The sequence below is a fragment of the Variovorax endophyticus genome (assembly GCF_025376855.1).
GTDB lineage: Bacteria > Pseudomonadota > Gammaproteobacteria > Burkholderiales > Burkholderiaceae_C > Variovorax.
The window spans coordinates 54,660-96,282 of the sequence record NZ_JAHUTH010000025.1 but is presented as its reverse complement, the minus strand read 5'-3'; the positions used below and the strand labels follow the sequence as shown (position 1 = coordinate 96,282).

Annotated in this window: 39 protein-coding genes and 1 tRNA gene (1 of these 40 running past the window's edge); 12 read left to right on the top strand and 28 right to left on the bottom strand. The window is 68.2% G+C overall.

The genetic code is table 11. The features are described from left to right. Position 1 precedes the first annotated feature (1 nt). Positions 2 to 1,966 carry an acyltransferase family protein gene (locus KV106_RS28305; protein ID WP_261214028.1) on the top strand — a complete coding sequence of 655 codons (1,965 nt, stop codon included), beginning with the start codon at positions 2 to 4 and terminating at the stop codon, positions 1,964 to 1,966. A 23-nt stretch (positions 1,967 to 1,989) separates the two neighbouring features. Continuing rightward, complete coding sequence (locus KV106_RS28300; protein ID WP_261214026.1) at positions 1,990 to 3,957, top strand: acyltransferase family protein; 1,968 nt, start codon at positions 1,990 to 1,992, stop codon at positions 3,955 to 3,957. A 28-nt stretch (positions 3,958 to 3,985) separates the two neighbouring features. Here the strand turns inward: KV106_RS28300 and KV106_RS28295 are convergent, their stop codons facing one another. From KV106_RS28295 to KV106_RS28250, 10 genes are all read right to left on the bottom strand, one after another. After that, the gene (locus KV106_RS28295; RefSeq protein ID WP_057592105.1) at positions 3,986 to 4,210 is read right to left on the bottom strand and encodes a DNA gyrase inhibitor YacG; all 225 of its coding nucleotides are present in this window, start codon (positions 4,208 to 4,210) and stop codon (positions 3,986 to 3,988) included. Continuing rightward, on the bottom strand, positions 4,207 to 4,962 hold the full coding sequence (gene zapD, locus KV106_RS28290) for a cell division protein ZapD (protein ID WP_057592104.1): 756 nt from the start codon (positions 4,960 to 4,962) through the stop codon (positions 4,207 to 4,209). The genes KV106_RS28295 and zapD overlap by 4 nt, the downstream gene beginning before the upstream one ends. A gap of 34 nt (positions 4,963 to 4,996) precedes the next feature. After that, entirely contained in the window at positions 4,997 to 6,010 is a 1,014-nt protein-coding gene (locus KV106_RS28285; protein ID WP_261214023.1) for a hypothetical protein, read from the bottom strand. Position 6,011: 1 nt separating this feature from the next. Beyond that, positions 6,012 to 7,502: an MBOAT family O-acyltransferase gene (locus KV106_RS28280; RefSeq protein WP_057592102.1), complete on the bottom strand. Its 1,491-nt coding sequence runs from the start codon at positions 7,500 to 7,502 to the stop codon at positions 6,012 to 6,014. Positions 7,503 to 7,576: 74 nt separating this feature from the next. Next, the gene (gene coaE, locus KV106_RS28275) at positions 7,577 to 8,185 is read right to left on the bottom strand and encodes a dephospho-CoA kinase (RefSeq protein ID WP_172705374.1); all 609 of its coding nucleotides are present in this window, start codon (positions 8,183 to 8,185) and stop codon (positions 7,577 to 7,579) included. Between the two features lie 16 nt (positions 8,186 to 8,201). Next, positions 8,202 to 9,167 (bottom strand): prepilin peptidase, encoded by a 966-nt coding sequence (locus KV106_RS28270; protein ID WP_057592100.1) that lies wholly within the window; start codon positions 9,165 to 9,167, stop codon positions 8,202 to 8,204. Then, complete coding sequence (locus tag KV106_RS28265) at positions 9,167 to 10,402, bottom strand: type II secretion system F family protein (RefSeq protein ID WP_057592099.1); 1,236 nt, start codon at positions 10,400 to 10,402, stop codon at positions 9,167 to 9,169. Before KV106_RS28265 ends, KV106_RS28270 begins: the two co-directional genes overlap by 1 nt. 30 nt (positions 10,403 to 10,432) lie before the next feature. Next, positions 10,433 to 12,166 carry a type IV-A pilus assembly ATPase PilB gene (pilB, locus tag KV106_RS28260; protein ID WP_057592120.1) on the bottom strand — a complete coding sequence of 578 codons (1,734 nt, stop codon included), beginning with the start codon at positions 12,164 to 12,166 and terminating at the stop codon, positions 10,433 to 10,435. 121 nt (positions 12,167 to 12,287) lie between these two features. Continuing rightward, positions 12,288 to 12,364 (bottom strand) — tRNA-Pro (locus tag KV106_RS28255). Positions 12,365 to 12,408: 44 nt separating this feature from the next. Continuing rightward, entirely contained in the window at positions 12,409 to 13,401 is a 993-nt protein-coding gene (locus KV106_RS28250) for a polyprenyl synthetase family protein (RefSeq protein ID WP_057592098.1), read from the bottom strand. A gap of 184 nt (positions 13,402 to 13,585) precedes the next feature. On the opposite strand from KV106_RS28250, the gene rplU reads away from it, so the two are divergent. From rplU to proB, 4 genes are all read left to right on the top strand, one after another. Beyond that, complete coding sequence (gene rplU / locus KV106_RS28245; RefSeq protein ID WP_057592097.1) at positions 13,586 to 13,897, top strand: 50S ribosomal protein L21; 312 nt, start codon at positions 13,586 to 13,588, stop codon at positions 13,895 to 13,897. A 12-nt stretch (positions 13,898 to 13,909) separates the two neighbouring features. Further along, on the top strand, positions 13,910 to 14,170 hold the full coding sequence (gene rpmA / locus KV106_RS28240) for a 50S ribosomal protein L27 (RefSeq protein ID WP_057592096.1): 261 nt from the start codon (positions 13,910 to 13,912) through the stop codon (positions 14,168 to 14,170). Positions 14,171 to 14,241: 71 nt separating this feature from the next. Beyond that, positions 14,242 to 15,318, top strand: a complete 1,077-nt coding sequence (cgtA, locus tag KV106_RS28235; protein ID WP_057592095.1) for an Obg family GTPase CgtA — start codon at positions 14,242 to 14,244, stop codon at positions 15,316 to 15,318. A 78-nt stretch (positions 15,319 to 15,396) separates the two neighbouring features. Continuing rightward, positions 15,397 to 16,536: a glutamate 5-kinase gene (gene proB / locus KV106_RS28230; RefSeq protein WP_261214012.1), complete on the top strand. Its 1,140-nt coding sequence runs from the start codon at positions 15,397 to 15,399 to the stop codon at positions 16,534 to 16,536. A gap of 70 nt (positions 16,537 to 16,606) precedes the next feature. On the opposite strand, the gene KV106_RS28225 is transcribed toward proB, so the two are convergent. Both KV106_RS28225 and KV106_RS28220 read right to left on the bottom strand, forming a co-directional pair. Continuing rightward, the gene (locus tag KV106_RS28225) at positions 16,607 to 17,056 is read right to left on the bottom strand and encodes a CNP1-like family protein (RefSeq protein ID WP_261214011.1); all 450 of its coding nucleotides are present in this window, start codon (positions 17,054 to 17,056) and stop codon (positions 16,607 to 16,609) included. 91 nt (positions 17,057 to 17,147) lie between these two features. After that, on the bottom strand, positions 17,148 to 17,825 hold the full coding sequence (locus KV106_RS28220; RefSeq protein ID WP_057592091.1) for an RNA pyrophosphohydrolase: 678 nt from the start codon (positions 17,823 to 17,825) through the stop codon (positions 17,148 to 17,150). 137 nt (positions 17,826 to 17,962) lie between these two features. Here KV106_RS28220 and KV106_RS28215 point away from each other — a divergent pair, with 137 nt between their 5' ends. Both KV106_RS28215 and KV106_RS28210 read left to right on the top strand, forming a co-directional pair. After that, positions 17,963 to 19,708, top strand: a complete 1,746-nt coding sequence (locus KV106_RS28215) for a proline--tRNA ligase (protein WP_261214010.1) — start codon at positions 17,963 to 17,965, stop codon at positions 19,706 to 19,708. Further along, entirely contained in the window at positions 19,705 to 20,388 is a 684-nt protein-coding gene (locus tag KV106_RS28210) for a lytic transglycosylase domain-containing protein (RefSeq protein WP_261214009.1), read from the top strand. Before KV106_RS28215 ends, KV106_RS28210 begins: the two co-directional genes overlap by 4 nt. 15 nt (positions 20,389 to 20,403) lie before the next feature. Here the strand turns inward: KV106_RS28210 and paeA are convergent, their stop codons facing one another. The 6 genes from paeA to hemA form a co-directional block, all read right to left on the bottom strand. Beyond that, on the bottom strand, positions 20,404 to 21,687 hold the full coding sequence (paeA, locus tag KV106_RS28205; protein ID WP_057592085.1) for a polyamine export protein PaeA: 1,284 nt from the start codon (positions 21,685 to 21,687) through the stop codon (positions 20,404 to 20,406). Positions 21,688 to 21,766: 79 nt separating this feature from the next. Further along, positions 21,767 to 22,279: a cupin domain-containing protein gene (locus KV106_RS28200; protein ID WP_057592084.1), complete on the bottom strand. Its 513-nt coding sequence runs from the start codon at positions 22,277 to 22,279 to the stop codon at positions 21,767 to 21,769. A 13-nt stretch (positions 22,280 to 22,292) separates the two neighbouring features. Further along, complete coding sequence (grxD, locus tag KV106_RS28195) at positions 22,293 to 22,619, bottom strand: Grx4 family monothiol glutaredoxin (RefSeq protein WP_057592080.1); 327 nt, start codon at positions 22,617 to 22,619, stop codon at positions 22,293 to 22,295. A 29-nt stretch (positions 22,620 to 22,648) separates the two neighbouring features. Next, positions 22,649 to 23,500 carry a peptide chain release factor N(5)-glutamine methyltransferase gene (gene prmC, locus KV106_RS28190; RefSeq protein ID WP_261214008.1) on the bottom strand — a complete coding sequence of 284 codons (852 nt, stop codon included), beginning with the start codon at positions 23,498 to 23,500 and terminating at the stop codon, positions 22,649 to 22,651. After that, positions 23,497 to 24,585 carry a peptide chain release factor 1 gene (gene prfA, locus KV106_RS28185; RefSeq protein ID WP_261214007.1) on the bottom strand — a complete coding sequence of 363 codons (1,089 nt, stop codon included), beginning with the start codon at positions 24,583 to 24,585 and terminating at the stop codon, positions 23,497 to 23,499. The genes prmC and prfA overlap by 4 nt, the downstream gene beginning before the upstream one ends. Before the next feature lie 96 nt (positions 24,586 to 24,681). Next, entirely contained in the window at positions 24,682 to 25,953 is a 1,272-nt protein-coding gene (gene hemA, locus KV106_RS28180; RefSeq protein WP_261214006.1) for a glutamyl-tRNA reductase, read from the bottom strand. A 93-nt stretch (positions 25,954 to 26,046) separates the two neighbouring features. Between hemA and KV106_RS28175 the strand changes: the two genes are divergently transcribed. After that, complete coding sequence (locus KV106_RS28175; protein ID WP_203202644.1) at positions 26,047 to 26,325, top strand: hypothetical protein; 279 nt, start codon at positions 26,047 to 26,049, stop codon at positions 26,323 to 26,325. 10 nt (positions 26,326 to 26,335) lie between these two features. Here the strand turns inward: KV106_RS28175 and KV106_RS28170 are convergent, their stop codons facing one another. The 4 genes from KV106_RS28170 to KV106_RS28155 form a co-directional block, all read right to left on the bottom strand. After that, entirely contained in the window at positions 26,336 to 26,836 is a 501-nt protein-coding gene (locus KV106_RS28170; RefSeq protein WP_261214005.1) for a GNAT family N-acetyltransferase, read from the bottom strand. Continuing rightward, positions 26,833 to 27,627: an ABC transporter ATP-binding protein gene (locus KV106_RS28165; protein ID WP_057592073.1), complete on the bottom strand. Its 795-nt coding sequence runs from the start codon at positions 27,625 to 27,627 to the stop codon at positions 26,833 to 26,835. Before KV106_RS28165 ends, KV106_RS28170 begins: the two co-directional genes overlap by 4 nt. Further along, complete coding sequence (locus KV106_RS28160; protein WP_057592072.1) at positions 27,627 to 28,523, bottom strand: ABC transporter permease; 897 nt, start codon at positions 28,521 to 28,523, stop codon at positions 27,627 to 27,629. The genes KV106_RS28165 and KV106_RS28160 overlap by 1 nt, the downstream gene beginning before the upstream one ends. 76 nt (positions 28,524 to 28,599) lie before the next feature. After that, the gene (locus KV106_RS28155; RefSeq protein ID WP_409976567.1) at positions 28,600 to 29,574 is read right to left on the bottom strand and encodes an ABC transporter substrate-binding protein; all 975 of its coding nucleotides are present in this window, start codon (positions 29,572 to 29,574) and stop codon (positions 28,600 to 28,602) included. 206 nt (positions 29,575 to 29,780) lie between these two features. Between KV106_RS28155 and KV106_RS28150 the strand changes: the two genes are divergently transcribed. Continuing rightward, complete coding sequence (locus tag KV106_RS28150) at positions 29,781 to 30,251, top strand: Lrp/AsnC family transcriptional regulator (RefSeq protein ID WP_057592070.1); 471 nt, start codon at positions 29,781 to 29,783, stop codon at positions 30,249 to 30,251. A gap of 18 nt (positions 30,252 to 30,269) precedes the next feature. On the opposite strand, the gene KV106_RS28145 is transcribed toward KV106_RS28150, so the two are convergent. The 6 genes from KV106_RS28145 to ugpB all read right to left on the bottom strand — a co-directional run bounded on the left by KV106_RS28145 (position 30,270) and on the right by ugpB (position 37,761). Next, the gene (locus tag KV106_RS28145; RefSeq protein ID WP_261214004.1) at positions 30,270 to 32,693 is read right to left on the bottom strand and encodes a DUF3772 domain-containing protein; all 2,424 of its coding nucleotides are present in this window, start codon (positions 32,691 to 32,693) and stop codon (positions 30,270 to 30,272) included. Positions 32,694 to 32,763: 70 nt separating this feature from the next. After that, positions 32,764 to 33,504, bottom strand: coding sequence for a glycerophosphodiester phosphodiesterase (gene ugpQ, locus KV106_RS28140; protein WP_057592068.1), 741 nt, complete (start codon positions 33,502 to 33,504; stop codon positions 32,764 to 32,766). Continuing rightward, positions 33,501 to 34,508, bottom strand: a complete 1,008-nt coding sequence (gene ugpC, locus KV106_RS28135) for a sn-glycerol-3-phosphate ABC transporter ATP-binding protein UgpC (protein WP_261214003.1) — start codon at positions 34,506 to 34,508, stop codon at positions 33,501 to 33,503. Before ugpC ends, ugpQ begins: the two co-directional genes overlap by 4 nt. 17 nt (positions 34,509 to 34,525) lie before the next feature. Then, entirely contained in the window at positions 34,526 to 35,374 is an 849-nt protein-coding gene (gene ugpE / locus KV106_RS28130) for a sn-glycerol-3-phosphate ABC transporter permease UgpE (RefSeq protein WP_057592066.1), read from the bottom strand. Positions 35,375 to 35,437: 63 nt separating this feature from the next. Beyond that, positions 35,438 to 36,319: a sn-glycerol-3-phosphate ABC transporter permease UgpA gene (gene ugpA, locus KV106_RS28125; RefSeq protein WP_057592065.1), complete on the bottom strand. Its 882-nt coding sequence runs from the start codon at positions 36,317 to 36,319 to the stop codon at positions 35,438 to 35,440. A 128-nt stretch (positions 36,320 to 36,447) separates the two neighbouring features. Further along, on the bottom strand, positions 36,448 to 37,761 hold the full coding sequence (ugpB, locus tag KV106_RS28120) for a sn-glycerol-3-phosphate ABC transporter substrate-binding protein UgpB (protein WP_057592064.1): 1,314 nt from the start codon (positions 37,759 to 37,761) through the stop codon (positions 36,448 to 36,450). 231 nt (positions 37,762 to 37,992) lie between these two features. Between ugpB and serA the strand changes: the two genes are divergently transcribed. Together serA and KV106_RS28110 are read left to right on the top strand one after the other, a co-directional pair. Continuing rightward, a complete protein-coding gene (serA, locus tag KV106_RS28115) occupies positions 37,993 to 39,225 on the top strand; it encodes a phosphoglycerate dehydrogenase (protein ID WP_261214002.1) in 1,233 nt (410 codons plus the stop codon). A 129-nt stretch (positions 39,226 to 39,354) separates the two neighbouring features. Next, positions 39,355 to 41,623, top strand: the 5' portion of a protein-coding gene (locus tag KV106_RS28110) for an FAD/FMN-binding oxidoreductase (RefSeq protein WP_261214000.1). The gene runs 1,610 nt beyond the window's last position; only the first 2,269 of its 3,879 coding nucleotides appear in the window; the start codon lies at positions 39,355 to 39,357; the stop codon falls past the right edge of the window.

The window sequence follows — 41,623 nt, the reverse complement described above, 5'->3', positions numbered from 1 at the left end:
GATGCATCCCAAGTACCGCCCCGACATCGATGGCCTGCGCGCCGTGGCCGTGGCCTCGGTGGTGGTGTACCACGCCTTCCCGAAGGCGCTGCCCGGCGGTTTCGTGGGGGTGGACCTCTTCTTCGTGATCTCGGGCTTCCTGATCACGACCATCATTCTTCAAAGCCAGGCCGCGGGCGACTTCAGCTACCGCGACTTCTACGCACGGCGCGTGCGGCGCATCTTCCCGGCGCTGATGCTGGTGCTGGCGGCGACCCTGGCCTTCGGCTGGTACGTGCTGCTGAACCGCGAGTTCGTGGAGCTGGGCAAGCAGGCCGCGGGCGGGGCGGCCTTCATCGCGAACTTCGTGTTCTGGGGCGAGGCGGGGTACTTCGACACGGCGGCGGAGACCAAGCCGCTGCTGCACCTGTGGTCGCTGGGGATCGAGGAGCAGTTCTACATCTTCTGGCCGCCGCTCCTGGCGCTGGCGTGGCGTCGGCGCTGGCCGATGCTGCGCGTGCTGTGGGCGCTGGCGGTGGTGTCGTTCCTGATCAACGTGCTGACGATCCATCCGTTTCGCACGGCGGCGTTCTATTCGCCGCTGTCGCGCTTCTGGGAGCTGATGGCGGGCGGGATCCTGGCGTGCATGCGGTTGAGGGATGTCGGGGTGACGAAGCCCGCGTGGCGCAGCCATGTGCAGTCGGTGCTGGGGGTGGGGCTGATCGTGCTGGCGCTGACGACGATCCGCGCGGACAAGGCGTTTCCGGGCTGGTGGGCGCTGCTGCCGGTGCTGGGCGCGGCGAGCTGCATCGCGGCGGGGCCGCAGGGGGTGCTCAATCGGTACCTGCTGTCGAACCCGCTGATGGTGGGCATCGGGCTGATCAGCTATCCGCTGTACCTGTGGCATTGGCCGCTGTTGTCCTATGCGCGCATCGTGCAGGGCGCGGCGCCGTCGGCGGCCCTGAGCGCCGCGATGGTCGCGGCCAGCGTGGCGCTGGCCTGGCTCACCTACCGCACGGTGGAACGCGCGGTCCGGGTGCGCACGGGGCCCGCTACGCTGCGCGTGCTGGGCGGCAGCGCCATCGCGGTGATCGCCGTGGCGGTCGCGGTGCAACTGGGCCTGCCCGCGCCGCGGCACGACGACCCGATGCTGCAGACGCTGAGCAATGCCTCCTCGGACGGCGAGTACTACGCGGGGCTTGCCTCCGAGACGCTCGACGGCAACTTCGTGCGCCGCGCGGGCGAGGGCGCGCGCAAGGTGCTCGTGATCGGCGACAGCCACATCTCGCAGTACGCGCCGCGCGCGCGCGCACTGGCGCAGCGTTCGCCCGAGACCATGTCCACCACCTACTTCTTCGAATACCCGGCCTGCGCGCCGGTGCCGGGCATGATGGTGCCGATCAATCCGGGCTGCGCGCCGCGGCGCGCGCAGATGCTCGAGGCGGCCTTCGATCCGAAGATCGACGCCGTGGTGGTCGGTGCCTGCTGGAACTGCTACTTCACCGGCAACTTCTACATGCCCTACGTGTTCGAGGACGGCGCTTCGGCGCTGCCGATCAACGACGGCGGGCCCGGCATCGAGCCGGCGCTGGCATCGTTGCAGAAGCTGCTGGGCGAACTCGCGCGCCACAAGAAGGTCTACCTGCTGCTGGACAACCCGATGGGCAGCGATTTCGAGCCGGGCCGCATGATCTCGGGCAGCCGCCTGGGCACGTTGAGCGTGCTGGCGATGGCCGGCACGGCGGTACAGCCACCCGGGCAGGCCCGGCTGAACGAGCGGCTGCTGGCGATCGCGGCGGCGAGCGGTGCCGAGCCGATCGACGCGGCCGGTCGCCTGTGCCGCGAGGGCCGGTGCCTGCGCACCATGCCCGACGGCGGACCGGCCTATCTCGACAACAACCATCTGCGTCCGGCCTACATCCGTGACCACGCGAGCTACGTCGACACGGCGTTTCTCGCACCCGCGCCGCCGCGCGCGGGCAATTGAAAGGACTGCCGAAAGGCGCAGCGATGCATCCCAAGTACCGCCCCGACATCGATGGCCTGCGCGCCGTGGCCGTGGCCTCGGTGGTGGTGTACCACGCCTTCCCGAAGGCGCTGCCCGGCGGTTTCGTGGGGGTGGACCTCTTCTTCGTGATCTCGGGCTTCCTGATCACGACCATCATTCTTCAAAGCCAGGCCGCGGGCGACTTCAGCTACCGCGACTTCTACGCACGGCGCGTGCGGCGCATCTTCCCGGCGCTGATGCTGGTGCTGGCGGCGACCCTGGCCTTCGGCTGGTACGTGCTGCTGAACCGCGAGTTCGTGGAGCTGGGCAAGCAGGCCGCGGGCGGGGCGGCCTTCATCGCGAACTTCGTGTTCTGGGGCGAGGCGGGGTACTTCGACACGGCGGCGGAGACCAAGCCGCTGCTGCACCTGTGGTCGCTGGGGATCGAGGAGCAGTTCTACATCTTCTGGCCGCCGCTCCTGGCGCTGGCGTGGCGTCGGCGCTGGCCGATGCTGCGCGTGCTGTGGGCGCTGGCGGTGGTGTCGTTCCTGATCAACGTGCTGACGATCCATCCGTTTCGCACGGCGGCGTTCTATTCGCCGCTGTCGCGCTTCTGGGAGCTGATGGCGGGCGGGATCCTGGCGTGCATGCGGTTGAGGGATGTCGGGGTGACGAAGCCCGCGTGGCGCAGCCATGTGCAGTCGGTGCTGGGGGTGGGGCTGATCGTGCTGGCGCTGACGACGATCCGCGCGGACAAGGCGTTTCCGGGCTGGTGGGCGCTGCTGCCGGTGCTGGGCGCGGCGAGCTGCATCGCGGCGGGGCCGCAGGGGGTGCTCAATCGGTACCTGCTGTCGAACCCGCTGATGGTGGGCATCGGGCTGATCAGCTATCCGCTGTACCTGTGGCATTGGCCGCTGCTGGTGTACCCGCGCATCCTCAATGGCGGCTGGGAGCCCTCGGCGGGCGTGCGCACCGGCGCGGTGGTCGCGGCGGTGCTGCTGGCTTGGCTGACCTACCGCTTTCTCGAACGCTTCACGCGCACCCGCGCGGGCGCGCCGCTCTTGCGCGGGCTGGTCGGCGTCGGCTGCGCGATCGTGCTGGCCGGCGCGATGGTGGTGGCCGGCCTGCCGGCGCGCAACGGCGGCGAGATGCTGCAGAAGGTGACCGACGCGACCGTGGACGACGGCTACTACGACGGCTTCACGCCCGAGAAGGTGGGCCCGCACCTGGTCTACCGGGTCGGCCGCGGCGAGCGCAAGGTGCTCTTGATCGGCGACAGCCACATGCAGCAGTACGGGCCGCGCGCCAAGGCGCTCGAGCGCCTGGCACCCGAGCGCATGGCGACCGCCTACTTCTACACCTGGGGCGCCTGCGCGCCGATTCCCGGCATGTTCGCCGAGGGCAACCCGGCCTGCGGCGAACAGCGCGACGGCATGCTGGAGCTCGCGCGCGCGCCGCAGATCGACACCGTGGTGTTCGGCGGCTGCTGGAACTGCTACTTCAGCGGCGATTTCCCGCTGGCCTACGAGTACCGCGAGGGCCGCGCGGTCTACCCGGTGAACAACGGCGGGCCCGGTATCGCGCCGGCGCTCTCGATGCTGGGCCACACCATGGCCGAACTCGTGAAGCAGGGCAAGAAGGTCTACCTGCTGCTCGACAACCCGAGCGGCATGGACTTCCAGCCGCAGCGCATGATCGCGGGCAGCCGGCTCGGTACGATGACGGTGGTGCTCGATTCGCCGACGGCCCCGGTGCCCGCGGCGCAGGCCGAGCTCAATGCGCGGCTGCGGCAGATCGCGCTGGACAGCGGTGCGCAGGTGGTCGAACCGATGGCCTCGCTGTGCAAGGACGGCCAATGCCTGCGCGTGACGGCCGACGGCAAGCCGGTCTACAAGGACGGCGAACATCTGCGGCCCGTGTACACGCGAGCGCACGCGGACTACGTCGACAGGATCTTTCTCGGGGAAGCGCCGCCCGCGGGCGGCAGGTAGCGCAACCCACGGATTTCCGTGGAGCGTGCTACTGCTGCGCCTTCGGATCGCCGAAGGGCTCGTCGTCGGGCGGGGCCTCGGCCGGCATCCTGAACTCCTCGCTGGCCCAGGCACCGAGGTCGATGCCCTTGCAGCGCGCGCTGCAGAAGGGGCGGTAGGGGTTGCGTTCCGAATAGACGCTGTCGCCGCCGCAGGTCGGGCAGCGGACGATGCGTTCGCCCTTGCGGGCCTCGATGCGCTCTTCGCCGGTCATGCGCACAGGGTGAGTTCGAACGGGGTGTCGTCGCTGCTCTGGTGGAGGCGGTCGTCGCTCTCGTGGCGCATGAGCCGCACCGAGACCATGAGCCGGTTGCCGCTGATCTCGGGGATCAGGCCGAGCTTGGGGTCGATGCGCAGGCGCAGCAGCTGGAAGCTGCGGCCCTGCGGCAGGTTCTGCTGGAACTGCCCGTTGGTGGCGATGACCTTGTAGGGCACGTCGGCATCGCGCAAGAGCTTGAGCAGCAGGTAGATCGATTCGGCCAGCGGTGCCAGCGTGCCCGACCAGCGCTCGAGGTCGGCGCGTCGGCTCTGAGTGCTGCGGTGCTGCCAGGCGTAGTAGGCGGGCAGGTCGAATTCGCAGGTGCCGCCCGGAATGCTCGCGCGGCTGCGGATGCTCATGAGCCATTCGTTCTCGGTCAGCGACTGGCCGGCCTTGCCCGCGATGCCGTTGAGCGTGTTGAAGTTGCGCTCGAGCTGCGCCACCACCTGGTCGAGCGCGGCTTCCGAGATGTTCGGATTGCCGCGGTAGGCGTTGAAGGCGGACTTGTGCTTCTCGAGGTCGCGCATGACGTCGGCCTTGAGGTCCGCGCGCGCGGCCACATCCATGATCTCGAAGATGGTGACGAGCGCGAAGTGGTGGGACAGGGGCGACTCGGCAGGCACCAGCTCGCCGAGGCGGCGAAACAGGTGCTCCAGTCGCAGATAGGTCCGGATGCGCTCGTTGAAGGGGTACTCGTAGAGGATCACGCGGGCTCGGTCTCCTGACGAGGCGATGATAGCCTCATGGCGTGCGTGACGGGGGCTGAGGCACGATCTTGCGCACCTCGCCGAGCATCAGCTCGCCAAGCGCGAGCTGGCCGTGCATCGACAGATGGGTGTCGTTGGGGAAGTAGAAGTCGCGGATCTGGGTCTTCTTTTCCTGCGCGAAGGCGAACAGGTCGGGGCCCAGGCCCGAGGTCTTGAAGGCCTCGACGAAGGCCTTCGAGTGCGAGGGATCGATGTAGGTGGTGGTCTTGTTGGGGATCACCATCCAGAGCATCGGGAACGCGGTCTGCGACTTCGTGAAGGCCTGCATCGCGGCCACGTCCGCGGCCGGCAGCTCGCCGTTCTCGTCGTCCTCGCCGAAGAACAGGGCCTTGTTGCACAGGCGATGGCTGAACATGTCGCAACCATTGACCACCGTGCGCGCCTTGGTGCGGTCGGTGGAGATGGTGTCGGCCGTGGTCGCCTTGGCGGCGCGCGTGTACTTGAGCGTGTCCAGGCCCGAGGTCAGCTTGGCGCCCCAGTTGAGCGCGAAGCCGGGCACGTGCTCGAGCGGCACCGCGAAGGGCTCGGTGCGCGCGGCGAAGGGCCGCTTCATCGTCTCGCAGCTGCGCGTGTAGCGCATGCGCTCCTGCAGGATGCGCTCCACGCTCTCGACGATCACGAGCTTGCCCTTGAAGCCGGCGCGCGCGAGCCAGGCGTCGAAGTCGCCGCACAGGCGCTCGTCGAACTGCCCCCAGAAAGCCGTGGTGACCTTGTAGCCGGCCTTGACCAGCACCGACTGCCAGCGGTGCGTCATCGAGAAGCTGTCGCCGATCACGACGATGTCGGCCTGGTCGAGCGGCACGGCATGCAGGTATTCGGGCGCGACCTTGGGCGGCTCCTGGGTCCAGCCGAACTCGCGGTCGGACATCAGGCCGATGCGGCTCAGGTCGCCGTAGGGAATGGGCGTCGCGAGCGTGAGCACCAGCAGCGACGAGATGACGAGGAATCCGGCCACGAAGATCCGCAGCCACAGTTTTGCGGGCGTCATGTCAGAACTGGAAATAGAGGAAGGGGCTGTAGGTGCCGAGCTTCGAGATGCAGATGCCGAGCAGCGTCACGGTGAAGACCGCCATCGCGGCCGTGAACAGCTTGCTGAGCGCGGGACGGCCGGCCAACGCCGCGGCCTGCGGAACCCAGCGCTGCAGCGTGATGGTGGGCGGCAGCGCGAGGCAGATGACCATCGCCACCAGCATGGTCTGGAAGAACTCGGGCTTGCGGTAGGGCACCGCGAGGAATTCGCGGAATGCGGTGCCGGGCGCGCCGTGCAGGCCCAGCATGCCGCGGTAGATGTCCATGGCGGCGTGCAGGCTCTCGGCGCGGAACATCACCCAGGCGATCATCACGCACAGGAAGGTCAGGAACCAGCCGAAGACGCGGCCGGCGATGCCCGACGGGCCCTTGCGGAAGGTGGTGGTCCAGACGTGGTTGATCATCAGGAAGATGCCGTGCAGCGCGCCCCAGATCACGAAGGTCCAGGCCGCGCCGTGCCACAGGCCGCCGAGCACCATCGTGAGGAACAGGTTCACGTGGCGGCGCTTCGGGCCCTTGCGGTTGCCGCCTAGCGGGATGTAGAGGTAGTCGCGCAGGAAGGTCGACAGCGAGATGTGCCAGCGGCGCCAGAACTCGATGATGTTGGTCGACTTGTAGGGCGAGTTGAAGTTCAGCGGCAGCTGCACGCCCAGGCACAGCGACAGGCCGACCGCCATGTCGGAGTAGCCCGAGAAGTCGAAGTAGATCTGCAGCGTGTAGGCGAGCACGCCGAACCAAGCGGTGTAGAGCGTGGGCTCGATGCCGTTGTGCACGCCATTGAAGACCAGGTCGGCGTACTGGCCCATCGGGTCGGCGATCAAGAGCTTCTTGGCCAGGCCGAAGGTGAAGATGGCCAGGCCGAGCGCGATCTTGTTGGGGTCGGCGCGGTAGGTCGCCGGGTTGGCGAACTGCGGCATCATCTGCGCGTGGTGCAGCACCGGGCCAGCGATCAGATGCGGGAAGTAGGTGACGAACAGCACGTAGTGGATGAAGCTGCGCTCGTGCACCTTGCCCTGCCAGCAGTCGACCAGGAAGGCGATCTGCGTGAAGGTATAGAACGAGATGCCGATCGGCAGCACGATGTGCAGCAGCGGGATCGGCGCGAGGCCCGCGGCGCTCAGGCCGTCGTTGACGTTCGAGACGAAGAAGTTGGCGTACTTGAAGACCGCGAGCACCACCAGGTTGACCGTGAGCGCCGTGATCAGCAAGGTCTTGCGCCGGCGGTCGTCGCGCCCCGGGGCCGGCGTCAGGCGCAGGCCGAACCAGTAGTTGACGCAGATCGAGGCCAGCAGCAGCGGCAGCGCCTGCACGCTCCACCAGCCGTAGAAGAACAGCGAGGCCAGCGCAAGAAATCCGGCCGCGGCCCGGATGTTGCGTTTGCCGATCAGGAAGAACCCGAGCAGCACCAGTGGGAAGTAGACAAAGATGAAGGGGTACGAGTTGAACAGCATCTCGAAAGGAGGCGCTGCAGCGAGCGCCTTTTTGTCGTAATCGTGGTGCAGCCGCCGCTGCGGCTAACCGGGGATTATCGCGTGCCGGCCGACGTCCACCGTTTCCAGAGACCCCGCACCTGCACGGCGAGTTCCTCCAGCGACAGGCTTTCGTTGTAGACGACCGCGTCGGCCGCGGCCCGGCGCAGCGCCCGCGGGGCCTGCTGTGCGATCACCGAGCGTACCGCCTCGGGTGTCCAGCCCGAGCGCGCGACGACGCGCCGCAGCTGGGTTTCCTCGGTGGCATCGACCACCAGCACGCGCTCGACCAGTGCGCGCCAGCGCCCCGATTCGACCAGCAGCGGGACGTCGAAGACGATGGTGGCATCGGGGCCGGCGGCCGCGGCCTCGCGCCGGGTCTCGGTGCCGATCAGGGGATGGAGGATGCCCTCGAGCGCGCGCTTGGCCTCGGGGTCCTGGAACACGATCTCGCGCATGCGGGCGCGGTCGAGGCCGCCGTCGGGCCGCAGCACCGCGGTGCCGAAGCGGGCCTCGAGGGCCGGCATCGCGATGCCGCCGGGCTCGGCGATGCGGCGTGCGATGGCGTCGGTATCGACCAGCACCGCGCCCTCGGCCACCAGCAGGCCCGCGACGGTGCTCTTGCCGCTGCCGATGCCGCCGGTGAGGCCGATGCGCCGGATCATGGGAGGGGCGCGGCTTTCAGTGCAGCCAGGGGCCGAGCGGGAAGGCGAAGGGCGCCCATTGCTTGACGGCGCCGGGGCCGATCACGAGGCAGACCAGGCCCGCGCCCGCGAGGAAGGGGCCGAAGGCGATCGGGATGTCCTTGTGGGCCAACTTGCCCGCGATGCGCATGCCCAGGCCCAGCACGGCGCCCACGAGCGACGACACCAGGATGATCGCGATCAGGTAGTCGGCACCGAGCCATGCGCCCAGCGCCGCCAGCAGCTTGAAGTCGCCGTAGCCCATGCCTTCCTTGCCCGTGACGAGTCGGTAGCCATGGTAGACCAGCCAGAGGCTCAGATAGCCGAACACCGCGCCCCAGACCGAGAGCTGCAGCGAGGTGCCGGTCCAGCCCGCGGCCGCGCCGATCAGGCCGAGCCACAGCAGCAGGTAGTTGATCGAGTCGGGCAGGAACTGGGTGTCGAAGTCGATCAGGAACTGGCAGACCAGCAGCGCCGCGAAGGCCGCCCACAGCGCGCCCGTCGGCGTGAGGCCGAAGCGATGGCCGCACAGCGCGAACAGCGCGGCGGTGGCCAGCTCGACCAGCGGATAGCGCGGGCTGATCCGCGTCTTGCAGGCACCGCAGCGGCCGCGCAGCGCGAGGTAGCTCAGCACCGGGATGTTCTCGTACCAGCGGATTTCGTGGCCGCAGCCGCCGCAGCGCGAGCGGGGGCGCGTGAGGTCGAAGCGCGGCAGCTTCTCGAGCTCGATCGCGGCCTTGTCGGCCGCGGCCTCGAGGCCGGCCGGCGGCTGCGCCTTCGGGCCGAAGACCAGCGACCAGAGCGAGGGCATGTCCTTCGAGCTCATGAGGTTCGCGACCGCGTCGTTGAGCCAGTCGCGGTACATCATCACCGGCGTACGGTAGATCACCACGTTGAGAAAGCTGCCGATCAGCAGACCGAGGACGCCGGCCAGCGCGGCGTCGAATCCCTGCGACACCGGCATCAGACGACCTGGCCGAGCTTGAAGATGGGCAGGTACATCGAGACCACGATGCCGCCGATGATCACGCCGAGGAAGACGATGATGATCGGCTCCATCAGGCTCGAGAGGCCGGCGACCATGTCGTCGACCTCGGACTCGTAGAAGTCCGCGGCCTTGCCGAGCATGTGGTCGATGGAGCCCGATTCCTCGCCGATGGCGGTCATCTGGATCACCATCGAGGGGAACAGGTTGACGTTGGTCATCGCATTCGTGAGGCTGGTGCCGGTCGACACCTCCTGCTGGATCTTGGCCGTGGCGTCGCCGTACACGGTGTTGCCCGAGGCGCCGCCGACGGAGTCGAGGGCTTCGACCAGCGGCACGCCCGCGGCGAACATGGTGGCCAGGGTGCGCGTCCAGCGCGCGACGCAGGACTTCTCGATCAGCGCGCCGAAGATCGGCACCCGCAGCAGCAGGCGGTCCATGACCCGTTGCACGCGCTCGTTGCGCTTCCAGGCCTGGAAGAAGAAGTAGAGGCCGCCGCCGATCACGCCGAAGATCAGCCACCAGTAGGCCACGAAGAACTCGCTGACGGCCATCACGAAGAGCGTGGGGGCGGGCAGGTCGGCGCCGAAGGAGCTGAACACCTGCTTGAAGGCCGGGATCACGAAGATCATGATGATCGCCACCACCACGAAGGCCACCACGACCACCGAGGTCGGATACATCAGCGCCGACTTGATCTTCGACTTGATCGCCTCGGTCTTCTCCATGTAGGTGGCGAGGCGGTCGAGCAGCTCCTCGAGGATACCGGCTGCTTCGCCGGCCTCGACCAGGTTGCAATAAAGGTTGTCGAAGTACTTCGGGAACTTGCGGAACGCCGACGACAGCGAGGTACCGGTCTCGACGTCGCTGCGGATGTCGTTGAGCAGCTTGGCGACGCTGGGATTAGCGTTGCCGCGGCCCACGATGTCGAAGGACTGCAGCAGCGGCACGCCGGCCTTCATCATGGTGGCGAGCTGGCGCGTGAAGATCGCGATGTCCTTGGGCTTGATCGTCTTGCCCGAGCGCGTGCGGCGCTTCTTGATCTTGGTCGCGAGCACGCCCTGGCGCCGCAGCGCGGCCTGCACCTGGTTTTCGCCGCCGGCACGCAGTTCGCCGCGTACCAGCTTGCCGTTGCGATCCTTGCCTTCCCACTCGAAGACGAATTCCTTGACGTCGCGCCGTTGCCGGTTTGTCGTCGATGCTGCTGTGGCCATTCGGTTCGATCTCCGCTTCCGATGTGTTCGTTATAGGTTGGTGACCGCCACCACTTCCTCGAGCGAGGTCAGGCCCTGCATCACCTTGCGCAAGCCCGACTTGCGCAGCGAGCGCACGCCTTCGGCTTCCGACTGCTGCGCGATGTCGAGCGCGCTGCCGTCGCGCAGGATGATCTCCTGGATCGCCTCGGAGATCGGCATCACCTGGTAGATGCCGACCCGGCCCTTGTAGCCGCCGGTGCAGGCCGCGCAGCCCACGGGCCGGTAGGGCTTCCAGCTGCCGTCGACCTCGTGCTCCTGGAAACCGGCCTCGATCAGCGCCTCGCGCGGGATGTCCGCGGGCGTGCGGCAGGTCATGCACAGCCGCCGCGCGAGCCGCTGGGCGGTGATCAGGATCACGCTCGATGCGATGTTGAAGGGCGCGATGCCCATGTTGCGCATCCGCGTGAGCGTGGTGGGCGCGTCGTTGGTGTGCAGCGTCGACAGCACCAGGTGGCCGGTCTGCGCGGCCTTGATCGAGATGTCGGCGGTTTCGAGGTCGCGGATTTCGCCGACCATGATGATGTCCGGGTCCTGCCGCAGGAAGGCCCGCAGCGCGGCCGCGAAGGTCAGGCCGGCCTTCTCGTTCACGTTGACCTGGTTGACGCCCGGCAGGTTGATTTCCGACGGGTCTTCGGCGGTCGCGATGTTCACGCCCGGCTGGTTCAGCAGGTTCAGGCAGGTGTAGAGCGACACCGTCTTGCCCGAGCCGGTCGGCCCGGTCACGAGCACCATGCCATAGGGTCGGCTGATCGCGTGCAGCAGGCGTTCCTTCTCGTCGGCGTCGTAGCCCAGCGCATCGATGCCCATGCGCGCGCTGCTGGGGTCGAGAATCCGGACCACGATCTTCTCGCCGAACAGCGTGGGCAGCGTGCTCACGCGGAAGTCGATCACGCGGTCGGGGCCGATCTTGAGCTTCATGCGCCCGTCCTGGGGCACGCGCTTCTCGGAGATGTCGAGCCGCGAGATGACCTTGATGCGCGACGCCAGCTTGTCCTTGATCACGGTGGGCGGGCTCGCGACCTCGCGCAGTTCGCCGTCGACCCGGAAGCGCACGCGGTAGTGGTGCTCGTAGGGCTCGAAGTGGATGTCCGAGGCGCGCATGCTGACCGCGTCGAGCAGCATCTTGTGCAGGAAGCGCACGACCGGCGCGTCCTCGACCTCGGCGATAGCCTGTTCGTTGGCGTCGCCGGCGGTGTCGGCCGTGACGTCGTCGAACTCGAACTCGGTACCGACGATGCTGTTGATGGTTTCGGCCGCGCTCGCGGCGGCGGCCTCGACCATGCGCGAGAGCTTGTCGTACTCGGCGATGACCCAGTCCACGCCCATCTGGGAGGCGAACTTGATCTTCTCGGCCGCCTGCTGGTCGGACGGGTCGGCCGTGGCGACGATCAGGCGGTTGTTGCGCTTGCTGAGGACGACGATGCGATAGGCCTGGCAGAGCTTGGGATCGAGCAGGTCCTTCGGCAGGCGCTGGTGGTCGATGGCGTCGAGGTCGAGCAGCGGGGCGCCGAACGCATTCGAGAGCGTGTGGGCGAGGTCGGCGGCAGAGACGGCGCCGGTGCCCGTGAGCTCGGCGATGAAACTGGAGCGGCTGCTCAGCGACTTCTGATAGAGATCTTCCGCGGTCTTCGCGGGCAGCTTGCCGGCCGAAACCAGCGCGCGTGCAAGCCCTGGCAAGGCGACTTGCGGGTTTTCTTTAACGGGAAGTTCGGCTGCAGCCATCAGCGAATGCAAGAGATGTGAGAAATTGCTTCACGATCATCGCTGAACACTCCGGTGCTGTAAATCGCCGTACAGCAACAGAAAATGGCATTCTGAAGGTTTATGCCAGTCTCGAAAAGACTGGTCGGGGTGAGAGGATTCGAACCTCCGGCCTCTACGTCCCGAACGTAGCGCTCTACCAGGCTAAGCTACACCCCGATGGTGCGAAAAGTCAGTCGTCCTTGGCCAACTCGTAAGAGGTGTCAGGCACGCCGCTCAAGCAGCTGAGCCGCTAATTGTAGCAAACCTGAAGCGTGCGAATTGGCCGCGAAGCCGTCGAGTGCAGAAATAGCACGCTGAGCCTCCGCCGCAGCCGCCGCGCGCGACGCATCGAGGGCGCCCGTTTCGCGCACGATCTCGACGATCTTGCCCAGCTGGGCGGTGTCGCCCGCCTCGATGGCGGCACGCACCAGCGCGCTCTGCGCCGCGCTGCCGCGCTGCATCGCGAAGATCAGCGGCAGCGTGGTCTTGCCTTCGCGCAGGTCGTCGCCGAGATTCTTGCCGGTCTCGCTGGCATCGCCCGCGTAGTCGAGCACGTCGTCGATCACCTGGAAGGCCGTGCCCAGCGCCTGCCCGTAGGTGGCGCAGGCTTCCTCGACCTCGGGCGTCACGCCCGCCAGCACGGCGGCCAGGCGCGTGCTGGCCTCGAACAGCTTGGCGGTCTTGGAGCGGATGACGCGCAGGTAGGCCGACTCGTCGAGCGAGGCGTCGTGCATGTTCATCAGCTGCAGCACCTCGCCTTCGGCGATCACGTTGGTCGCTTCGGCCAGGATCTGCATCACGCGCATGTTGTTGGCATCCAACATCATCTGGAAGGCGCGCGAATAAAGGAAGTCGCCGACCAGTACGCTGGCGGGATTGCCGAAGGATTCGTTGGCGGTCGGGCGGCCGCGGCGCAGCGTGGATTCGTCGACCACGTCGTCGTGCAGCAGCGTGGCGGTGTGGATGAACTCCACCACGGCCGCGAGATTGAAGCGCTGTTCGCCGGTGTAGCCGAGCGCGCCGGCCATCAGCAGCAGCAGGGCCGGCCGCAGGCGCTTGCCTCCGGCGGAGATGATGTATTTGGAGACCTGGCTGACCAGCGGTACCCCGGTGTCGAGGCGGTTGGAGATCACGCGGTCGACTTCGACCATGTCACCGGCGATCAGGCCGAGGACTGCGGCGGTGGGGGAGGTGTCGGCGGCGGGAACTGACAAAGCGTGGGCGCTGGGCGCTGCTGAATACAGGGATGGCGCGTACGCCGGAAGGCGCCGATTATAGGGAGCGGGAGGAGGCGGCCGGCCTGGACCGACTGCTTGGGCATGTGAGCGTACGCAAACCGTGCTATAGTCTTGGGCTCTGCGGAATTCGCCGCGGAGACTCCATCCTCAAGAGGTTCACATGTACGCGGTCATAAAAACCGGTGGCAAGCAGTATCGCGTTGCTTCCGGCGAGAAAATCAAAGTAGAACAGATTGCTGCGGACGTTGGCCAGGAAATCGTGATCGACCAGGTTCTGGCCGTCGGAAACGGCGCTGAAATCAAGGTTGGCACGCCCCTGGTGTCCGGTGCAACGGTGACGGTCACGGTACTGTCGCACGGCAAGCACGACAAGGTTCGCATCTTCAAGATGCGCCGTCGCAAGCACTATCAGAAACGTCAAGGCCATCGCCAGCAGTTCACCGAGCTGCAAATCGGCGCGATCGCCGGTTAAGGAGCAGACTCCATGGCACAGAAAAAAGGCGGCGGCTCCACGCGAAACGGGCGCGATTCCAAGCCCAAGATGCTCGGCGTGAAGGCCTTCGGCGGCCAACTGATCAGCGCCGGCTCGATCATCGTGCGCCAGCGCGGTACCCAGTTCCACCCCGGCGTGAACGTCGGCGTGGGCAAGGACCACACGCTGTTCGCCCTCGTCGACGGCCACGTGTCGTTCGGCTTCAAGGGTGCGCTCAACAAGCACATGGTCAATGTGACGCCGGCGGCCTGAGCCTCCAGCCACTTCGACTGTCTCGAAGCCCCGCTTTGCCGGGGCTTCTTCATTTGTAAACTGGACATCCCATGAAGTTCGTCGACGAAGCCTTCATCGACATCGCCGCCGGCGATGGCGGCAACGGCTGCGTGTCGTTCCGCCATGAGAAGTACAAGGAATTCGGCGGCCCCAACGGTGGCGATGGCGGGCGCGGCGGCCATGTGTTCGCCGTGGCCGACTCGAACCTCAACACGCTGGTGGATTTCCGCTACTCGCGCCGGCACGAAGCCAGGCGCGGCGAGCACGGCATGGGCTCCGACATGTTCGGCGCCGCGGGCGACGACATCACGCTGAAGATGCCGGTCGGCACGATCATCAGCGACGCCGAGACCGGCGAGGTGCTCTACGAGCTGCTGACGCCGGGCGAGGTCATCACCATCGCCAAGGGTGGCGACGGCGGCTTCGGCAACCTGCGCTTCAAGAGCGCCATCAATCGCGCGCCCCGGCAGAAGACGCCCGGCTGGCCCGGCGAGCGCAAGAGCCTCAAGCTCGAGCTCAAGGTGCTGGCCGACGTGGGCCTGCTGGGCATGCCGAACGCCGGCAAGTCGACCTTGATCAGCGCGATCTCGAACGCGCGCCCGCGCATCGCCGACTACCCGTTCACCACGCTGCATCCCAACCTCGGCGTCGTGCGCGTCGGCCCCGAGCAGAGCTTCGTGGTGGCCGACCTGCCCGGTCTGATCGAAGGCGCCTCCGAGGGCGCCGGCCTCGGCCACCTGTTCCTGCGCCACCTGCAGCGCACCCGCTTGCTGCTGCACGTGGTCGACCTCGCGCCCTTCGACGAGGGCATCGACCCGGTCGCGCAGGCCAAGGCGATCGTCGGTGAACTCAAGAAGTACGACGCGCAGCTCTACGAGAAGCCGCGCTGGCTGGTGCTCAACAAGCTGGACATGATCCCCGAGGACGAGCGCGCCGCGCGCGTGAAGGACTTCGTCAAGCGCCTGCGCTTCAAGGGCCCGGTGTTCGAGATCTCCGCGCTGACCCGCGAGGGTTGCGAGCCGCTCGTGCATGCGATCTACCAGCAGGTGAAGGCGCAGCAGGTGGCCGAGCAGCCGCCGGCCGAGATCGATCCGCGCTTCGTCGAACTGCCGCCCGAAAAGCCTTGAGCGGGCCTCGGCCCGGCTTCTGCATTGCTATTGAATAAATAGCATAATCGTCAGTCTTCACGCCAGCTACAGCCTTCCATGACCTCGAATACCGGATCCACAGCCCTGCGGGACGCCCGCCGCATCGTCGTCAAGGTGGGCTCGAGCCTCGTGACGAACGAGGGCCGCGGCCTCGACGAGGGCGCCATCGGCGAGTGGTGCCGGCAGCTGGCCGCGCTGGTGCGCGACGGGCGCGAGGTGGTGATGGTGTCGAGCGGCGCCATCGCCGAAGGCATGAAGCGCCTCGGCTGGAAGACCCGGCCGCACGAGGTGCACGAACTCCAGGCCGCCGCGGCCGTCGGCCAGATGGGCCTGGCCCAGATGTACGAGACCAAGCTGCGCGAGAACCGCATCGGCAGCGCGCAGGTGCTGCTCACGCATGCCGACCTGGCCGACCGCGAGCGCTACCTCAATGCCCGTTCGACCCTGGTGACGTTGCTGCGGCTCGGCGTGGTGCCGGTCATCAACGAGAACGACACAGTGGTCAACGACGAGATCAAGTTCGGCGACAACGACACGCTCGGCGCGCTGGTCGCGAACCTCGTGGAGGCCGATGCGCTGGTGATCCTCACCGACCAGCGCGGTCTCTATTCGGCCGATCCGCGCAAGGACCCCGAAGCGAAGTTCATCCACGAGGCCGCCGCGGGCGACCCGGCGCTCGAGGCCATGGCCGGCGGTGCGGGCTCGAGCATCGGCAAGGGCGGGATGATCACCAAGATCCTCGCGGCCAAGCGCGCGGCCGGCTCGGGCGCTTCCACCGTGATCGCCTGGGGCCGCGAGACCGACGCATTGCTGCGCCTCGCGCAAGGCGAGGCGATCGGCACGCTGCTGGTGGCGCAGACCGCGAAGCACCAGGCGCGCAAGCGCTGGATGGCCGACCATCTGCAACTGCGTGGCGCCGTGATCGTCGATGCCGGCGCGGCCGCCAAGGTGCGCGCCGAGGGCAAGAGCCTGCTGCCGATCGGCATGACGGGCGTGTCGGGCGAGTTCTCGCGCGGCGACGTGATCGCGGTGCGCGACGCCGAGGGCATCGAGCTGGCGCGTGGCCTCGCCAACTACTCGAGCGTCGAGGCGCGGCTGCTGTGCCGCAAGCCCTCGGCCGAGTTCGAGCGGCTGCTGGGCTACGCGGCCGAGCCGGAAATGGTGCACCGGGACAACATGGTGCTGATGCCGGTCTGAGGCTCGCCTCGACCCGCGCCAAAGAAAAAGGCCCCGATCGGGGCCTTTTTTCATCGTGCCGGCGTGCCGCTCACTGCACTTCGCGCACCGGATTGCGGATGTACTGGACGATCTCGCTGGCCGTCGAGCGCGGTGCGCTGTCGCGGCACAGGCCCTGGGTCGCGATGGCCCAGGTGTAGCGCGAGTTGAGGTCGGTGATGCGCTTCCACTCGGGCGCCTTGGCCAGCTCCCAGGCATTGCCGCTGTAGCGCGCATAGCTCTTCATCTCGCCGGTCTTGCAGCGCACGCCGTCGTAGAAGGCGTTGACCGTGCCGCCGGACTTGCTGCTTGCCACCACCACGTAGCGCACGATGCCGTCGGGCGTGATCGTGATGGTCTGCGGGTCGATGCCGAACTTCAGCGTCATGTAGGGCGGCATCTCGATCGGCACCAGGCGGTTCTGGTCGAAGGCCGGCGGTGGCGGTGCCGCCGATTCCTGCCATTCGCCATCCGACACCGTGGTCTTGGGCGGTGGCGGCATGCCGCCTTGCGCCCAGTCGGGGTTGTCGGTGTTGTGCTGGCCCGAGCCGCAGGCCGCCAGCAGCAGGGCGCTCGCGAGAACGAGCGCCGGGCTAGCGCGGCGTGGGAGGCTGCGCAGCGGATGCGGACGGGAAGACGGGTGCGTCGGAAGAGTCGGTCGCAGGTTTGACATTGGGATCCGGGTCGAAGCTCGCGCCCGGAGGCAGTTCGAAGTTGGCGTCGTGGCCGCCCGCGGAAGGATGGCGCTCGAACTCTCGGGCGCGCACGTTGCTGCGCAGGAAGCGGTTGCGGAAATCCTGCCGTGGCAGGTAGCGAGCAAGCTCGGTGAGCGCCATTTCGTAGACGCCCCGTTTGAATTCGACGACCACGTCGAGCGGCACCCAGTAGTCGTGCCAGCGCCAGGCGTCGAATTCGGGATGGTCCGTGGCACGCAGGTTGAGATCCCAGTCGTGGCCGACCAGTTGCAGCAGATACCAGATTTGTTTCTGGCCCTTGTAGTGACCTCGTGCGTCTCGTCGGATGAACCGATCCGGCACCTCGTAGCGCAACCAGTCGCGGGTACGGGCCACGATACGCACGTGCTCCGGATGGAGACCCACTTCCTCGTGCAATTCCCGGAACATGGCTTGCTCGGGACTTTCGCCGCGGTCGATGCCGCCTTGCGGAAACTGCCAGGAATGCGTGCGGATGCGTTTGCCCCAAAAAACCTGGTTTTTCTGGTTGAGCAGGATGATGCCGACGTTGGGCCTGAAGCCGTCCCGGTCGAGCATAATCAAACCCCAATTTTTGAACTGAGTCGATTATGCATGCCGGGTTGCACTCGGCAAGCGACCGGTTCCGGGCTCTCAGGGTCTCTACGGAGACCGTCGTCCGTCTCGTTTCACTCCGAACCAGCACCGCATTTCCGATGAAAGCATCCCGTTTCTTCGTCTCCACCCTCAAGGAAGCGCCGGCCGATGCCGAGGTGGCGAGCCACCGTCTCATGATGCGCGCGGGCATGATCAAGAAGGTCGGCACCGGCATCTACACGTACATGCCCATGGGCCTGCGCGTGATCCGCAAGGTCGAGGCGATCGTGCGCGAGGAGATGAACCGCGCCGGCGCGGTCGAGATGACGATGCCGGTGGTGCAGCCCGCCGAACTCTGGGAGGAGTCGGGCCGCTTCGACAAGATGGGCCCCGAGCTGCTGCGCATCAAGGACCGCCATGACCGCGACTTCGTGGTGCAGCCCACCAGCGAAGAGGTGGTGACCGACATCGCGCGCCAGGAGATTCGCAGCTACAAGCAGCTGCCGAAGAACTTCTACCAGATCCAGACCAAGTTCCGCGACGAGCGCCGTCCGCGCTTCGGCCTGATGCGCGGGCGCGAATTCATCATGAAGGACGCCTACAGCTTCGACCGCGACCTCGACGCGGCCAAGGCCAGCTACCAGGCGATGGCGCAGGCCTATCGCAACATCTTCGACCGCTTCGGCCTGCGCTACCGCGCCGTGGCGGCCGACAGCGGCGCCATCGGCGGCGATCTCAGCGAGGAATTCCAGGTCATCGCCGCCACCGGCGAGGACGCGATCGTCTACTGCCCCGACAGCGACTACGCGGCCAACATGGAGAAGGCCGAGGCGCTGGCCCCGGCCGGCCCGCGTCCCGCCGCCGCCAACGCGCTCGAAAAGACGCCCACGCCCGGCAAGAGCACCTGCGAGGACGTCGCCGTGCTGCTCGGCGTGCCGCTCGCCACCACCGTGAAGTCGCTGGTGCTGGCCACCGACATCGTCGACGAGGCCGGCAACATCACGGGCTCGCAGGTCTGGCTGCTGCTGCTGCGCGGCGACCACGAGATGAACGAGATCAAGGTCAGCAAGCTGCCCGGCCTCGACAAGGGCTTCCGCTTCGCGACCCTGGCCGAGATCGATGCGCACTTCGGCTGCAAGCCGGGCTACCTCGGCCCGCTGAACCTCAAGAAGCCGGTGAAGCTGGTGGCCGACCGCGAAGTCGCGCTGATGGCCGACTGGATCACGGGCGCCAACGAGATCGACTTCCACATGACCGGCGTCAACTGGGGCCGCGACCTGCCCGAGCCCGAGCTGGTGGCCGACCTGCGCAACGTGGTCGCGGGCGATGCCTCGCCCGACGGCAAGGGCGTGCTGGCGATCGAGCGCGGCATCGAGGTGGGCCACGTCTTCGTGCTGGGCACCAAGTACAGCAAGTCGATGAACGCCACCTTCCTCGACGAGGCCGGCAAGCCGCAGTTCCTCGAGATGGGCTGCTACGGCATCGGCATCACGCGCCTGCCGGCGGCCGCCATCGAGCAGAACCACGACGAGCGCGGGATCATCTGGCCTGATGCGATCGCGCCGTTCACCGTGGTGGTGTGCCCGATCGGCATGGACCGCAGCGCCGAGGTCAAGGCCGCGGCCGAGGCGCTCTACGAGGAGCTGCTCGCCAAGGGCGTCGACGTGCTGCTCGACGACCGCGGCGAGCGCCCGGGCGCGATGTTCGCCGACTGGGAGCTGATCGGCGTGCCGCACCGCGTGGTGATCTCCGACCGCGGCCTCAAGGAAGGCCAGCTCGAATACCAGCATCGCCGCGACACTGCCGCGACCAAGGTGCCGGCCGCCGGCATCGCGGACTTCATCGCGGGCAAGCTCGCGGCATGAGCCTTGCGGGCGGCTTCTCGCGGCGCCATTGCATCGGGGCCGCGGCGGGCGCCCTCGCGGCGCTGTCGCTGCCGCGCCCCGCACTGGCCGGCGCGCAGATCGAGGAGCCGCTGATCGACTCGGTGCGCACGGCGCTGAGCTCGGCCATCCACAACAAGGCACCGCCGGTGCCGCAGTTCGCGAACACCGAGGCGCGCCTCGCCTACCTGCGCTGGCTCGGCGAGATGAGCGAACGGCTCAAGAAGAAGATCGCCGACGCACCCTCGCGCATCGAATTCCTGCAGACGGTCTGGTACGAGGCCAGGCGCTCGGGGCTCGACGTGAGCCTGGTGCTCGGGCTGATCCAGGTCGAGAGCAACTTCCGCAAGTTCGCGGTGTCGAGCGCGGGCGCGCGCGGCTACATGCAGGTCATGCCGTTCTGGACCCGCGTGATCGGCGACAGCGACCCGGCCAAGCTGTTCCACATGCAGACCAACCTGCGCTTCGGCTGCGTGATCCTGCGCCACTACCTCGACCGCGAGAGCGGCGACCTGTTCATGACGCTGGGCCGCTACAACGGCAGCCGCGGCAAGGCGCCGTACCCGAACGCGGTGTTCTCGAACCAGCGGCTGTGGGCCTGGGCCGATCGCGAGCGCGAGATCGAGCGCAAGGAACAGGACAAGGCCCGTTCCGCGGCCTGACCCGGGTGCGGGCCGTCAGGTCTTGGTGACCATCACCTGGTCGATGCGGTAGCTGTCGACGTCCATCACCTCGAAGGTATAGCCCCCCCAGCTCACGCTGTCGGTGCGCTTGGGAACGCGGCGCAGCATCACCATCAGGAAGCCCGCGAGCGTCTCGTACTCGTCGGCATGCGGCAGCTCGTCGATGTGCAGCGCGCGCTGCACGTCCTGGATCGGCGTGATGCCGTCGATCAGCCAGGAGTTCTCGTCGCGGCGCACGATCTGCTCCTCGTCGGGCGTGGACACCAGGTCGCCCATCACCGTGCTCATCACGTCGTTGAGCGTGATCACGCCCACCACCAGGCTGTACTCGTTGACGATGATCGCGAAGTCTTCATGGGCCTGCTGGAACTGCTCGAGCACCTCGGTCAGCGACAGCCGGTCTGGAATCACCAGCGCCTTGTGCAGCGGCAGCCCCTGGTCGAAGGCCAGCGGCTGGCCGCTGAGCACGCGCTGGAACATGTCCTTGGCGTCGACGTAGCCCAGCACGTGGTCGATGTCGCCGTCGCACACCGGGTAGGCCGAGAAGGGCTCGGCCACGATGCGCGCGCGCAGCACCGATTCGGGGTCGTCGTGCAGGAACCAGGCGATGCTGTCGCGCGCGGTCATCACGCTGCTCACGAGCCGCGTCTCGAGCTCGAACACGTTGGCGATCACCTGCTGCTCGCGCACGGCGAGCACCCCGGCCCGCGCGCCGGCCTCGGTCATCGCGAGGATGTCGGCCGACGTGATCTTGTCGTCGCGCGCCATCGGCATGCCCAGCAGCTTGAACAGCAGGTCGGTGCAGGCGGTGAACAGCCACACCAGCGGCTTGAAGGTGGTGATCAGCAGCTGCATCGGCTTGGCGATGCGCACCGCCAGGCGCTCGGGGTCGTTCATGCCCAGCCGCTTGGGGAACAGGTCGGCGAACACCAGGAACACCGCGATGATGGTCACGAAGGAGCACAGGAAGCCCGCGCTCTGCGCGCCCTCGGGGCCGAGCCAGCCCGTGAACAGGCGCGCGAAGTAGGGGCTCAGCGCGCCTTCGCCGACCACGCCGCCGAGGATCGCGACCGCGTTGAGGCCGATCTGCACCACGGTGAAGTAGTAGCCCGGCTGCTCCTGGATGCGCAGCACGAGGTCGGCGCGCGCGTCGCCGTCGTCGGCCATCTGGCGCAGGCGCAGCCGGCGCGAGGCGGCCAGCGCGATCTCGGCGAGGGAGAAGAAGGCGCTCATCGCGATCAGCAGCGCGATGACGAGCAGGCTTTGGGTCAGGGTCATGGTGTTCACCAGCAGACCCCGATGGTGCCATGGCGCAGGGGGCGCCCGCCACGGGCGCGACCCGCGGGAGAAAGGGCGCTCAGACCCCGCCGTGCGGATGGGTCGGGTCGACCCACAGCACCGACTCGGGCTTCTCGACCGGTTCGATGTCGAGGTTCACCGCGACGGCCTCGCCGTCGCTGCGGCACAGCACGCACTCGAGCGTCTCGGTCGGGCTGGCGTTGATTTCCTGGTGCGGCACGTAGGGCGGCACGTAGATGAAGTCGCCCGGCCCGGCCTCGGCTGTGAACTCGAGCTGCTCGCCCCAGCGCATGCGTGCGCGGCCGCGCACGACGTAGATCACCGATTCGAGGTGGCCGTGGTGGTGGGCGCCGGTCTTGGCGTCGGCATGGATGGTGACCGTGCCGGCCCAGAGCTTCTGCGCGCCAACGCGCGCGAAATTGATCGCCGCGGCCCGGTTCATGCCGGGCGTCTGGGCGGTGTTGACGTCGAGCTGGTTGGCCGCGATCACCCGCACGCCGTCGTGCTTCCACGCCGGGGCCGCAGCCTCGTCGTGCGGATGTCCGTGGTCGTGATCGTGGCCGTGGCTCATCGCCGGGCCCGGATCAGGCAGCGTCGCCGGCCAGCACCTTCTGCAGTTCGCCCGACTCGTACATCTCCATCATGATGTCCGAGCCGCCGACGAATTCGCCCTTGACGTAGAGCTGCGGGATGGTGGGCCAGTTGCTGTAGTCCTTGATGCCCTGGCGGATGCCGTCGTCCTCGAGGACGTTGACGGTCTTGAGCGAACGGGTGTCGACGCCCACGGCCTTGAGGATCTGGATCGCGCGGCCCGAGAAGCCGCACATGGGGAAGCTGGCGTTGCCCTTCATGAAGAGCACGAGATCGTTGGATTTGACGAGGTCGTCGATGCGTTGCTGGGCGTCGGACATGGGGGCTCCTGAAAAGTAGGCTGGAGGGATTATTTCACCGTGCGCCGGATTCCGCCCGAGCAGCGCGCGATGCCTGCCAGGTCCTCGCGGCTTTGCACCTCGGCGAAGCCCTGGGCGGCCAGCAGCTGGCGCACGGCGGGGGCCTGGTCGTGGCCGTGCTCCAGCAGCAGCCAGCCACCTTCGGCCAGGTGCGCGGGCGCGTCGGCAACGATGCGGCGGATGTCGTCGAGCCCGTCGGCGCCGGCCACCAGCGCCGAGACGGGCTCGTGCTGCAGCGCCGGCAGGTGCGGGTCGCCGGCGGCGATGTAGGGCGGGTTGCTGGCGATCAGCGCGTAACCCTGGTCCGCGCCTGCCAGCCAGTCGGCCTGGGCGAAGTGCACCGGCAGCTTCAGGCGCTCGGCATTGGCGCGGGCCACCGCGAGCGCGTCGGCGCTGGCGTCCACGGCATCGACCCGTGCATCGGGCCGCGCGTGCTGCAGCGCCAGCGCGATCGCGCCGCTGCCGGTGCCCAGGTCGAGCACGCGCGGCGCGGCCTGGCCTTCGAGGCACTCGAGCGCCCAGTCGACCAGCGTCTCGGTGTCGGGCCGCGGCACCAGCACGCGCGGGTCGACGCGCAGCGCGAGGCCGTGGAATTCCTTCTCGCCCAGCAGGTAGGCCACCGGCTCGCCCGCGAGGCGGCGCAGCAGTTGCGCCGACAGCGCGGTCCACAGCGGCTCGGGCAGCGTGTCGGTGTCGTGCGCGAGCAGCCAGGCGCGGTCGTGCGGCGGCCGGCCCAGCGCATGCAGCAGCAGCAACTGGGCGTCGAGCCGGTCGACGCCCAGCCGCGCGGCCGCGGCCAGCGCCTGGGCCACGGTCGAGGGCGCGAGCGGCTTGGTGCTCATGAGGGCAGGCTCGATTCGAGCTCGGCCAGTTGCTCCGCCTCGCGCGCCGCGCGCAGCGCCGCCAGCACGTCGCCGAGGTCGCCCTCCATGATCGCGAGCAGCTTGTAGAGCGTGAGGTTGATCCGGTGGTCGGTGAGCCGGCCCTGGGGGAAGTTGTAGGTGCGGATGCGGTCGGAGCGGTCGCCGCTGCCGATCAGGCCCTTGCGCAGCGCGGCGTCCTTGGCGGCGCGCTCGCTGCGCTCCTTCTCCTGGATCCGCGCCGACAGCACCTGCAGCGCCTTGGCCTTGTTGCGGTGCTGGCTGCGGTCGTCCTGGCACTCGGCCACGATGCCGGTCGGGATGTGCGTGATGCGCACCGCCGAATCGGTCTTGTTGATGTGCTGGCCGCCGGCGCCGCTGGCGCGGTAGGTGTCGATGCGCAGGTCGGCCGGATTGATCTGCACCGCCTGCGCCTCGTCGGGCTCGGCCAGCACCGCCACCGTGCAGGCGCTGGTGTGGATGCGGCCCTGCGTCTCGGTGGCCGGCACGCGCTGCACGCGGTGGCCGCCCGATTCGAAGCGCAGGTTGCCGAACACCTCGTCGCCCGAGATGCGCACCACCACTTCCTTGTAGCCGCCGAGCTCGCTTTCGTTCTCGCTCACGATCTCGCAGCGCCAGCCGGCGCGCTCGCAGTAGCGCGTGTACATGCGCAGCAGGTCGCCCGCGAACAGCGCCGACTCGTCGCCGCCGGTACCGGCGCGGATTTCGAGGAAGGCGTTGCGCGCGTCGTCGGGGTCCTTGGGCAGCAGCAGGCGCTGCAGCTCGTCTTCCAGCTGCGCGAGCTCGGCCTCGGCCTCGGCGATTTCCTGCGCGGCCATCTCGGCCATGTCGGGGTCGTCGAGCATTTCCTTCGCGCCCGCGATGTCGGCCTCGCGCTGCACGTAGCGCGCATAGCGGCCGGCCACCTGCGTCACCTCGGCATGCTCGCGCGAGATGGTGCGGTACTGCGCCATGTCGCCCATGATGTCCTCGCGCGAGAGCAGGAAGTCGAGTTCGCCGAGGCGGGCGGCATAGCGTTCGAGTTGGTGGCGGAGAAAGGGCTTCACGGCGGAGAGATTCGAAAAAGAGGGGAAGTGCCGCGGCATGGCGGCAAGGCGCATGGAGCCCGTGGCACGCCGTGCCGGGCTCGCGGACGAGCGCCGCTAACGCTCTTTGCGCAGGAACAGGCGCGAGATGGTCTGCGCCGTCTGCTCGCGCGAGGCGGCATCGCCCGCGTGCAGCTCGGCCAGCGCGCCGTGCAGCATCTTCTGCGTGAGCCCGCGCGACAGGGCTTCGAGCACGGCGTCGACCGATTCGCCCTTGGCCAGCAGCTTGCGCGCGCGCGCCAGTTCGGCGGCGCGCCATTCGTCGGTCTGCGCGTTGAGCTGCTGGATCAGCGGCACCGTGCCGCGCTGGCCCAGCCAGTGCATGAAGCTCTGCACGCCGGCGTCGATGATGACCTCGGCCTGCGCCACCGCGGCCTGGCGGTTGGCCTGGCCCTGCTGCACGACCTGCGCGAGGTCGTCCACGGTGTAGAGGTAGATGTCCTCGAGTGCCTTCACCTCGGGCTCGATGTCGCGCGGCACGGCCAGGTCGACCATGAACATCGGGCGGTGCTTGCGCGACTTGAGCGCGCGTTCCACGGCGCCCAGGCCGATGATCGGCAGCGTGCTCGCGGTGCAGCTCACGACGATGTCGAACTCGGCCAGCCGTGCCGGCAGGTCGGCCAGCCGCATCGCCTCGCCGCCGAAGCGCGAGGCCAGCTTCTCGCCGCGCTCGAGCGTGCGGTTGGCGATGGCGATGGACTTCGGCTCCTTGGCCGCGAAGTGCGTGGCCGCGAGGTCGATCATCTCGCCGGCGCCGACGAACAGCACGCGCGTCTGGCGCAGGTCCTCGAACAGCTGGCCGGCCAGGCGCACGGCGGCGGCCGCCATGCTGATCGAGTGCGCGCCGATCTCGGTGGCGGTGCGCACTTCCTTGGCGACCGCGAACGAGCGCTGGAAGAGTTGGTTGAGCGTGCTGCCCAGCGCGCCGGCGGTTTCGGCGGCGCGCACCGCGTCCTTCATCTGGCCGAGGATCTGGGCTTCGCCGAGCACCATCGAATCGAGGCCGCTGGCCACGCGGAAGGCATGGCGCGCGACGTCGCCGTCGTGCAGGGTGTAGGCATGCGAGCGCAGCAGCGCGGGGGCCACGCCGCCGCTCTGGGCCAGCCAGCCGACCGTGTGGTCGATCGCGGCATGGTCGGCGGCGCAGTAGATCTCGGTGCGGTTGCAGGTCGAGATGATGGCGGCCTCGACCTGCGGGTGGCGGCCGGTCGAGAACGAGCTGCGCAGGCTCTGTAGCGTGGGGGCGATCTGGTCGAGGGCAAACGCGAAACGACCGCGCAGATCGAGCGGCGCGGTCGTGTGGTTCAAGCCAAGAGCCCAGACAGACATGTCACGATTATAAAATTTGCGGAGCCCGTCCCGGCACCGTGCTGTCTATGACCTCCATAGCGGCTGGCGGATGACGCTTCCGCCCCTTCCCGAATGTCCGCGCTCGCCCTGCTCAACCACCTCCTCAACTTCGCGCTGCCGGCTGTCTTCGTGGCGGGGGTGCTCGCGCTGTGCGGCCGCTTCCTGATGCCGCGGAAGCCCGGAACGCCCGCCATATGGGCGCAATTCGCTATCAATACGATAGCCGGCGTGCTGGTGCTGTTGGCCGGGCTGGTGGTCACGGGCCACGACGGCCGCATCGCGAGCTATGCCGCGCTGGTGGTGGTCTGCGGCACCGTGCAGTGGCTGCTGCAGCGCGGCTGGCGGCGCTGAGCGGCGGCCTTCAGGTCCGCACCATGTAGTGCGCCGGCGCGGGATAGCTCGCCAGGCGCGCCTGCTGCGCCGCGTCGGCCAGCGCATGCACCGCGTAGCCGTGCCGTTCCCAGAAGCCCAGCGAGGACTGCACCGACACCAGCGCCGAGCGCCGCCAGCCCGCCGCGTCGGCGAAGGCCAGCGCATGCCGCACCAGCGCCGGTCCCAGGCCATGGCCCGAGGCCGCCGGATCGACCGCGAGATCGTGCAGGTAGAGCGCGTCGGCCTGTGTCTCGGGCAGCACCTCGAAATCGCCGTGCAGGGCCGTGAGCTTGCCCACGCGCGAGGGATAGGCCGCGAGGTAGGCGGCCACCCGTCCCGCGTGCTCGACCACCCAGCCGGTGCGCGGCGCCGCGGCGAGCCGGCGCACGATCAGCGCCCCGTCCTCCACGAAGCCCGCGCCGTAGCAGGCGAGCTGGATCGCCAGCACCGCCTGCAGGTCCTCGGGCCGCATCGCGCGCACGACGGTCATGCCAAGAGCAGCTTGTCGTCGTCGAGCTTCTCGCCGCGCGTCTGCTCGAACATGCGCAGCAGGTCGGGCACGTCCAGGCCCGAGCGCTCGGGGCCCGCCACGTCGAGGATCACCTGGCCCTCGTGCAGCATCACCGTGCGCGAGCCGTAGTCCAGCGCCTGGCGCATGCTGTGCGTGACCATCATCGCGGTGAGCTTGCTCTCCTCGACGATGCGCGCCGTGAGCTCGAGCACGAAGGCCGCGGTCTTCGGGTCGAGCGCGGCCGTGTGCTCGTCGAGCAGCAGGATGCGCGAGGGCTTGAGCGAAGCCATCAGCAGGCTCACGGCCTGCCGCTGGCCGCCCGACAGCAGGCCGATGCGGTCGGCCAGCCGGTTCTCCAGCCCGAGCTTGAGGATCGACAGCTTCTCGCGGAACAGTTCGCGCAGGCCGCGATTGAGCGACAGGCCCAGGCCGCGGCGCTCGCCACGCTTCCAGGCCAGCGCCATGTTCTCCTCGATGGTCAGCGCCTCGCAGGTGCCGGCCATCGGGTCCTGGAACACGCGCGCCACCATGCCCGAACGCTGCCAGGCGTTGAGCCGCGTCACGTCCTTGCCGTCGATCTCGATGCGGCCCTTGTCGACGATCAGGTCGCCGCTCACCGCATTGAGGAAGGTCGACTTGCCGGCACCGTTCGAGCCGATCACGGTGACGAACTGGCCGGTGGGAATCTCCAGGCCGAGCCCGCGCAGCACGCGGTTCTCGATCGGCGTGCCCGGGTTGAAGGTCATCTCGAGTTGTTCGGCGCGCAGCATCAGTTCTTCCCCTTGAAAAGCCCGCCGAGCTTGCGCTTGTAGGCAGGCACCAGCAGCGCGAAGGCCACCAGCACGGCGGTCACCAGGTTCAGGTCCTGCGCCTGCAGGCCCATGAAGTCGGTGTTCAGCGCCATCGCGATGAAGAAGCGATAGAGCAGCGCCCCCAGGATGCAGGCCAGCGTGGTGATCACCATGCTGCGCGCGGGCATCAGCGTCTCGCCGATGATCACCGCCGCCAGGCCGATCACGATCGTGCCCACGCCCATCGAGATGTCGGCCGTGCCCTGGCTCTGCGCGAACAGCGCGCCGGCCAGCGCCACCAGCGCGTTCGACAGCGCCAGGCCCGCCATGGTGTGGAAGTCGGTCGAAATGCCCTGGGCGCGCGCCATGCGCGCATTGCCGCCGGTGGCGCGCATCGCCAGGCCGGCCTCGGAGGCGAAGAACAGGTCGACCACGATCTTCGCGGCGATCACGATCAAGAGCAGCAACAGCGGCTTGGCCCACTGCTCGGGCATGCCGCCGAAGCTGGCCATGCTGAACACGGTGGGCTCGGTGATCAGCGCCACGTTGGGCTTGCCCATCACGCGCAGGTTGATCGAGTAGAGCGCGATCATCACCAGGATGCTCGCGAGCAGCTGCATGATCTTGAGCTTCACGTTGAGCCAGGCCGTGACCCAGCCCGAGACGGCGCCCGCGACGCAGGCCACCGCGGTGGCGGCCACCGGGTTCCAGCCGGCCACGATCAGCGTGGCGGCCACGGCGGCGCCGAGCGGGAAGCTGCCGTCCACCGTGAGGTCGGGAAAGTTGATGATGCGGAAGGACATGAAGACGCCCAGCGCGACCAGCCCGAATATCAGGCCGATCTCGATGGCGCCCAGCGAGGCGATGAGGGACATGAGGAGGAAGCTCCCGGCAAGAACGAAAAGACGGGCCGCCCGCAGGACGACCCGTCGCTGGCGATGAGGCCGGGGCTTACTTGGTGTTCACGACCTTGGCGGTCTTCAGCAGCTCGTCCGACAGGGTCACGCCCTGCAGCTTGGCCGCGCCCGGGTTCACCACCAGCTCGAAGTTGGTGCTGGTCTGCGAGGCGATCGCGCCGGGCTTCTCGCCCTTGAGGATGCGCACCACGATCTTGCCGGTCTGGCGGCCGATGTCGGTGTAGTTCAGGCCCAGCGCCGCGACCGCGCCGCGCTCGACGGTGGCGGTGTCGGCCGCCACCACCGGCAGCTTGGCCTGCTGCGCCACCTTCACGATGCCCTCGAAGGCCGACACCACGTTGTTGTCGGTCGGCGTGTAGATCGCGTCGGCCTTGCCGACCAGGCTCTGGGCGGCGGTCGGCACGTCCACGGTGCGCGCGGCGGCGGCTTCCACCACCGTCATGCCGGCGGCCGCGGCGGCCTTCTTGAGGTCAGCCACGATCGCCACCGAGTTGGCTTCGCCGGGGCTGTAGATCACGCCGATGCGCTTGGCGGTGGGCACCACCTGCTTGATGAGGGCGATGTGCTTGTCCAGCGGCGACAGGTCCGACACGCCGGTCACGTTGGTGCCGCTGGCGTCCCAGCTCTTCACCAGCTTGGCGGCCACCGGGTCGGTCACGGCCGAGTAGACGACCGGGATGGTCTTGGTGGCGGCCAGCGTGGCCTGGGCCGAGGGGGTGGCGATCGCGACGATCACGTCGGGCTGGTCGCCCACGTACTTGCGCGCGATCTGGGCCGCGGTGCCCACGTTGCCCTGTGCGCTCTGGTAGGTGAACTTGAGGTTCTTGCCCTCTTCGTAGCCGGCCGCTTTCAGCTCGGCCTTGACGCCGTCGCGCACGGCGTCGAGCGCCGGGTGCTCGACGATGGCGGTCACGGCCACCGACTTGTCGGCCGCGAAGGCGGGCGCGGCGGCGAGCATGCCGAGGGCCAGGGCGGCGGCGACAGGGGTGCGAAGCAGGGCGAATTTCACGTGGGATCTCCGGAAAGAGGGAAGGGGGCGGGTCCGACGCCACGGCTTGCACCGGGGCAGGGAATCGATGGCACGGAAATGCGGCATGCACTTCCACGAGCCTGGAGTCTAGAGCGTGGTTTGCACAATTAAGGTGCATCCCGCGCCAGTGCTTACCCCGCTTTGAGAAATATGATTGCGGCCATCTGCATTTGAAGGAGACGAAATTGCACGAGATCACGCTCGACCGCATCGACAGGAAGATCCTGGAGCATCTGCAAGCGCATGGCCGTGCATCGAACCTCGAGCTCTCCGAAGTGGCCAATCTTTCGCCGGCCCAGTGCCTGCGGCGGCACCGGCGGCTCGAGGAGATGGGCTTCATCAGCGGCTACGCGGCCCGGCTCGACGCGCGCCAGGTGGGGCTCGGCGTGATCGCCTTCATCCACGTGACCATGGCGCGCGGCCACATCGGCGAGCTGCCGAAGTTCCAGGACCTGGTGGCCGACCTGCCGCAGATCCTCGAGTGCTATTCGGTCACCGGCGACTTCGACTACGTCATCAAGGTGGTCGCGCGCGACCTGCACTCGCTGTCGCAGTTCCTGATGGACACGCTGATGCACATGCCGGGCGTGTCGGCGGTGCGCTCGAGCGTGTGCCTCAACGAGGTGAAGTGCACGACCACCCTGCCGCTGGGTTGAGCCGGGCGCGGCCGGCCCTCAGCCCTGCACGCCCGGCAGCGGCGAGGCCGGCGAGGAGGGCACCGGCGAGGGCGCGGTCGAGAGCGCCGAGGGGGCCGCCGGCGCGGCCGCCATCACCAGCGTCGGCGTCGCCATCGGCAGGTCGGCCTGGCGCAGCGCGTCGAGGATGGTGAACAGCAGGTCGCTGCGCACGCCGCCGGCCAGCCGCGGACTCGCCACGTAGGCGATCGCCTGGAAGATCAGCAGCCCGTTCTCGATGCCCTCGAGCGTGAGCGAGGGCGCCGGCGTCTCGAGCACGCCCTCGTGCGCCTTGCAGGCCTCGAGGATCAGGTCGCGCACCTTCTGCGCGTCGGTGGTCAGCGGCATCGGCAGGCGGATCAGCACCCGGCCCTCGGCGTTGGCCAAGGTCATGTTGCGCACGGTCTTGGTGATGAATTCCGAGTTCGGCACGATCAGCGTGGAGCGGTCGCCGAGCTGGATCTCGGTGGCGCGCACGTTGATGCGCCGCACGTCGCCCTCGGCCGTGCCGAGCACCACCCAGTCGCCCACCTTCACGGGCTGCTCGGCCAGCAGGATCAGGCCCGAGATGAAGTTCTGCACGATCGCCTGCAGGCCGAAGCCGATGCCCACCGACAGCGCGCTCGCCACCCAGGCGATGCGCTCGACGCCGATGCCCAGGGCCGAGAGCGAGAACGCGATCACCAGGATGCCGCCCACGTAGCCCAGCAGGGTGCTGATCGAGCTCTGCATGCCGGGCTCGAACTTGGTGGTCGGCAGGTAGCTCGCGGCCAGCCAGCGCTTGAAGATGCGCAGCATCACGAAGCCCACGGCCAGCACCGCCACCGCGCTGAGGATTGCGCCCGGCACGAGCTGGAACTCGCCGATCTTCACGCCGGTGCCGAACTTGCCGCTGCGCTGGAACACCTCGCCGGGGCTGGTGCCCAGCGGCGCGGCCAGCGCGATCAGCATGTAGAAGAACAGCGCCACCCGGCTCAGGCCCGACAGCACGGTGGCGATCTGGTCGAGCGTTTGCGGCGCCAGGCCGAAGCTCTTCTGCAGCCGCTGGCCGAAGCCGCTGCGCGACGACACGGTGGCCATGAACACGTCGTCGGCGAACTTGAACAGCACGTAGAAGGCGGTGGCGACGATGCCGCTCCAGGTGAGCTGCGAGGCCAGGAAGCTCGCGAGCGCCACGTAGCCCACGGCCACCAGTACCCAGATCACGATCATCAGGATGGCGATCAGCGCCACCAGGATGCCGACCCACATCGGCCGCTCGGGCAGGCCCTCGTCGGGCGCGCCGGCGCGCAGCGCCTTGAGCCGGTAGAGCACCGCGCCGACCAGCGCGGTCAGCAGCAGCGCGGTCAGCACGTGCGTGGCGACCACCGCCGAGAGGCTGGCGTCGACCAGCGCGTTGATCTCGGCCGGCGCCCAGGCCAGGGCCGCCACCAGCGCCACCAGCCAGGGCAGGGCCGCGAGCCGCGCGGCCATGGTGTCGGGAATCGGCGGCAGCCGCCACGACGGCCGGCCGGTGGCCAGCAGCGCGCGGCCCAGGCCGATCACGAAGGCCATGAACACCAGCGCCTGCGCCAGCGACAGCATCGCCTTGCGCGCCTGCGGCGCCCAGCCCGCGTGCTGCTCGAGCACGTAGACGAAGCCGTGCGCCGCCAGCGCCACCAGCAGCACGTGCGCCGCGACGATGGCGATCACCAGCAGCGAGCGCCGCAGCCGCCCGGCGGGCAGCAGCTTCACCGCGAGCCGGGTCAGGCCGTGCTCGGCGGCCCAGACGCCCGCGAAGGCCAGCAGCAGCGCGCCGACCAGCGCTGCGATCACCAGCGTGCGGCCCTCGCCGCCGAAGGCGGTGGCGAGGCCCGCCTGCACGCCCGCGGCCATGGCCTGCAGCCGGTCGATGTCGTCGGGCCAGGCCTCCTGCAGGTCGCTCCAGAACTCGCCGGTCAGCGGCGAGGGAGCGCGCTCGGTGAGCTGCGCCTCGAACACCGCGCGGCGCTGCGTCAGCAGGTCGGTGCCGCGCTGGCGTACGTCGATCGCCAGCAGCTTGGCGAGCCGGATGTCGGCGTCGAGCGCGTTGCGTTCCTTGGTCAGGCGCGCGCGCTGGCGCGTGATGTCGGGGTCTTCGCTGGCGCCGGCCGCGGGCGGATTGCCGAGCTCGCCCAGGCGTGCGTTGAGGTCATTGAGCTCGCCGGTGCGCGCCGCCACGAACTTGTCGGCCTGCGCGCCGATCGCGTTGATCTGCGTGAGGCGGCTGCGCGCGTCGTCTTCCGAGCCGGTGGACTGGTCGATCTTCGCGAGCAGCGCGCGCAGCTCGGCCACGGTGGGCGCGGGCGGCGCGGCCGCGAGGTCGGGGTCCTGCTGCGCGAAGGCGGTGCCGCACAGCAGCAGGGCGGCCATCAGGAAGGCCGCGAGACGGGAGGTCCAGCTCATGGACGCATCATAGAAGCCGCACCTGAAGGCCCGGCTTCGCGGCGCGTCACAGCATGTGACGGCGCCGCGTTCAGCGCGCGGGGCTGAACAGGTCGACGCGGTCGGTGATGATGCCGTCGGTGCCCAGGTCGATCAGGCGCTGCGCGGCCCAGTCGTCGTTGACCGTGTAGCTCAGCGCGCGCAGGCCGGCGCCGTGCACCTGCGCCACCACGGCGGCGTCCCACAGCGCATGGTTGCAGACGATGGCCACGCAGCCGAGTTCGCGCGCGGTCTCGAGCCAGCCGTTCCAGAGCGTGTCGAGCAGCAGGCCGCGCGGCAGTTCGGGCGCGGCGGTCGCCGCGCCCTTCAGCGCATCGACCTGGAACGAGGTCAGCAGCGGCGGGACGGCCGCATCGCGCCACAGCGCCGCGGCCTGCCGCGCCACCGCCTCGCCGGTTTCGCGCTCGGTGCCCGGCGTGGGCTTGATCTCGATGTTCAGCAGGTGGCCGTTGGCCAGGCAGAAGCGCGCGAGGTTCTCGAGCGTGGGCAGCGGCTCGCCCGCGAAGGCGCGCGAATGCCAGCCGCCCGCGTCGAGCTGAGCCAGTTCGCTCCAGGGCTTCCGGCCGCCGATGCCTCGGCCGCTGGTGGTGCGTTGCAGCGTGGCGTCGTGCATCAGGAACACCACGCCGTCGGCGCTGAGCTTGGCATCGCATTCGAACATGCGATAGCCGTGCGCGGCGCCGAAGCGGAAGGCCGCGAGCGTGTTCTCGGGCGCGAGCTTGCCGGCGCCGCGGTGGGCGATCCAGCGTGGATAGGGCCAGGGCGTGCTCATTCGGTGCGCTTGCCCGAACCGGCGTCGAACCAATGAAGCTTGTCCTCGCGCGCGGCGATCTTCACCGTGTCGCCCGCCATCGGCGGCCGGTCGGCCTCGTCGGTGCGCATGATGATCTGCTCGTCGCCGATGCGGCCGTAGACCAGGCGCTCGGCGCCCAGCAGCTCGACCTGCTCCACCTGCACCGACCAGCCGTTCTCGTCGAGTGCCATGTGCTCCGGGCGGATGCCCAGGATCTGGCCCGGACGCACGCCCGGCGCGTGGCGCAGCAGGTTCATCGGCGGCGAGCCGATGAAGCTCGCGACGAAGGTGGTGGCGGGGCGCGAATAGACCTCCTCGGGCGTCGCGAACTGGTCCATCACGCCGCCGTTCATCACGATGATGCGCTGCGCCAGCGTCATGGCCTCGACCTGGTCGTGGGTGACGAACAGCGAGGTGATGCCGAGCTCGCGGTGCAGCTTCTGGATCTCGAGGCGGGTCTGCGCGCGCAGCTTGGCGTCGAGGTTCGACAGCGGCTCGTCGAACAGGAACACCTGCGGCTGGCGCACGATGGCGCGGCCCATGGCCACGCGCTGGCGCTGGCCGCCCGAGAGCTCGCGCGGCTTGCGCTCGAGCAGGTGGCCCAGTTCGAGGATCTTCGCGGCCTTGTCCACGCGGACCTTGATCTCGGCCGTCGGCACCTTCGCGATCTTCAGGCCGTAGGCCATGTTCGCGAACACCGTCATGTGCGGATAGAGCGCGTAGTTCTGGAACACCATCGCGATGTCGCGCTCGGAGGGCTCGAGCTGGTTCACCACCTTGTTGCCGATGGCGATCTCGCCGGCGGAGATCTCCTCCAGGCCGGCCACCATGCGCAGCAGCGTGGACTTGCCGCAGCCCGACGGGCCGACGATGACGACGAACTCGTGGTCGGCGATCTCGGCGCTCACGCCGTGGATGACCTGGTTGGCCTTGGGCCCGTGGCCGTAGCGCTTGATGACGTTGCGTAGGGAAATGGCAGCCATGTTTTCAGTTCAGCGTTTTATTTGTCGGTATCGACCAGGCCCTTGACGAACCACTTCTGCATCAGCACCACGACCACCGCGGGCGGCAGCATGGCCAGCACGGCCGTGGCCATCACCACGTTCCAGTCCACCGGCGACTCGCCGTTGCCGATCATGGCCTTGATGCCGACGACGATCGGGTACATGTCCTCGCTGGTGGCGGCGATCAGCGGCCACAGGTACTGGTTCCAGCCGTAGATGAACTGGATCACGAACAGCGCCGCGATGCTGGTCTTCGACAGCGGCAGCAGGATGTCCTTGAAGAAGCGCATCGGCCCGGCGCCGTCGACGCGCGCGGCCTCGACCAGCTCGTCGGGCACCGTCAGGAAGAACTGCCGGAACAGGAAGGTGGCGGTCGCCGACGCGATCAACGGTATCGAGAGGCCGGCGAAGCTGTTGATCATGCCGAGGCTGGCCACGACCTGGTAGGTCGGGCCGATGCGCACCTCGACCGGCAGCATCAGCGTGATGAAGATCAGCCAGAAGCACAGGCCGCGCAGCGGGAAGCGGAAATACACCACCGCGAAGGCCGACAGCAGCGAGATGCTGATCTTGCCGAAGGTGATGACGAGCGTGATGACCGTGCTCACCCAGATCATCCGCGCCACCGACACGTTGGCGCTGGTGCGCCCGCCGCCGGTCAGCGCCGCCTTGTAGGTTTCCCAGAAGTTGCTGCCGGGCAGGATCGGCATCGGCGCCTGCATGATCTCCTGCGGCGTGTGGGTCGAGGCGATGAAGGCCAGGTAGATCGGGAACATCACCAGCAGCACTCCGATGATCATGATCACGTGCGCGAGGATGCCCAGGGAGGGGCGGCGCTCAACCATGGCGGGCCTCCGTGGCGTTGGCCGCGCGGCGCGCGGGGAAGAGGGGATGCATGGGGGCGGTCATCAGTACTGGACCTTCTTCTCGACGTAGCGGAACTGCACCACCGTCAGCGCGATGACGATCACCATCAGCACCACCGACTGGGCCGCGGCGCCGCCGAAGTCCATGCCGCGGAAGCCGTCGAAGTACACGCGGTAGACCAGCGTGGCGGTGTCCTTGCCGGGGCCGCCCTGGGTGGTGGCGTCGATGATCGCGAAGGTGTCGAAGAAGGCGTACACCATGTTGATCACCAGCAGGAAGAAGGTGGTGGGCGTCAGCAGCGGGAACTGGATGGTCCAGAAGCGGCGCATCGGGCGCGCGCCGTCCATGGCGGCGGCCTCGATCAGCGACTTCGGGATCGACTGCAGGCCCGCGAGGAAGAACAGGAAGTTGTAGGAGATCTGCTTCCAGACCGAGGCCATCACGACCAGCGCCATGGCGTGGTCGCCGTTGAGCAGGTGGTTCCAGTTGAACCCGATCTTCTTGAGCCAGTAGGCCACGATGCCGATCGAGGAGGAAAACATGAACGACCACAGCAGGCCGGTCACGACGGGGGCGACCGCGTACGGCAGGATCAGCACGCTGCGATAGAAGCGCGTGCCGCGCACCACGCGGTCGGCGAACACCGCCAGCACCAGGGCGATGCTCAGGCCCAGGACCGTCACCAGCACCGAGAAGACGATGGTCGTGTGGAACGAGGCCATGTAGGTGCTGTCGTTCCACAGCGCCTCGAAGTTGTCCAGCCCCACCCAGGTGATCGAGTTGCCGAAGGCGTCCTGCTGCTGCAGCGACTGCACCAGCGCCTGGCCGGCGGGCCAGAAGAAGAAGACGCCGACGACGATCAGCTGCGGCGCCAGCAATGCCCAGGGCAGCCAGTTCGAACGAAAGATGACGCGTTTTTCCATGGGGCAGGGCGTTCAGGTCACGGACACACTAAATAAGCAAACAGCCAGGACTGCACGGGTCAGCCTGGCTTGTTGCGGGTCAAACGAACCGAAACGAACATTCGTTCGCGCCGATCCGGGTGCGGAGCTTACTTGTTTGCGGCCTGGAATTTCACCAAAAGTTCGTTTCCGCGCTTCACGGCGCTGTCCAGCGCTTCCTTCGGGGTCTTCTTGCCGGTCCAGATCAGCTCGGTTTCCTCGTCCTCGATGGCGCGGATCTGGGGCAGGTTGCCCAGGCGCACGCCACGCGACTTGTCGGTGGTCTTCTTGATCATCTGGTTCACCGCGACGTCGGTGCCCGGGTTTTCCTTGTAGAAGCCGGCCTTCTCGGTCAGCTCGTAGGCGGCCGTGGTGATCGGCAGGTAGCCGGTGCGCATGTGGCTTTCCGACTGCACCTTGGGGCTCGACAGGAAGCTGAAGAACGCGGCCACGCCCTTGTAGTTGGCGGCCGGCTTGCCCGACATCACCCACAGGCTGGCGCCGCCGACGATCGTGTTCTGCGGCGCGCCCTGCACGTCCGGGTAGTAGGGCAGCGCCGATTCGGCGAACTTGAACTTGGCGTCGCGCTTCACGCTGGCATAGCTGCCCGACGAGCCGATGAACATCGCGCATTCACCCGAGGTGAACGAGGTGATCGGCTTGCTGGCGCGGCCCTTGTAGACGAACAGGCCCTGCTTGGACATGTTCGACAGGTTCTCGAAGTGGCGCACGTGCAGCGGCGAGTTGAATTCCAGGCGGGCGTCGAGGCCGCCGAAGCCGTTGTTCTTCGAGGCGTACGAGGTGTTGTGCCAGGCCGAGAAGCTCTCGAGCTGGGCCCAGCTCATCCACGAGGTGGTGAACGGGCACTGGCTGCCGCTGGCCTTGAGCTTGGCGGCCGCCGAGACCACTTCGGGCCAGGTGGCGGGGGCCTTCTCGGGGTCGAGGCCGGCGTTCTTGAAGGCGTCCTTGTTGTAATAGAACACCGTCGTCGAACTGTTGAACGGGAACGACAGCATCTGGCCGTTGGGGGCGGTGTAGTAGCCGGCCACCGCGGGGATGTAGGCCTTGGGGTCGAACTTCTGGCCGCCTTCCTTCATGACGTCCGCCACGGGCTTGATCGCGCCCTTGGAATACATCATGGTGGCGGTGCCCACTTCGAACACCTGCAGGATGTCGGGCGCGTTGCCCGAGCGGTAGGCCGCGATGCCGGCCGCCATCGACTGGTCGTATTCGCCCTTGTAGGTGGGCACGACCTTGTAGTCCTTCTGGCTCTCGTTGAACTGCTTGGCGAGGTCGTTGACCCAGTCGTTGAGGGCGCCGTCCATCGAGTGCCACCACTGGATCTCGGTCTGGGCCTGGGCAAGGGCTGGCACGGCCAGAGCGGCAGCCAGCGTAGAGGCGATGGCGAGCGTCTTGAAGCGCATTAAGACTCCTGTAGGGAAAAGTAAGTAAAACCGGCGATGTTAGGTTACATACGTGACGGTTCTGCGGCTTTGTCGCACGGAGTGCACACGTCGAGAAACCCGGGTAAACCCCCTTGGACGACAGGGCGCTCGCGCGCCGGGCCCCTGCTTGCTGCGCTGCACGATGCTAGCATCGCCCTCCCTTTTTCGGCCTAGCCTGTTGCCATGGCCGGGGCTACCGCGAGCAGCAGCATGAGCAGCAAGACCTCCCTCGACAAAAGCAAGATCAAGTTTCTTCTGCTCGAGGGTATCCACCCCTCGGCCGTGGAGGTGCTCCATGCGGCGGGCTACACCAACGTCGAGTCGCTGCCGGGCGCGCTGCCCGACGAGCAGCTCAAGGCCAAGATCGCCGACGTGCACTTCCTCGGCATCCGCTCGCGCACCCAGCTGACGGCCGAGGTGTTCGCGGCCGCCCACAAGCTGGTGGCCGCCGGCTGCTTCTGCATCGGCACCAACCAGGTCGACCTCGAGGCCGCGCGCGAGCACGGCGTGGCGATCTTCAACGCGCCTTACTCCAACACCCGCTCGGTGGCCGAGCTGGTGCTGGCCGAGGCGATCCTGCTCTTGCGCGGCGTGCCCGAGAAGAGCGCGGTGGCGCACCGCGGCGGCTGGCTCAAGTCGGCCGAGAACGCCTTCGAGATCCGCGGCAAGACGCTGGGCATCGTGGGCTACGGCTCGATCGGCGCGCAGCTGTCGGTGCTGGCCGAGGCGCTGGGCATGCACGTGGCCTTCTACGACGTGGTCACCAAGCTGCCGCTGGGCAATGCGCGCCAGGTGCGCGACCTGCACCAGCTGCTGGCGCAGAGCGACATCGTGACCCTGCACGTGCCCGAGACGCAGGCCACGCAATGGATGATCGGCGCGGCCGAGATCGCGGCCATGAAGGCCGGCTCGATCCTCATCAACGCCTCGCGCGGCACCGTGGTCGAGATCGACGCGCTGGCCGACGCGCTGAAGGAGAAGAAGCTGCTGGGCGCCGCCATCGACGTGTTCCCGGTCGAGCCGCGCAGCAACAAGGACGAGTTCCAGTCGCCGCTGCGCGGACTCGACAACGTGATCCTCACGCCCCACATCGGCGGCTCGACGATGGAGGCGCAGGCCAACATCGGCCTCGAGGTGGCCGAGAAGCTGGTCAAGTACAGCGACAACGGCACCTCGACCTCGTCGGTCAACTTCCCCGAGGTGGCGCTGCCCGCGCATCCGGGCAAGCACCGTCTGCTGCACGTGCACCGCAACGTGCCGGGCGTGCTGTCGGAGATCAACAAGATCTTCTCGGACAACAACATCAACATCTCCTCGCAGTTCCTGCAGACCAACGAGAAGATCGGCTACGTGGTGATGGACATCGACGCCGCCTCCTCGGACCTCGCGCTCGAGAAGCTCGCGAAGGTGCAGGGCACGATCCGCAGCCGCGTGCTGTTCTGATGTTCTGACTTTCTCCCTCCCCCGGCGGGGGAGGGCGCAATACCGGGCGCCAAGGCAGGGAGCGGTCCCCTGACCTAAAATCCCCACCCCGGCTATGGACGCGTGGCGCCCGGCCGAGGCCCCACCCCGATGAATGCTCCGACCGCGTTGAACGCGCTGCTGTCGCAGGCCGCAGAGCCCGCACGACTGCGTGAGATCCCCTACAACTACACCAGCTTCTCCGATCGCGAGATCGTGATCCGCCTGCTGGGCGAGCGCGCCTGGGAATTGCTCCAGACGCTGCGCGCCGAGCGCCGCACCGGCCGATCGGCGCGCATGCTCTACGAGGTGCTCGGCGACATCTGGGTCGTGCAGCGCAACCCCTACCTGATCGACGACCTGCTCGACAACCCGCGCCGCCGCGGCCTGCTGGTCGATGCGCTGCGGCATCGCCTGGCCGAGGTGCAGAAGCGCCGCACGCCCGACAGCGACCTGCCGCGCGACCAGCTCGTGGGCGAGCTCACGGCCCGCGTCGGCGAGGCCGTGCAGGCCTTCGACACCCTGTTCCGCGACGTCGCCGCGCTGCGCCGCAAGGCCACGCGCGTGCTGGGCCGGCTCACGGCCAAGGACAACATCAAGTTCGACGGCCTCTCGCGCGTGGCCCACGTCACCGATGCCACCGACTGGCGCGTGGAGTACCCCTTCGTCGTGCTGTGCCCCGACACCGAGGCCGAGATGGCGCTGCTGGTCAAGGGCTGCATCGAGCTGGGCCTGACCATCATTCCGCGCGGCGGCGGCACCGGCTACACCGGCGGCGCGATCCCGCTGACCTGGAACAGCGTGGTCATCAACACCGAGAAGCTCGAGGCCATGACCGAGGTCGAGCTGGTCGCGCTGCCGGGCCTCGAAGCGCCCGTGCCCACCATCTGGACCGAGGCCGGCGTGGTCACGCAGCGCGTGGCCGACGCGGCCGAGCGCTCGGGCTACGTGTTCGCGGTCGACCCGACCTCGGCCGAGGCCTCGTGCGTCGGCGGCAACGTCGCGATGAACGCGGGCGGCAAGAAGGCCGTGCTGTGGGGCACCGCGCTCGACAACCTGGCCTCGTGGCGCATGGTCACGCCGCAGGCCGAATGGCTCGAGGTCACGCGCATCGGCCACAACCTCGGCAAGATCCACGACGCCGAGAGCGCGCTGTTCGAGCTCCAGTACTTCGCGGCCGACGGCAAGACGCCGCTGCGCACCGAACGCCTCGATATCCCGGGCCGCACCTTCCGCAAGGAAGGCCTCGGCAAGGACGTGACCGACAAGTTCCTCTCGGGCCTGCCGGGCATCCAGAAGGAAGGCTGCGACGGCCTGATCACGAGCTGCCGCTGGGTGGTGCACCGCATGCCGGCGCACACGCGCACCGTCTGCCTCGAGTTCTTCGGCAACGCCAAGGACGCGGTGCCCAGCATCGTCGAGATCAAGGACTTCATGTTCGCCGAGCAGAAGCGCTCGGGCGTGCTGCTGGCCGGCCTCGAGCACCTCGACGATCGTTATCTCAAGGCCGTGGGCTACGCCACCAAGTCGAAGAAGCACGGCGGCCTGCCGAAGATGGTGCTGTTCGGCGACATCGCGGGCGACGACGCCGACGCGGTGGCGCGCGTCACCTCCGAGGTGGTGCGCATCGCCAACTCGCGCAGCGGCGAGGGCTTCATCGCCATCAGCCCCGAGGCGCGCAAGAAGTTCTGGCTCGACCGCAAGCGCACCGCCGCGATCAGCCGCCACACCAACGCCTTCAAGATCAACGAGGACGTGGTGATCCCGCTGCCGCGCATGGCCGAGTACAGCGACGGCATCGAGCGCATCAACATCGAGCTCTCGCTGCGCAACAAGCTCGCGCTGGTCGACGAGCTCGAGAAGTTCTTCGTGCACGGCAACCTGCCGCTGGGCAAGACCGACGATGCCAACGAGATCCCCTCGGCCGAGCTGCTCGAGGACCGCGTGGCGCAGGCCGTGGCGCTGCTGCAGGAGGTGCGCGCGCTGTGGGCTGGCTGGCTCGACGAGGTCGATGCGCTGTTCCCGCAGCTGCAGGACCATTCGCTGCGCGCGAGCTGGAAGACCCAGCTGCGCCAGCCGCTGTCGGCCATCTTCGCGGGCGCCGCCTTCGCGCCGATCCTGGCCGAGTGCACGGCGATCCACAAGCGCGTGCTCAAGGGACGCGTGTGGGTCGCGCTGCACATGCACGCGGGCGACGGCAACGTGCACACCAACATCCCGGTCAACAGCGACAACTACGAGATGCTGCAGACCGCGCACGAGGCGGTCGCGCGCATCATGAAGCTGGCGCGCCGGCTCGACGGCGTGATCTCGGGCGAGCACGGCATCGGCATCACCAAGCTCGAGTTCCTGTCGGACGACGAGCTGCGTCCCTTCGCCG

Bases quoted from the DNA above. Each gene is read 5' to 3' on its own strand.
- KV106_RS28220 (WP_057592091.1), bottom strand. From the start codon at position 17,825: ATGCTCGACCGGGACGGCTTCAGGCCCAACGTCGGCATCATCCTGCTC.
- ugpC (WP_261214003.1), bottom strand. From the start codon at position 34,508: ATGGCTGCCATTTCCCTACGCAACGTCATCAAGCGCTACGGCCACGGG.
- KV106_RS28175 (WP_203202644.1), top strand. From the start codon at position 26,047: ATGTCCGCGCTCGCCCTGCTCAACCACCTCCTCAACTTCGCGCTGCCG.
- KV106_RS28300 (WP_261214026.1), top strand. From the start codon at position 1,990: ATGCATCCCAAGTACCGCCCCGACATCGATGGCCTGCGCGCCGTGGCC.
- KV106_RS28200 (WP_057592084.1), bottom strand. From the start codon at position 22,279: ATGAGCCACGGCCACGATCACGACCACGGACATCCGCACGACGAGGCT.
- KV106_RS28265 (WP_057592099.1), bottom strand. From the start codon at position 10,402: ATGGCCACAGCAGCATCGACGACAAACCGGCAACGGCGCGACGTCAAG.
- prmC (WP_261214008.1), bottom strand. From the start codon at position 23,500: ATGAGCACCAAGCCGCTCGCGCCCTCGACCGTGGCCCAGGCGCTGGCC.
- rplU (WP_057592097.1), top strand. From the start codon at position 13,586: ATGTACGCGGTCATAAAAACCGGTGGCAAGCAGTATCGCGTTGCTTCC.
- proB (WP_261214012.1), top strand. From the start codon at position 15,397: ATGACCTCGAATACCGGATCCACAGCCCTGCGGGACGCCCGCCGCATC.
- grxD (WP_057592080.1), bottom strand. From the start codon at position 22,619: ATGTCCGACGCCCAGCAACGCATCGACGACCTCGTCAAATCCAACGAT.
- coaE (WP_172705374.1), bottom strand. From the start codon at position 8,185: ATGATCCGGCGCATCGGCCTCACCGGCGGCATCGGCAGCGGCAAGAGC.
- KV106_RS28210 (WP_261214009.1), top strand. From the start codon at position 19,705: ATGAGCCTTGCGGGCGGCTTCTCGCGGCGCCATTGCATCGGGGCCGCG.
- ugpQ (WP_057592068.1), bottom strand. From the start codon at position 33,504: ATGAGCACGCCCTGGCCCTATCCACGCTGGATCGCCCACCGCGGCGCC.
- KV106_RS28225 (WP_261214011.1), bottom strand. From the start codon at position 17,056: ATGCCGCCACCGCCCAAGACCACGGTGTCGGATGGCGAATGGCAGGAA.
- KV106_RS28295 (WP_057592105.1), bottom strand. From the start codon at position 4,210: ATGACCGGCGAAGAGCGCATCGAGGCCCGCAAGGGCGAACGCATCGTC.
- KV106_RS28170 (WP_261214005.1), bottom strand. From the start codon at position 26,836: ATGACCGTCGTGCGCGCGATGCGGCCCGAGGACCTGCAGGCGGTGCTG.
- ugpE (WP_057592066.1), bottom strand. From the start codon at position 35,374: ATGGTTGAGCGCCGCCCCTCCCTGGGCATCCTCGCGCACGTGATCATG.
- KV106_RS28145 (WP_261214004.1), bottom strand. From the start codon at position 32,693: ATGAGCTGGACCTCCCGTCTCGCGGCCTTCCTGATGGCCGCCCTGCTG.
- serA (WP_261214002.1), top strand. From the start codon at position 37,993: ATGAGCAGCAAGACCTCCCTCGACAAAAGCAAGATCAAGTTTCTTCTG.
- rpmA (WP_057592096.1), top strand. From the start codon at position 13,910: ATGGCACAGAAAAAAGGCGGCGGCTCCACGCGAAACGGGCGCGATTCC.
- KV106_RS28215 (WP_261214010.1), top strand. From the start codon at position 17,963: ATGAAAGCATCCCGTTTCTTCGTCTCCACCCTCAAGGAAGCGCCGGCC.
- ugpB (WP_057592064.1), bottom strand. From the start codon at position 37,761: ATGCGCTTCAAGACGCTCGCCATCGCCTCTACGCTGGCTGCCGCTCTG.
- pilB (WP_057592120.1), bottom strand. From the start codon at position 12,166: ATGGCTGCAGCCGAACTTCCCGTTAAAGAAAACCCGCAAGTCGCCTTG.
- KV106_RS28160 (WP_057592072.1), bottom strand. From the start codon at position 28,523: ATGTCCCTCATCGCCTCGCTGGGCGCCATCGAGATCGGCCTGATATTC.
- KV106_RS28305 (WP_261214028.1), top strand. From the start codon at position 2: ATGCATCCCAAGTACCGCCCCGACATCGATGGCCTGCGCGCCGTGGCC.
- cgtA (WP_057592095.1), top strand. From the start codon at position 14,242: ATGAAGTTCGTCGACGAAGCCTTCATCGACATCGCCGCCGGCGATGGC.
- KV106_RS28270 (WP_057592100.1), bottom strand. From the start codon at position 9,167: ATGCCGGTGTCGCAGGGATTCGACGCCGCGCTGGCCGGCGTCCTCGGT.
- KV106_RS28285 (WP_261214023.1), bottom strand. From the start codon at position 6,010: ATGACGCCCGCAAAACTGTGGCTGCGGATCTTCGTGGCCGGATTCCTC.
- KV106_RS28280 (WP_057592102.1), bottom strand. From the start codon at position 7,502: ATGCTGTTCAACTCGTACCCCTTCATCTTTGTCTACTTCCCACTGGTG.
- KV106_RS28165 (WP_057592073.1), bottom strand. From the start codon at position 27,627: ATGCTGCGCGCCGAACAACTCGAGATGACCTTCAACCCGGGCACGCCG.
- paeA (WP_057592085.1), bottom strand. From the start codon at position 21,687: ATGACCCTGACCCAAAGCCTGCTCGTCATCGCGCTGCTGATCGCGATG.
- ugpA (WP_057592065.1), bottom strand. From the start codon at position 36,319: ATGGAAAAACGCGTCATCTTTCGTTCGAACTGGCTGCCCTGGGCATTG.
- hemA (WP_261214006.1), bottom strand. From the start codon at position 25,953: ATGTCTGTCTGGGCTCTTGGCTTGAACCACACGACCGCGCCGCTCGAT.